Origin of the sequence: Kosakonia sp. SMBL-WEM22, from assembly GCF_014490785.1 — a bacterium.
Lineage (GTDB): Bacteria > Pseudomonadota > Gammaproteobacteria > Enterobacterales > Enterobacteriaceae > Kosakonia.
The window spans coordinates 4762166-4819836 of record NZ_CP051488.1 but is presented as its reverse complement, the minus strand read 5'-3'; the positions used below and the strand labels follow the sequence as shown (position 1 = coordinate 4819836).

Genomic DNA, 57671 nt, shown 5'->3' with positions numbered 1-57671 from the left:
CAAACGCTATATCCTGGCGCACTCCATGGGCGGCGCGATCTCAACGCTCTTTTTACAGCGCTACCCGCACGCCTGCGACGCCATCGCGCTCTGCGCGCCAATGTTCGGCATTATCATTCACCTGCCGGACTGGGTGGTGCGTCCGCTGCTGGAGTGGGCTGAGAGCTACCCGAGCATCCGCGATGGGTATGCCATCGGCACCGGCAGCTGGCGTCCGCTCCCCTTCGCTATCAACGTGCTGACCCACAGCCGCGAGCGCTACCGCCGTAACGTCCGCTTCTACGCCGATGAACCGACCCTGCGCGTCGGCGGCCCAACCTGGCACTGGGTGCGCGAAGGCATTCTTGCCGGTGAACAGGCGCTGGCGGGGGTGGAAAAAGACGCCACGCCGACACTTCTTATTCAGGCAGAAGAGGAGCATGTGGTCGATAACCGCATGCATCAGCGCTTCTGCGAACGCCGCGCCGCCGCCGGTCACCCCTGCGAAGGGGGAAAACCGCTGGTCATCGAAGGCGCGTACCATGAGATCCTTTTTGAAAAGGACGCCATGCGCTCAGTCGCGCTCAACGCCATCGTCGACTTTTTCGATCGATATAACTGATGATTTATTGAGGTTAAATTTTCTTATGTACCAGGTTGTTGCCTCTGATTTAGACGGTACGCTGCTCTCTCCTGACCACACACTGTCGCCATTCGCCAAAGAGACATTAAAACTGCTGACCGCGCGCGGCGTGAACTTTGTCTTCGCCACCGGACGCCACCACGTTGATGTCGGGCAGATCCGCGATAATTTAGCTATCAAAGCCTACATGATCACCTCCAACGGCGCGCGTGTGCACGACACCGACGGAAACCTGGTCTTCACCCATAACCTGGATCGCGATATCGCCGCCGATCTCTTCGGCATGATGCATAACGAGCCAGAGATCATCACCAACGTCTACCGCGACGATGAGTGGTTTATGAACCGCCACCGTCCGGATGAGATGCGCTTCTTCAAAGAGGCGGTGTTCAAATACGCGATCTATGAGCCGGGTTTACTGGAGCCGGAGGGCGTCAGCAAAGTCTTCTTCACTTGTGACAGCCACGAAAAACTGCTGCCACTGGAGCAGGCGATCAATGCCCGCTGGGGCGACCGCGTCAACGTCAGTTTCTCCACCTTGACCTGCCTGGAGGTGATGGCAGGCGGCGTATCGAAAGGCCATGCGCTGGAAGCGGTCGCGCACGCGCTGGGTTACAGTCTGAAAAACTGCATCGCCTTCGGCGACGGTATGAACGATGCCGAAATGCTGTCGATGGCCGGTAAAGGCTGCATTATGGCGAACGCCCACCAGCGCCTGAAACAGCTCCATCCGGAGCTGGAAGTGATTGGCACCAACGCCGATAACGCCGTACCGAAATACCTGCGCAAGCTCTACCTTGGCCAAGATTGACGACTGTTCGCAAAACAAACAGTCGTCAACCAAATAGTCAAACTTTGACCATCTGAGTTCGCTACAATGCGTGTCCTTTCACTTGAGAGACATTCATTGTGGCGTTACTGATCATCACCACTATTCTGTGGGCCTTCTCGTTTAGCCTGATTGGCGAATACCTTGCCGGACATGTCGACAGCAACTTTTCGGTGCTGATGCGCGTCGGTCTGGCGGCGCTGGTCTTCCTGCCTTTCCTGCGGACACGCGGACATAACCTGCCAACCATCGGCTTGTATATGCTGGTGGGCGCGCTGCAGCTGGGCATCATGTATCTGTTCGGCTTCCAGGCCTATCTCTACTTAACGGTCTCCGAGTTCCTGCTCTTTACCGTCTTCACCCCGCTCTATATCACTCTGATTTACGATCTGCTGAGCAAACGCGGGCTGCGCTGGAGCTACCTGCTGAGCGCCGGGCTGGCAGTAATTGGCGCGGCGATCATTCGCTACGACAAAGTGAGCGATCACTTCTGGACGGGGCTGATCCTTGTTCAGCTGGCGAATATCAGCTTTGCGATTGGCATGGTGGGGTATAAGCGCCTGATGGAGACGCGCCCGATGCCGCAGCACAACGCCTTTGCCTGGTTCTATCTCGGCGCGTTTGTGGTGGCAGCGATAGCGTGGCTGGTTATGGGCAACCCGCAGAAATTACCCACCACCACCTTACAGTGGGGCGTGCTGGTGTGGCTGGGCGTTGTAGCGTCCGGGCTCGGCTACTTTATGTGGAACTACGGCGCGACGCAGGTGGATGCGGGCACGCTCGGCATCATGAACAATGTGCATGTTCCTGCCGGGCTGCTGGTCAATCTTGCCATCTGGCAGGAGCAGCCGCACTGGCCCAGCTTTATTATTGGTGGTGCGGTGATAATGGCTTCGCTATGGATACATCGCCGTTGGGTCGCTCCGCGCTCCGCACAAACGGCAGATGATCGCAGGCGTGGTTCCGCGCTGAGCGAATAAACGCTTCTGTTACCGGCTGACGCTGCTCGCCGTCGCGCACTGCGGCGTACAGCCGGCTCCACAATCCTTCGCCGAGGGTTTTGGTCACAATCAGACCCTGGCGTTCAAAACTCTCCACCACCCAGTGCGGCAGCGCCGCGATCCCCATGCGCGCGGAGACCATCTGAATCAGCAGCAGCGTGTTATCAACGCTTTTCAGCGATGGGCTGACGCCTGCCGGTTGCAGAAAGTGCCGCCAGATATCGAGCCGGCTGCGCTGCACCGGGTAGATCAGCAGCGTTTCGCTGGCGATATCTTCCGGCGTGATATGCGCCACCGCTGCCAGCGGATGATCCGGTGCCAGTACCAGGCGCACTTCAAAATCAAACATTGGCGAATAGTGCAGGCCGCTGCGCGGCAGAATGTCGGAAGTGAGCACCAGATCCAGCTCGCCCTGTTGCAGCGCGGGCTGCGGATCGAAGGTGACGCCGGATTTGAAATCCATCTCTACCTGCGGCCAGCTCTGGCGGAAATTCTCAAGCGCGGGGGTCAGCCACTGAATACAGCTATGGCACTCAATGGCGATGCGTAAGGTGGTTTGCTGCGGCTCATTGCAGGCTTGCAGCGCGCGGCTTATCTGCGGCAGCACCTGATTGGCTAATTGCAGCAAAATTTCCCCCTGCGGCGTAAAACGCAGCGGCTGGCTTTTACGCACAAAGAGACGAAAACCGAGGCGCTGTTCCAGATCGCTGAACTGATGGGAAAGGGCGGATTGCGTCTGGTGCAGCGTTGCCGCAGCGGCAGCCAGCGATCCGCTATTTCGTAACGCTTGTAGCGTTTTCAGGTGTTTAATCTCGATCATGAAAGTCCTTCACTCCGGCATGAATATTTTGCGCTTGAGGAATACACAGTACCTTCACATTATGGATGTGTAAACATCTGGACGTCCAAATCCTGCGTCTTTCGAATTAATGGTGTGTTGGCTGCGCTCATTCACCCCGGTCACTTACTTCAGTAAGCTCCCGGGGATTCATGAACTTGCCGCCTTCCCTTAATCCGAAATCCTTTGGATTAACTAATTGAAGAGGCTAATAAAATGACTGTAATCAACCACACCCTCGGTTTTCCTCGTGTTGGTCTGCGTCGTGAGCTGAAGAAAGCGCAAGAGAGTTACTGGGCCGGTAACGCCAGCCGTGAAGAGTTACTGGCGGTGGGCCGCGAGCTGCGCGCACGTCACTGGGATCAGCAGAAAGAAGCGGGTGTCGATCTGCTGCCGGTCGGCGACTTCGCCTGGTACGACCATGTTCTGACCACCAGCCTGCTGCTTGGCAACGTGCCGGCTCGTCATCAGAACAGAGACGGCTCTGTCGATATCGATACCCTGTTCCGCATCGGTCGCGGTCGTGCGCCGACCGGCGAACCAGCGGCGGCAGCGGAAATGACCAAATGGTTTAACACCAACTACCACTACATGGTGCCGGAATTTACCCAGGGCCAGCAGTTCAAACTCACCTGGACCCAGTTGTTGGACGAAGTAGACGAAGCGCTGGCGCTCGGCCACAACGTCAAGCCCGTGCTGCTTGGTCCGGTCACCTACCTGTGGTTGGGTAAAGTCAAAGGCGGGCAGTTCGACCGCCTGAGCCTGCTGAATGATATTCTGCCGGTTTACCAGCAGGTGCTGGCGGAGCTGGCGAAACGCGGCGTCGAGTGGGTGCAAATTGACGAACCTGCGCTGGTGCTGGAGCTGCCGCAAGCCTGGCTTGATGCCTTCAAACCGGCTTACGATGCGCTGAGCGGCCAGGTCAAACTGCTGCTGACCACCTATTTTGAAGGCGTTACGCCGAACCTCGATACTATCACCGCGCTGCCGGTGCAGGGTCTGCATGTCGATCTGGTTCACGGTAAAGATAATGTCGCTGAGCTGCATCAGCGCCTGCCGGCCGACTGGCTGCTCTCCGCCGGGTTGATCAATGGCCGTAACGTCTGGCGCGCCGATCTGACGGAGAAGTACGCGCAGATCAAAGAGCTGGTGGGCAAGCGCCCGCTGTGGGTTGCCTCCTCCTGCTCGCTGCTGCACAGCCCGATCGATCTGAACGTTGAAACCCGCCTCGATGAAGAGGTGAAAAGCTGGTTCGCCTTCGCCCTGCAAAAATGCCAGGAGCTGGCGCTGCTGCGCGATGCGCTCAACAGCGGCAATACCGACAAACTGGCAGCGTGGAGCGCGCCAATCCAGGCGCGCCGTCACTCAACCCGCGTGCACAATACCGCCGTTGCAAAACGCCTGGCGGCGATCACCGCGCAGGACAGCCAGCGCCAAAGCCCCTATGCCGAACGCGCTCAGGCGCAGCGCGCCCGCTTTAATCTGCCGGCCTGGCCGACCACCACTATCGGCTCCTTCCCACAAACCACAGAGATTCGTGGCCTGCGTCTGGACTTTAAAAAGGGCAACCTCGACGCCAGCAACTACCGCACCGGTATTGCGGAACATATTAAGCAGGCGATTGCCGAGCAGGAGCGCCTGGGCCTCGACGTGCTGGTGCATGGCGAAGCCGAGCGTAATGACATGGTCGAATACTTCGGTGAAAACCTCGACGGTTTCGTCTTTACGCAAAATGGTTGGGTACAGAGCTATGGCTCCCGCTGCGTGAAACCACCGGTGGTCATCGGTGATGTTAGCCGCCCGCAGCCGATCACCGTTGAGTGGGCGAAGTATGCCCAGTCGCTGACCGATAAACCGGTCAAAGGGATGCTTACCGGCCCGGTGACCATTCTCTGCTGGTCCTTCCCACGTGAAGATGTCAGCCGTGAAACCATCGCCAAACAGATTGCGCTGGCGCTGCGTGATGAAGTCGCGGATCTGGAAGCTGCCGGGATTGGCATCATTCAGATTGACGAGCCTGCGCTGCGCGAAGGGTTACCGCTGCGCCGCAGCGACTGGGACGCCTATCTGCAATGGGGTGTTGAAGCCTTCCGCCTTAACGCCGCGGTAGCGAAAGATGAGACGCAGATCCACACCCACATGTGTTACTGCGAGTTCAACGACATCATGGACTCTATCGCCGCGCTGGACGCCGACGTTATCACCATCGAAACCTCCCGTTCCGATATGGAGCTGCTGGAGTCCTTCGAAGAGTTCGAATACCCGAACGAAATCGGGCCGGGCGTGTATGACATTCACTCGCCAAACGTTCCGAGCGTTGAGTGGATCGAGGCGCTGTTGCAGAAAGCCGCACAGCGTATTCCGGCGGAGCGTCTGTGGGTTAACCCGGACTGCGGCCTGAAAACCCGCGGCTGGCCAGAAACGCGCAGCGCGCTGGCGAACATGGTGAAAGCCGCGCAGAACCTGCGTCAGCAGTAATCAGCCTTACCGCGCCGCTGTTAAAAACGGCGGCGCGTCATTGCCTTAGCGCATCTCATCCCCCCTTCGTAACATGATTGTCAAACTCCCTTGTTTTAATCGTCACAACGAACACAGCGGGAGAGATCCATGAATAACAAACGTGTGCTGGCCGCAGTGGTGCTGGTCCTCATCAGTGCCTCGTCATGGGCAAAATCAACCTTAACGCTCTATACCAGCCAGCCGAATGACGATGCGCAGATGACCGTCAGCGCCTTCGAAAAAGCGCACCCGGATATTGAAGTGAAGTGGATCCGCGACGGCACCAGCAAGCTGATTGCCCGCTTGCAGGCAGAGTTAGCCGCCGGAAGCACCGCGCCGGATGTGCTGCTGATTGCCGACAGCGTGACCATGGAATCCCTTAAAAAAGAGAACCTGCTGGCGGCCTATAAATCGCCCGAGGCCGCGCGCTTCGACTCGCAGCTGTTTGATAAAGAGGGCTATTACTACGGCACGAAAGTGATCACCACCGGCATTGCCTACCACACCAAAGCACCGCTCAAACCGACCTCATGGTTGGATCTGCTTAAACCTGAAGTGAAAAACATGACCACGCTGCCAAGCCCGCTCTACTCTGGCGCGGCGCAGATCCACCAGGCCACGCTGATGAATGACCCGGCGCTCGGCTGGCAATACTACGAAAAACTGAAACAGAACGGCGCGATGCCGCAAAGCGGCAACGGTGCGGTGATGAGCGCCATCGCCTCCGGCAGCAAAGCCTATGGCGTGCTGGTGGATTACCTGGCGATCCGCGAAAAAGCCAAAGGCGCGCCGGTTGAGTTTCTGTTCCCGAAGGAGGGAGTCAGCGTTGTTACCGAACCGGTGGCGATGATGAAGGGGACAAAGAACCCGCAAGGGGCGAAAGCATTTATCGATTTTGTGCTCTCGGAGGCCGGGCAGAAACTGGTGCTGCAACAGGGTTATCTGCCTGCGGATGCGACGCTGCCGGTGCCGAAAGGGTTCCCGTCGCGAGACAGTATCAAACTGCTGCCGTTTGATGCGGCGAAAGCGCTGGCCGAGACCGAGGCGAACAAAAAACGCTTCGCCGATCTCTTCGGTAACCGTTAAACGATGAGTAGCGCAATCGTGCCCAACTGCAGCGGTGGCGCAACCAAAGGGCTGCTCTGGCTGTTGCTCTGTCTGGTGGCGCTGCTGAGCCTGTTGCCCAGCCTGCGGTTGCTGCTCTCCGCGCTGGTTGACTGGCGGCAGGGGAGCGACAGCAGCCTGTGGCGCGTGCTCAGCAATCAGGCGACCTGGCTGGCGCTCTGGCACAGCCTTTACACCAGCGGGCTTGGCACGCTGTTGTCGCTGCTGCTCGGCAGCCTGTTCGCCTTCTGCCTGGCGTTGACCAACATCCGCCTCAAACAGATGTGGGTCTTTCTGTTTATGTTGCCGATGATGATCCCGCCACAGGTCACAGCCCTAAGCTGGCTGCAACTCTTCGGCCCCGGCAGCATTCTGCTTAACAGCCTCGGTATCGCGCCAGGGTTTGGCAGCAGCAACCCGCTCTACTCGCCGGAAGGGATTGCGCTGCTGCTTGGCATTCAGCATGCGCCGCTGGTGTTTCTCGCGCTGCGTACGCAACTGCGCGCACTGCCGCAGGAGCATATTGAAGCGGCGAGGCTTAACGGCGCATCATTATGGCGTGTGTTTATCGATATTGCGCTGCCGCTGTGCCGCACCGCGCTGTGGGCCGGGGCGGCCATCGTCTTTGTCTCGGCACTGGGCAACTTTGGTATTCCGGCGATGCTCGGTATTCCCATCTCCTATTTCGTGTTGCCAATCCATATCTACCAGACGCTGGCAAGCTTTGGCCCGTCGATGCTCAATGACGTGGCGGCGCTCTCGCTGCTGATGGGCGTGCTGGCGATTGGCATTGTGATGCTCCAGAGCCGGATGCAGCGGCGCTATGCCTTACCACTGATTGGCACAACCGGACGTGCGATCGCCTTCAGGCTGGGAAGAGGGCGGCTGGCCGTCGAAGTGCTGCTCGGCGCGGTGCTGTGCGCGATCCTGCTTGCACCTCTGCTGGCACTGATCGCCACGTCGCTGGTGCCGACGCTCGGCGTGCCGCTGAACAGCGAGACCTTCACCCTCATCGCCTGGCACAACCTCTTCACTGAGCAGAGCGCCACGGCACGCGCACTCGGCAACAGTTTTCTGCTATCAATCGCAGCCGCGCTGGTGCTGATGCTGGTTAGCCTGCCGCTGGCGTGGCTGCTGGTGCGCTACCCGAACCGCCTGCTGCGCGGCTTGCACAGTATGATTGATATTCCCTACACGTTGCCGGGCGTGGTGCTGGCCATCGCCTGTATTCTGCTCTTCGCCCGCCCGTTGCCGCTGCTTGATATCGCGCTGGGCGGCACGCTGACGATCATCTTCCTGGCCTATCTGGCGCGCTTTCTGACGGTCTGCCTGAAGCCGGTGCACAGCAGCATGCTGCAACTCGACCCAGCGATGGAGGAGGCGGCAAGTCTTGCGGGTGCCGCTTTCGGCCAGCGTCTGTGCCATATCGTCTTACCGCTGCTGGCTCCGGCAGCATTCGCCGGGGCGCTGTTGGTGTTTCTGACGGCGGTGAATGAGTTAACCGTTTCGGCGCTGTTATGGAGCGCGGGAAAGGAGACCATCGGCGTGGTGATTTTCAACCTTGATGAGAGCGGCGATAAGGTGCTGGCCTCGGCGCTCTCCGTGCTGGTGGTGGCGCTGGTCGCGCTGGTGATGCTGCTGCTCGGCGCGCTCGGGCGTTATTTACCGAAAGGAGTCATTCCATGGCAGAACTGAAGCTTGAACGGCTCAGTAAAGTGTTTGGCGAGCAGGCGGTAGTGCGGGATCTGACCTTAACGCTGCCGCAGGGTGCCTTTACCGCGCTGTTAGGGCCAAGCGGCTGCGGCAAAACCACCACGCTGCGCATTCTCGCCGGGCTGGAGACGCTCAGCGACGGGCGCTTATTGCTGGGTGAACGCCTGCTGGCGGATAAAAGCCACCATACGCCGCCGGAGCAGCGCGATATGGGAATGGTATTCCAGTCCTATGCCCTGTGGCCGCATATGACCGTCGCCGAAAACGTCGGCTACCCGCTGAAGCTGCGCAAAGTGAACGGTGCCGCGCGGCAAAAACAGCTAATGGCAGCGCTGGATGTGGTTGAGCTGGGAGCGTATGCCGGGCGTGCGCCGCACGAACTGAGCGGCGGGCAGCGCCAGCGTGTTGCGCTGGCGCGCTGTCTGGTCTCTGAACCGCAAGTGGTGCTGCTGGATGAGCCATTAGCCAATCTCGACAGACACCTGCGCGCCACCATGGAGCAGACGTTCCGGGAGTTTCATCGCCGCACCGGGGCCACCTTTGTCTATGTCACCCACGATCAGGCGGAAGCGATGGCGCTGGCGAGCCATATTGCGGTGCTCCATCAGGGAGAGCTGATGCAGTGGGGGGCACCGCAAGAGCTCTACCAGCAGCCAAAAAGCGGCTGGGTCGCGCGCTTTATCGGCAAGGGCAGCGTACTCACGCTGGCGACGCCCGCCGGAGATCAACAGCTGGATAGCGCCTCGCTGCATCACGGCTTGTCTCAGGGCAGTTACGGCGCGCAACAGCCGGTGCTGGTGCGTCCGGAGCATGTGCAGATTGCCGGGGAGGGATTAAGCGCGCAGGTGGAGAGCTGTATCTATCAGGGCGAGCGCTATTTGCTGGCGCTACGTTTAGCGGACGGGCAGGGGCTGACGGCGTTTCACCACGCCGCGCTGCAACCGCAGCAGTCGGTCTGCGTGCGTTTATTGCAGGGCTGGAAGCTGGAGGCGGCATAGCGCGCCGCCTCCGTGCGAGAAAACTACTTTTTCGCGTACTGCGCAAACCACGCCAGCATGCGCTGCCAGCCATCGGCGGCAGATTCCGCATGGTAGCTCGGGCGGTAATCGGCATTGAACGCGTGGCCCGCCTCGGGATAGACGATGATCTCCGCATTGGCATTCGCCGCCCGCAGCGCCTGGCGCATCGTCTCCACGCTCTCCTGCGAAATACCGGTATCCTGCGCGCCATAGAGGCCGAGCACCGGCGCGGTCAGATCGGTGGCGATATCGACCGGGTGTTTCGGTGAGTTTAAGGTTTTTTCGCCCGTCAGCTTACCGTACCAGGCCACCGCCGCTTTCAACTGCGGGTTGTGCGCCGCGTAGAGCCACGCAATGCGACCGCCCCAGCAGAAGCCGGTCACCAGCAGTTGATGGGCGTCTCCGCCGTTGCGCGCCGCCCAGTTGGCGACGTGGTCGAGATCGGCCAGCACCTGCGCATCCGGCACTTTGCTGACCAGCCCGCTTAAGAGCGTGGGAACGTCGGCAAAATCATCCGGATCGCCCTGGCGGAAATAGAGCTCCGGCGCGACGGCAAGATACCCCTCCAGCGCCAGCCGGCGGCAGAGGTCGCGAATATGTTCATGGACGCCAAAAATCTCCTGCACGACGATCACAATCGGCAGCGGGCCTTCGGCATCTTTTGGCCGGGCGTGATACGCGGGCATGGTGTCGCCCTGCGTTGGAATGGAGGTTTCGCCTGCGATCAGCCTCTCTTCCGGCGTATGAACCGTGGTTGACGCAAGCGGTGAAGCCGCCGGCGCAAAGCCCGGCTGTTTGGTGGTGGTCATGAGATTCTCCCTACCCTTTATTAGCGCTCTCCTAACTATAGTCATGAAGACCAGGCCATGCGCAATCGCCGTGCGCAGGCTATCTTTGCTGCTGAGTTAGCGGGCATAACGTGATAGTGTGACGCGCATCACTATTTTATGGAAATTGATTGCAATCAATTTCATTCATGGTGACAGCAGTCACGAAAACAAGCGCGTGGCTTCTGTAAAGTACCGTTTTACCTCCCCCCGATAATACCGACCACAGAGGAGTCTGTTATGTCCAAGTCTGATGTTTTTCACCTCGGCCTCACTAAAAACGATTTACAAGGGGCTACCCTGGCCATCGTCCCTGGCGATCCGGAGCGAGTGGAAAAGATCGCCGCGCTGATGGATAAGCCGGTCAAGCTGGCCTCTCACCGCGAATTCACCAGCTGGCGCGCCGAGCTGGATGGCAAAGCAGTGATCATCTGTTCTACCGGTATCGGCGGTCCTTCTACTTCCATCGCTGTTGAAGAGCTGGCGCAGCTGGGCATCCGCACCTTCCTGCGCGTCGGTACCACCGGCGCGATCCAGCCGCATATCAACGTCGGCGACGTGCTGATCACCACTGCCTCCGTGCGTCTTGACGGTGCCAGCCTGCACTTTGCCCCGATGGAGTTCCCGGCGGTGGCTGACTTTGAGTGCACCACGGCGCTGGTGGCTGCGGCCGATGCGATTGGCGCGACTAAACATATCGGCGTGACCGCCTCGTCTGACACCTTCTACCCGGGCCAGGAGCGTTACGACACCTTCTCCGGCCGCGTAGTGAAAAGCTTTAAAGGCTCGATGGAAGAGTGGCAGTCAATGGGCGTAATGAACTATGAAATGGAGTCCGCGACGCTGCTGACCATGTGTGCAAGCCAGGGGCTGCGCGCCGGGATGGTTGCCGGGGTGATCGTTAACCGCACCCAGCAGGAGATCCCCAACGCCGAAACCATGAAGAAGACTGAAAGCCACGCGGTGAAAATTGTGGTCGATGCTGCACGTCGACTTCTGTAATCCCGCTTCCAGATTTACAAGGCCGACGCGTTCGGCCTTTTTTATATGCGTAATGCCTCGCAGAAAAGCCCTTCCAAACTGGACGTTTATACAGCACAATCCCGACGGAGTGAGTGATGAAGAGGGAGCGGAATGGAGAGTTCAATCATCGTACTGGCAGCCGTGGCGCTGGCAGGGTTACTGGTCGGCTGGCTGGCCGCAAGCTGGCGCGGTGCGCAACAGCAGGCGGAGCTGCTCGCCGAGCAGCGCGATGTCTTCAGTGAACTGAGCGCCGCCCGCCAGCAGATTGCCCAGAATAGCCACTGGCGCGAAGAGTGCGAGCTGCTGAATAACGAACTGCGCAGCCTGCAACACATCAACAGCTCGCTGGAAGCGGATCTGCGTGAAGTCACCACCCGGCTTGAATCTACCCAACTGCATGCAGAAGAGAAACTGCGCCAGATGCACAGCAGCGAGCAGCGTCTGAGCGAGCAGTTTGAAAACCTCGCTAACCGTATTTTCGAGCAGAGCAACCGTCGCGTTGACGAACAGAACCGCCAGAGCCTTAACGGCTTACTCACCCCGCTACGCGAACAGCTCGACGGCTTTCGCCGCCAGGTGCAGGAGAGCTTCGGACAGGAGGCGCGCGAACGGCACACTCTGGCCCATGAGATCCGCAACCTCCAGCAGCTGAATGCCCAGATGGCGCAGGAAGCCATCAACCTCACCCGCGCGCTGAAAGGCGATAACAAAACCCAGGGGAACTGGGGTGAAGTGGTGCTGACCCGCGTGCTTGAAGCCTCCGGCCTGCGCGAAGGGCATGAGTATGAGACCCAAGTTAGCATGGAGAACGAGAGCCGCGCGCGCATGCAGCCGGACGTTATTGTGCGCCTGCCGCAGGGCAAAGACGTGGTGATCGATGCAAAAATGACGCTGGTGGCTTATGAGCGCTACTTTAACGCCGAGGATGAGTTTTCCCGCGAAGCGGCGCTGCAGGAGCACATCACCTCCGTGCGTGGCCACATTCGCCTGCTGGGAAGGAAAGATTATCAGCAGCTCTCCGGCCTGCGCAGCCTGGATTACGTCCTGATGTTTATCCCGGTGGAACCCGCCTTCTTAATCGCCCTCGACAGGCAGCCAGAGCTGATTACCGAGGCGCTAAAAAACAACATTATGTTGGTCAGCCCGACCACGCTGCTGGTCGCGCTGCGCACCATTGCCAACCTGTGGCGTTACGAACACCAGAGCCGCAACGCCCAGCAGATCGCAGAGCGGGCGAGCCGGCTGTATGACAAAATGCGCCTCTTTGTTGACGATATGACCGCGATTGGCCAGAGCCTGGAGAAGGCGCAGGATAACTACCGCCAGGCGATGAAAAAACTCAGCTCAGGGCGCGGCAACCTGCTTGCGCAAACTGAGGCATTTCGTGGCCTTGGCGTCGAGATCAAGCGCGAGATTAATCCGGAACTGGCCGCACAGGCGCAGGAGCAAGACGAAGAATTTCGTCTGCGGGCAGGACAAGATGCGTTTAACGATCATAATCAAGACAATGGATTAGATATGGCCACGTCGGGCGAAGAAGCTGCGGCGAAGGCCTCGTCGGGCGGTTGAAACGTAGGGCAATCGCGTCCAATCTGATACACTTCATCAACAAATCCTTAAATAGCAGGCACTAAGATGGCGGAAGATTCAAAAGAGACAACACACTTTGGTTTTCAGACCGTCGCCAAGGAAAATAAAGCCGATATGGTGGCGCATGTTTTCCACTCGGTTGCGTCAAAATACGATGTAATGAACGACTTGATGTCGATGGGCATCCACCGCTTATGGAAGCGATTTACCATCGATTGCAGCGGCGTGCGCCGTGGGCAGAAAGTCCTCGATTTGGCGGGCGGTACCGGCGATCTCACCGCAAAATTTTCTCGTCTGGTCGGCGAAACCGGCCAGGTTGTGCTGGCGGATATTAACGAGTCGATGCTGAAGATGGGCCGCGAAAAGCTGCGCAATCTCGGTGTTATCGGCAACGTTGAATATGTGCAGGCGAACGCTGAAGCACTACCGTTCCCGGATAACACCTTCGACTGCATCACCATCTCCTTCGGTTTGCGTAACGTTACCGACAAAGAGAAAGCGCTGCGCTCCATGTTTCGCGTGCTGAAGCCAGGCGGTCGTCTGCTGGTGCTGGAGTTCTCCAAACCGGTTATCGAGCCGCTGAGCAAAGCCTACGATGCTTACTCCTTCCACGTTCTGCCGCGTATTGGTCAGATGGTGGCAAACGACGCGGAGAGCTACCGTTACCTGGCTGAATCTATCCGTATGCATCCCGATCAGGACACCCTGAAAGCGATGATGCAGGATGCCGGTTTCGAAAACGTCGATTACTACAACCTGACCGCCGGTATTGTTGCCCTGCACCGTGGCTACAAATTCTGACAGGAGTGCGTATGCCCTTTAAGCCGATGGTGGCCGCGGGAATTGAACGCGTGCTGAATACCTTTTTTTACCGCGACAGCGCGCTGAAAGCGGCGCGCCAGCGCCTCTACGGCAAAGTGCTGCGCGTGGTGGTGCAGGAGTTTTCCGCACCGATTGTGCTGGTCTTCAGCGAGCGCCAGGTCGACGTGTTGAGCGAGTGGGAAGGGGAAGCTGACTGTTCGGTGATTACCCGCCTCAACGTGCTGCCGAAGCTGCGCGATCGCCAGCAGCTCACCGCGCTTATCCGCAGCGGTGAACTGGAGGTGCAGGGCGATATTCAGGTTGTGCAAAACCTCTCGTCACTGATGGATCAGGCCGAATTTGACCCGGCGGAAGTGCTTGCGCCGTGGACCGGCGACATTGCCGCTGAAGGTATCAGCAAGTTTCTGCGCGGCGGGGCACGTCTGTTTCGTCATGGCTTTGCGCGCCAGCAGCGCTATCTCTCTGAAGCCTTAACGGAAGAGTGGCGTGTCGCGCCGGGCGCGCTGGAAATCGCCTGGTTTGCCGAAGAGACAGCGGCCGCTGAACGCGCCGCGGACGCCTTAGCCAAACGACTGGATAAACTGGAGGGCAAATGACGCCTGGAGAATTACGGCGACTCTATTTCATCATCCAGACTTTTTTGAGTTACGGGCTTGATGAACTCATCCCCAAAATGCGTCTTACTCTGCCGCTGCGTCTGTGGCGCAGAACCCTCTTCTGGATGCCCAACCGGCATAAAGAGAAAGAGCTGGGCGTTCGTCTGCGTCTCGCGCTGCAAGAGCTTGGGCCGGTATGGATTAAATTCGGCCAGATGCTCTCTACCCGCCGCGATCTCTTCCCACCGATGATCGCCGATCAGCTGGCGATGTTGCAGGATCGCGTCGCGCCCTTCGATGGTCACCTGGCGAAAAAGCAGATTGAAAAAGCGATGGGCGACCGCCCGGTCGAAGAGTGGTTTGACGATTTCAATATTGAACCGCTGGCATCAGCCTCGATTGCGCAGGTGCATACCGCACGGCTGAAAGAGAATGGCAAAGAGGTGGTGATCAAAGTGATCCGCCCGGACATTCTGCCGATCATTAAAGCGGACCTGCGCTTGATCTACCGCCTGGCGGGCTGGGTTCCGCGTCTGCTACCGGATGGCCGCCGTCTGCGCCCGCAGGAAGTGGTGCACGAGTATGAGAAGACGCTGATCGATGAACTCGATCTGCTACGTGAATCGGCGAACGCCATTCAGCTGCGCCGCAATTTTGAAAACAGCCCGATGCTCTATGTGCCGGAAGTCTATTCTGACTACTGCAGCCAGAACATGATGGTGATGGAGCGCATCTACGGCATTCCGGTTTCCGATGTCGCGGCGCTGGAGAAGAACGGCACAAACATGAAGCTGCTGGCTGAGCGCGGTGTTCAGGTCTTCTTCACCCAGGTGTTCCGGGATAGCTTTTTCCATGCCGATATGCACCCCGGCAACATTTTCGTTAGCTACGATCACCCGGAAGATCCGCAATATATCGGCATTGACTGCGGTATCGTCGGCTCGCTGAACAAAGAAGATAAGCGCTATCTGGCGGAAAACTTTATCGCCTTCTTCAACCGTGACTACCGCAAAGTGGCGGAGCTGCACGTTGATTCAGGATGGGTGCCGGCAGATACCAACGTCGAAGAGTTTGAGTTTGCTATCCGTACCGTTTGCGAGCCGATCTTTGAGAAGCCGCTGGCGGAGATCTCCTTTGGTCACGTGCTGCTGAATCTCTTCAACACCGCGCGCCGCTTCAATATGGAAGTGCAGCCGCAGCTGGTATTACTGCAAAAAACCCTGCTCTACATCGAAGGGGTAGGCCGTCAGCTCTATCCGCAGCTCGATTTGTGGAAAACGGCGAAACCTTTCCTCGAAACGTGGATCAAAGACCAGGTCGGTTTCCCGGCGCTGGTGCGAGCCATCAAGGAGAAGGGTCCCTTCTGGATCGAAAGAATGCCGGAGGTTCCTGAACTGATCTTCAACGGATTGCAGCAAGGAAAACATTTGCAACAAAGCGTTGATAAGATTGCCCGTGAGTTAGAAGTTAACCGCGTCCGGCAGGGTCAGTCCCGCTATCTTTTTGGTATCGGCGCGACGCTGCTGCTGAGCGGCACCCTGTTGCTGATAACCCGCCCTGAGTTGGGAAATAACCCTTTATGGTTAATGGGCGGTGGGCTAGTTGTCTGGCTACTGGGCTGGCGTAAGACGCGCTGACCTGATGCGGGACGGTCAACACCGCTCAGGGACATGCAGCCCAGGGGATAACGTGTATACTGTGGCCTCTTTCTAACATCGTCTCTTAGAGGGGAAGTGAGTATGGGTAGTATCGGCATTTGGCAGTTGGTGGTTATTGCAGTCATCGTTGTTCTGCTGTTTGGCACCAAAAAGCTTGGCTCGATTGGCTCCGATCTTGGCGCATCAATCAAAGGCTTTAAGAAAGCGATGAGCGACGATGATAAAAAGGAGAGTGAGGCGAAATCGGCACAAGATGCGGATTTTACCGCAAAAAACCTCTCTGATAACCGCAGCCCTGACGTCGCGAAGAGCGACGAAAAACGTCACGATAAAGAGCAGGTGTAAGCCGTGTTCGATATAGGTTTTGGCGAATTGTTACTCGTTTTTATCATCGGTCTGGTAGTACTGGGGCCAAAGCGTTTGCCCGTCGCCGTGCGCACAGTGGTTGGCTGGATCCGCGCCCTGCGCTCGCTGGCGACCACCGTACAGAACGAACTGACGCAGGAGCTTAAGCTGCAGGAGTTTCAGGACAGCCTGAAGAAGGTGGAGAAAGCGAGCCTGGATAACCTGACGCCGGAGTTGAAAGAGTCGATGGACGAACTGCGTCAGGCGGCGGAATCGATGAAGCGCACCTACAGCGCCAACGACGCGGAAAAAGCGAGTGACGAAGCGCATACCATCCATAATCCGGTGGTGAAAGATTACGAAGCGCAGCATGAAGGCGTTACGCCTGGGGTTGCTGAACATCAGGTGAGCGCCCCGCAACAGGCGCCTCAGGATGTGCCGGAAGAAACTGCCCCGGCAAAAATCTCTCTGGCGAAAACCGCTGCGCCGGTTTCCGAACCCACCCCCTCAGCAAGTGATAAGTCCTGAACATGGCCGTAGACGATACCCAACCGCTGATCGCGCACCTGATTGAGCTGCGTAAACGTCTGTTGAACTGCATCATTGCGGTGATGGTGATTTTCCTCGCGCTGGTCTACTTCGCGAATGATATTTACCAGCTGGTCTCCGCGCCGCTGATTAAACAGATGCCGCTGGGCGCGACGATGATCGCCACCGATGTTGCCTCGCCCTTCTTCACCCCGATCAAGCTCACCTTTATGGTGTCACTGATCCTCTCCGCGCCGGTAGTGCTCTACCAGGTGTGGGCCTTTGTCGCACCCGCGCTCTATAAGCATGAGCGCCGCCTGGTGGTGCCGCTGTTGGTCTCCAGCTCGCTGCTGTTCTATATCGGAATGGCGTTCGCCTACTTCGTGGTCTTCCCGCTGGCGTTTGGCTTTTTGACCCATACCGCGCCGGAAGGGGTGCAGGTCTCGACCGATATTGCCAGCTATCTCAGCTTCGTGATGGCGCTGTTTATGGCCTTCGGCGTCTCGTTTGAAGTGCCGGTTGCTATTGTCCTGCTTTGCTGGATGGGCGTTACCACGCCGGACGATCTACGGCAGAAGCGCCCCTACGTGCTGGTAGGCGCGTTTGTTGTCGGTATGCTGCTGACGCCGCCGGATGTCTTTTCGCAAACGCTGCTGGCAATCCCGATGTATTGCCTGTTTGAAGTCGGCGTCTTCTTTGCCCGCTTCTACGTCGGTAAACGACGCATGCCGCACGATGAGAGCGAAACGGAAACCACAGAGTAATAATCAGCCGCCCGCCAGGGCGGTTGTTGTATGGGAAAATGCATGTTTGATATTGGCGTGAATTTAACCAGCTCGCAGTTTGACCGTGACCGGGACGACATCGTCTCCCGTGCGCAGGCGGCGGGCGTGAGTGGGATGCTGATCACCGGGACTAACCTGCATGAGAGCCAACAGGCGCAGCAGTTGACGCAGCGCTACGCGCGCTGCTGGTCGACAGCCGGGGTGCATCCCCATGACAGCAGTAGCTGGGCGGAAGAGACCGCGCAGGCAATTCATGCTCTGGCAGCCATGCCGGGCGTGGTAGCGATCGGCGAATGCGGGCTCGATTTTAACCGCAACTTCTCAACCCCGCAGGAGCAGGAGCGGGCGTTCAGCGCGCAGCTGGCATTAGCCGCTGAGCTTAATCTGCCGGTGTTTTTACACTGTCGCGATGCCCATGAGCGCTTTCTCGCCCTGCTGGATCCGTGGCTCGATAAGCTCCCCGGCGCAGTGCTGCACTGCTTTACCGGTTCGGCGCACGAGGCGCAGGCGTGCATTGCGCGCGGTCTCTATCTTGGCATTACCGGCTGGGTGTGCGATGAGCGGCGAGGGCTGGAGCTGCGTGAGGTCGTGCCGCTGATACCTGCCGATCGGCTGATGATTGAGACCGACGCACCCTGGCTGCTGCCACGCGATCTTAAACCGAAGCCCGCATCGCGGCGCAATGAGCCTGCTCTGCTCCGGCATATTCTGACGACGGTTGCCGAACTGCGCAGTGAAGCGCCGCAGGCGCTGAGCACTGCGACGGATGAGAACGTGAAGCGGCTATTCGGGATAGAGCTTTAAGCGGTCAGGCTTTGCGGAAATCGGTGTTTTTGACACTCTGCAAAACTTGCTTATTGAGAAGATGCAGCAGCAGCATGGAGCGGGCTTCGCCATCCGGCTCTTTGAAAATAGCCTGCAACCCTTCCAGCGCACCTTCCGTAATCACAACGCTGTCCCCAGGATAGGGCGTTTCCGGATCGGTTATCCCTTCCGGCTGATACGCTTCAAGCTGTTGGATCACGGCCTGTGGAACGCTTGCCGGATGAATACCAAAACGTACAAAGTGGCTGACGCCGCGCGTTGCGTTGATGGTCGTGGTGTGTATGACCTCTGGATCGAATTCCACAAACAGGTAGTTTGGAAAGAGAGGCTCTTTCACCGTTGTCCGCTTGCCGCGGACGATCTTTTCCAGCGCAATCATCGGCGTCAGACAGGAGACTGACTGGCGTTCCAGGTGTTCCTGGGCGCGCTGAAGTTGGCCTCGTTTGCAGTAGAGTAGATACCAGGATTGCATAATGACTCTTTTCCGTAAGTTCGGCCGCAAGAATATCAAAACCACCGCATGATGGCTAAGGTGATTATAACGCTGACTGAGCAATGCCGTTGTATTTCACGCGGATTTAACAAAAATACAGCAACCTTAGGACGAACACCGTATAATAAAGCGCTTATCTGGAGGCAATCATAACCCCATGAAATACACCGATCTTCGCGATTTTCTGACACTACTTGAACAACAGGGCGAGCTAAAACGCATCGCGCTTCCGGTTGATCCCTATCTGGAAATGACGGAAATAGCCGATCGTACGCTGCGTGCGGGCGGTCCGGCGTTGTTGTTTGAAAATCCGAAAGGCTATGCGATGCCGGTGTTGTGCAACCTCTTCGGCACGCCGCGTCGTGTCGCACTGGGCATGGGACAGGATGATGTCAGCGCGCTGCGTGACGTCGGCAAACTGTTGGCGTTCCTGAAAGAGCCGGAGCCGCCAAAAGGGTTCCGCGATCTCTTCGATAAGCTGCCGCAGTTCAAGCAAGTGCTGAACATGCCGACCAAACGCCTGCGCGGTGCGCCGTGCCAGCAAAAGGTGGTGCAGGGCGATGCCGTCGATCTGCACACCATCCCGATTATGCAGTGCTGGCCGGAAGATGCTGCGCCGCTGATCACCTGGGGGCTGACCGTCACCCGCGGGCCGCACAAAGAGCGCCAGAACCTGGGGATCTACCGCCAGCAGCTGATTGGCAAAAATAAGCTAATTATGCGCTGGCTCTCCCACCGCGGCGGCGCCCTCGATTTTCAGGAGTGGCAAAATGCTCGCCCGGGCGAGCGTTTCCCGGTCGCCGTGGCGCTGGGTGCCGACCCGGCCACCATTCTTGGCGCAGTAACGCCGGTGCCGGACACCCTCTCTGAATATGCCTTTGCCGGGCTGCTGCGCGGCAATAAAACCGAAGTCGTGAAGTGCATATCAAACGATCTCGAAGTGCCTGCCAGCGCCGAGATTGTGCTGGAAGGCTATATTGAAGCGGGTGAGATGGCGCCAGAAGGGCCCTATGGCGATCACACCGGCTACTATAATGAAATCGATAACTTCCCGGTATTTACGGTCACGCATATCACGCAGCGTGAAGATGCGATTTACCACTCCACCTACACCGGACGGCCGCCGGATGAGCCTGCGGTGCTGGGCGTGGCGCTGAATGAAGTCTTTGTGCCGATCCTGCAAAAGCAGTTCCCGGAGATTGTTGATTTCTATCTGCCGCCGGAAGGGTGTTCCTATCGCCTGGCGGTCGTGACCATCAAGAAGCAGTATGCCGGGCATGCCAAACGCGTGATGATGGGCGTCTGGTCTTTCCTGCGCCAGTTTATGTACACCAAATTTGTGATCGTGTGCGATGACGATGTTAACGCCCGCGATTGGAACGATGTGATCTGGGCCATCACCACCCGAATGGACCCTGCGCGGGATACGGTTCTGGTGGAGAATACGCCGATCGATTATCTGGATTTTGCCTCGCCGGTTTCCGGGCTTGGTTCAAAAATGGGCCTGGATGCCACCAATAAATGGCCTGGCGAAACCGACCGTGAGTGGGGTCGCCCGATCAAGAAAGATCCCGAGGTGACGGCGCGAATCGACGCCATCTGGGATGAACTGGCCATAATGAACGCCGAAAAATAGACCCGACAGAGAGAGCGCATGACAACCTTAAGCTGTAAAGTGACCTCGGTAGATGCCATCACTGATACCGTGTATCGCGTCCGTTTAGTGCCGGAAGCGGCATTTTCATTTCGTGCAGGCCAGTACTTGATGGTGGTGATGGATGAGCGTGACAAGCGCCCCTTCTCCATGGCGTCGACTCCCGATCAGCACGACTATATCGAACTGCATATCGGTGCTTCCGAGTTAAACCTTTACGCAATGGCGGTGATGGATCGCATCCTGAAAGAGCGCGAAATCGTTATCGACATTCCCCACGGTGATGCCTGGCTGCGCGACGATGAAGAGCGCCCGATGGTGCTGATTGCCGGCGGGACAGGTTTCTCCTACGTGCGCTCTATTCTGCTCACTTCGCTGGCGAAAACCCCGGACCGCGATATCACCATTTACTGGGGCGGGCGTGAAGCGAAGCACCTCTACGATCTCTCCGAGCTAGAAGCGCTGTCGGTTACACACCCGAATCTTAACGTGGTACCGGTGGTAGAGCAGCCGGATGAAGAGTGGCGCGGCCGGTCAGGCACCGTACTCGCTGCCGTGCTGCAGGATTTCGGCTCCCTTTCCGGGCACGATATCTACATCGCCGGCCGCTTCGAGATGGCAAAAATCGCCCGCGATCTCTTCTGCAGCGAGCGCGGCGCGCGTGAGGATCGGTTGTTTGGTGACGCGTTCGCGTTCATCTGATTTTATCTTCGCCCTCGCCGCCATAGCGGCGTTGGCTGCCTTCGTTCACCCCGGTCACATAGTTATCTATGCTCCCGGGGACTCTCTCAGTTGCCGCCTTGCTCTGACGCCAATGGCTCGATAAAACCGCGTTGTTTGCCCTTGCCGCCATAGCGGCGTTAGCTGCCTTTCGTATGACGCCATAAAAAAACCGCCCCTGACAGGCGGTAAAAACGGCAACTAAAGTTTCACTCGTTCAGCGTATATGCCGGATGGCGGCTTACGCCTTATCCGGCCTACGTGATGGTGCTTTTGTAGGCCGGGCAAGCGCAGCGCCCCCGGCGTTCCGTGCCGGATGGCGGCTTACGCCTTATCCGGCCTACGGGAGTATGCTTTTGTAGGCCGGGCAAGCGCAGCGCCCCCGGCGTTTCGTGCCGGATGGCGGCTTACGCCTTATCCGGCCTACGGAGTGTGCTGTTGTAGGCCGGGCAAGCGCTGCGCCCTTGGCATAGGTGAGGTGTTAAAGGCGCTCAAATACCGTGGCGATCCCCTGACCCAAACCGATACACATCGTTGCCAGACCCAACTGGGCGTCTTTACGCTCCATCAGGTTGAGCAGCGTGGTGCTGATACGGGTACCGGAGCAGCCCAGCGGGTGACCAAGAGCGATCGCGCCGCCGTTGAGATTGATCTTCTCGTCGATCTGCTCCATCAGCCCCAGATCTTTAATGCACGGCAGGATCTGCGCGGCAAAGGCTTCGTTCATCTCAAACAGATCGATATCGCTGGCGGTCAGCCCCGCTTTTTTTAGCGCCAGCTGCGACGCCGGCACCGGGCCGTAACCCATAATCGACGGATCGCAGCCGACCACCGCCATCGAGCGGATCCGCGCGCGCGGCGTTAAGCCGAGCTCACGGGCGCGGCTTTCGCTCATCACCAGCATCGCCGATGCGCCATCCGACAGCGCCGATGATGTCCCGGCGGTAACGGTGCCGCTGACCGGGTCGAATGCCGGGCGCAGCGTCGAGAGTGCCTCAACGGTGGTTTCCGGGCGGATCACTTCGTCGTAATTAAACTGCTTGAGCACGCCGTCAGCATCATGCCCGCCGGTGGGAATGATCTCGTTTTTGAACGCGCCGGACTGCGTGGCGGCCCAGGCGCGAGCATGAGAGCGGGCGGCGAAAGCATCCTGCATCTCACGGCTGATGCCGTGCATGCGCGACAGCATTTCTGCGGTCAGCCCCATCATTCCCGCTGCTTTAGCAACGTTACGGCTCATGCCCGGGTGGAAATCGACACCGTGGTTCATCGGCACATGGCCCATATGTTCCACGCCGCCCACCAGGCAGACCTGCGCATCACCAGTCATGATCATACGCGCGGCATCATGCAGCGCCTGCATCGACGACCCGCACAGGCGGTTGACGGTCACCGCCGGAACCGAGTGGGGGATCTCCGCTAACAGCGCGGCGTTACGGGCAATGTTGAAACCCTGCTCAAGGGTCTGCTGTACGCAGCCCCAATAAATATCGTCAATCGCACTCGCTTCCAGCGCCGGGTTGCGCGCCAAAAGGCTACGCATCAAGTGCGCAGAGAGATCTTCCGCGCGGACGTGGCGAAAAGCGCCGCCTTTTGAACGGCCCATCGGGGTACGTACTGCATCGACAATGACAACCTGTTCCATTGTGACTCCTTAAGCCGTTTTTAAAGCGCCAACCGGGCGCGCAGGTTCAACCGCGGGATAGTAAGGCTCGTTGTGGCGCGCCTTTTCACGTAACCCGGCCGGGACCTCATATAGCGGCCCGAGGTGCTGATACGCTTGCGCCATATCGAGGTATTTCGCGCTGCCAAGCGTATCGAGCCAGCGGAAAGCGCCGCCGTGGAACGGAGGGAAGCCGAGGCCATACACCAGCGCCATATCTGCTTCGGCTGGGCTGGCGATAATGCCCTCTTCGAGGCAGCGCACCACTTCGTTCACCATCGGGATCATCATGCGGGCGATGATCTCCTGATCGGAGAACTCATGGCTGCCCTGGCGAACTTCGGCCAGCAGGCTCTCAACGGCGCTATCTTCCTCTTTCTTCGGTTTGCCTTTGCTGTCCTCTTTATAGCGCCAGAAGCCGAGGCCATTCTTCTGCCCAAAGCGGTTCGCCTCAAACAGCGCGTCGATGGCGTCGCGGTAATCTTTCTGCATACGCTGCGGGAAACCGGCGGCCATCACTGCCTGTGCATGATGCGCGGTATCAATACCGACAACGTCGAGCAGGTAAGCCGGGCCCATCGGCCAGCCGAACTGTTTCTCCATCACTTTGTCGATTTTGCGGAAGTCAGCGCCGTCGCGCAGCAGCTGACTGAAAGCAGCAAAGTAGGGGAACAGCACACGGTTAACGAAGAAGCCGGGGCAGTCGTTGACCACAATCGGGGTTTTGCCCATCTTGCTCGCCCAGGCCACCACTTTGGCGATGGTCTGATCGGAGGTTTTCTCACCGCGGATCACTTCAACCAGCGGCATACGGTGCACCGGGTTAAAGAAGTGCATGCCGCAGAAGTTCTCCGGGCGTTTCAGCACGCTTGCCAGCTCGCTGATAGGAATGGTGGAGGTGTTGGAGGCCAGCACGGTATCCGGGCGCACTTTCTCTTCCGTCTCCGCCAGCACCGCTTTTTTCACCTTCGGGTTTTCTACAACTGCTTCGACAACGACATCCACGCGTTCGAACCCGGCGTACTCCAGCGTCGGCTGGATAGTGGCGATCACCTTCGCCAGCTTGAGTCCGTCGATTTTGCCGCGCTCAAGCTGTTTATTCAGCAGCTTGCCCGCTTCGTTAATGCCGAGGCTGAGCGACTTCTCATTAATATCCTTCATTAACACCGGCACGCCTTTCCAGGCTGACTGGTAGGCAATGCCGCCGCCCATAATGCCCGCGCCCAGCACGGCCGCCTGTTTTGGCGTCTCGACATCGGCGGTGAGCTTCTTCGCTTTGCCTTTGATGTATTGATCGTTAAGGAAGATACCAACCAGCGCGCGCGCTTCTTTACTGTGCGCCAGCGGGACGAAACTCTGGTTCTCCAGCTTTAACGCCTCGTCGCGCCCCAGCTTCGCCGCCGCTTCAATGGTTTTCACCGCGGTGATCGGCGCAGGGTAGTGTTTACCGGCGGTCTGCATCACCATGCCTTTGGCGATGGTGAAACTCATCGACGCTTCGATTTTGCTGAGCTTCAACGGCTCAAGCTTCGGCTGACGCTTCGCTCTCCAGTCGAGATCGCCATTCATTGCCTGGCGCAGAATGGCAACAGCGCCTTCACGAATTTTCTCTGGCTTCACGATGCCATCGACAAGGCCAATTTTCAGCGCCTGTTCAGCGTCAACATCTTTTCCGGCGGCGATAATCTCCAGCGCGCTGTCGGCACCCAGCAGGCGCGGCAGACGCACCGAGCCGCCAAAACCCGGCATAATGCCGAGCTTGGTTTCCGGCAGACCGATGCGCAGATCCGGCGTCGCCAGGCGGTAGTCCGTTGCCAGCACACATTCGCAGCCGCCGCCAAGGGCGTAACCGTTGACCGCAGAGAGGGTCGGCACCGGCAGATCTTCCAGGCGATTAAAGACGCTATTGGCGAAATGCAGCCACTGGCTCAGCTGCTCCTGAGGAACCTGGAAGAGGGAGAGGAATTCGGTAATGTCGGCACCAACGATAAAGGCCGCTTTCTCCGAGCGCAGCAGCAGCCCTTTTAGATCTGTTTGCTTCTCCAGCACGTCCAGCGCTTCGCCGAGGCTGGCGACGGTGGCGGTATCAAGCTTATTCACTGAGCCGGGCGCATCGAACACCAGTTCGGCAATGCCATCTTCCAGCCAGTTGAGGTACAGGTTATTGCCTTTGTAGAGCATGTCAGTCTCCAGAATTCAGCAGTGATCTGGTCGTACCAGATGAAGCGGAGTGTGGTTTTTATGTTAATAAATTGCAAATGAGTCATTAAAAAATTGCAGCATCGATCACGCTCGGCGGAAATCACTCACATAAAAGGAGGTGTGCTAAGATGCGACAACTTGTGGTCTTGATTAACAGAAGGAAAGACGATGGATTCGCTGGCAGCGCTGTATAAAAATCATATTGTTACCTTACAAGAACGCGCGCGTGACGTGCTGGCGCGCAGTAACCTTGACGCGTTACTGATTCACTCTGGTGAGCTGTTTAACGTCTTTCTTGATGACCACCCTTATCCCTTTAAAGTGAACCCGCAATTCAAAGCCTGGGTGCCGGTGACACAGGTACCGAACTGCTGGCTGCTGGTTGATGGCGTAAACAAGCCGAAGCTGTGGTTCTACCTGCCGGTCGATTACTGGCATAACGTTGAGCCGCTGCCGACCGCTTTCTGGACCGAAGAGATTGAGGTGATTGCCCTGCCGAAAGCCGATGATATCGGCGGCCAGCTACCCGCCGCACGCGGCAATATCGCCTATATTGGCCCGGTGCCCGAGCGCGCGCTGAAGCTCGATATCGCCGCCAGCAATATCAATCCGAAAGCGGTGATTAATTATCTGCACTACTATCGCGCCTATAAAACGGATTACGAGCTGGCTTGTATGCGCGAAGCGCAGAAGACCGCGGTGATCGGTCATCGCGCGGCGCATGAGGCGTTCCAGTCCGGGATGAGCGAGTTCGACATCAACCTGGCCTATCTCACCGCTACCGGGCATCGTGATACCGATGTGCCGTACGGCAATATCGTGGCGCTTAATGAGCATGCTGCAGTGCTGCACTACACCAAACTCGATCATCGCGCGCCTGCTGAAATGCGCAGTTTCCTGCTGGATGCCGGTGCGGAATATAACGGTTATGCCGCCGATTTAACCCGCACCTGGGCGGCGAACAGCGACACCGACTTTGCGCAGCTTATAAAAGATGTGAATGAAGAGCAGCTCGCGCTGATCGCCACTCTGAAGGCGGGCGTTAACTACGTTGATTACCATATTCAGTTCCATCAGCGCATCGCGAAACTGCTGCGTCGCCACCAGATCGTCACCGATATCAGCGAAGAGGCGATGGTTGAGCAGAATATTACCGGGCCATTTATGCCACATGGTCTCGGCCACCCGCTCGGTTTGCAGGTGCATGATGTCGGCGGGTTTATGCAGGATGACACCGGCACCCATCTCGCCGCACCGTCGAAATACCCCTACCTGCGCTGCACGCGCGTGATGCAGCCGCGCATGGTCGTCACCATTGAGCCGGGCATCTACTTTATTGAGTCGCTGCTGGCACCGTGGCGTGATGGGCCGCTCGGTAAGCACTTCAACTGGCAGAAAATTGAGGCGCTGAAACCGTTCGGCGGTATTCGTATCGAAGATAACGTCGTCATCCATGAAAATGGTACCGAGAACATGACGCGGGATCTGAAGCTGGCGTAATGGAGAGCTGGCCTATTCCGGCGGCGCCGGTCACCTTTAGCGAGGAGATCAAAAAGAGCCGCTTTATTACTCTGCTGGCGCACACGGATGGCGTCGAGGCGGCAAAGGCGTTCGTTGAGTCCGTGCGCGCTGAACATCCAACTGCACGTCACCATTGTGTGGCGTGGGTCGCCGGTGCGCCGGATGATTCACAACAGCTAGGCTTTTCTGACGATGGCGAACCGGCAGGGACGGCGGGCAAGCCCATCCTCGCGCAGCTGATGGGCAGCGGCGTGGGGGAGATTACCGCGGTAGTGGTGCGTTACTATGGCGGCGTGTTGTTGGGCACCGGCGGGCTGGTGAAGGCGTATGGCGGCGGCGTGCAGCAGGCGCTCACGCAGCTCACCACCACCCGCAAAATGCCGTTAACCGAATATACTTTGTGTTGCGATTATGCACAGCTTGCGGGAATTGAAGCGCTGCTCGGGCAGTTCGACGGGAAAATTGTCTCCAGCGACTATCAGGCCGCGGTGCGGCTGCGTGTCGCGCTTCCGCAGAGTCATCTGGAGGCCTTTTCGGCAAAGCTGGCTGATTTTAGCCGTGGCGCATTGCAATTGTTAAAAACTGAAGAATAATCGCCACCTGATTTTCTGAACACCATAGGAAGCGGCAGAGATGCATTTTCGCGCCATAACCCGAATCGTTGGACTGCTGGTCATCCTCTTTTCCGGAACGATGATCTTACCTGGACTGGTAGCCCTTATTTACCGTGACGGCGCAGGGCGCGCGTTTACTCAGACCTTTCTCGCCGCGCTAGTGATTGGCTCCATCTTGTGGTGGCCGAACCGTCGTGAGAAAGGGGAGCTGAAATCCCGTGAAGGGTTTTTGATCGTAGTGCTCTTCTGGACCGTGCTGGGCAGCGTCGGTGCGCTGCCCTTTATCTTCTCGGAAAGCCCGAACCTGACGGTGACCGACGCCTTTTTTGAATCCTTCTCTGGCTTGACGACTACGGGAGCCACCACGCTGGTGGGGCTCGATTCGCTGCCGCACGCCATTCTCTTTTATCGCCAGATGCTGCAGTGGTTCGGCGGGATGGGGATCATTGTGCTGGCCGTTGCCATTCTGCCTATCCTTGGCGTCGGCGGTATGCAGCTCTATCGCGCCGAGATGCCGGGGCCGCTGAAGGATAACAAGATGCGTCCGCGTATTGCGGAAACGGCGAAGACGTTGTGGCTCATCTATGTCTTACTGACGGTGGCCTGCGCGCTGGCGCTGTGGTTTGCCGGCATGCCAGCGTTTGACGCCATCGGGCACAGCTTCGCCACTATCGCTATCGGCGGCTTCTCGACGCACGATGCCAGTATCGGCTACTTCGACAGCCCGACGATTAACACCATTATTGCTATCTTCTTACTGATCTCCGGCTGTAACTACGGTTTGCACTTCTCGCTGTTGAGCGGGCGCAGCCTGAAGGTGTACTGGCGCGATCCGGAATTCCGCATGTTTATTGGCGTGCAGCTGACGCTGGTGGTCATCTGTACCGTGGTGCTCTGGTTCCATGATGTCTACACCTCGGCGCTGACCACGGTGAACCAGGCTTTCTTCCAGGTGGTCTCTATGGCGACCACGGCTGGCTTTACTACAGACAGTATTGCCCGCTGGCCACTGTTCCTGCCGGTGCTGTTGTTGTGCTCGGCATTTATCGGTGGTTGTGCCGGTTCAACGGGCGGCGGCCTGAAAGTGATCCGCATCTTGCTGCTCTTCAAGCAGGGGAACCGTGAGTTGAAGCGTCTGGTACACCCGAATGCGGTTTATAGCATTAAGCTCGGCCAGCGCGCGCTGCCGGAACGTATTCTTGAAGCTGTATGGGGGTTCTTCTCCGCCTATGCGCTGGTCTTTATTGTCAGCATGCTGGCGATTATCGCCACAGGCGTGGATGATTTCTCTGCCTTTGCTTCAGTTGTGGCTACGCTCAATAACCTGGGGCCGGGGCTGGGCGTGGTGGCAGACAACTTCGCCAGTATGAACCCGGTGGCAAAATGGGTGCTTATTGCCAACATGTTGTTTGGTCGTCTGGAGGTCTTCACCCTGCTGGTGCTGTTTACCCCCACTTTCTGGCGCGAATAAGGGAGCGTTACGTGAAAACATTGATTCTTTTCTCTACCCGGGATGGGCAAACGCGGGAGATTGCCTCTTACCTCGCCTCTGAACTGAAAGAGCTGGGCGTGTATGCCGATGTGGTGAACCTGAACCGCACGCCGGAGATTGAGTGGACGAAGTATGACCGCGTAGTGATTGGGGCGTCTATTCGCTATGGTCATTTCCACCCGGCGCTGGAGAGCTTTGTGAAAAAGCATCTGCAAACGCTCAATACTCTGCCAAGCGCTTTCTATTCCGTTAACCTGGTGGCGCGCAAACCTGAGAAGAGTTCGCCGCAGACAAATAGCTATACGCGTAAATTCCTTCTTTCATCTCCCTGGAAGCCGGATCACTGTGCCGTGTTTGCCGGCGCGCTCCGTTATCCGCGTTATCGCTGGTACGATCGCTTTATGATTCGGTTAATTATGAAGATGACGGGGGGCGAAACGAACACCAGTCAGGAAGTGGTCTATACCGACTGGCAGCAGGTGGCGCATTTCGCCCGCGAAATCGCTCAGTTAAAGAGCAAATCGCCCGTTTAATGGGCATTGCGACGGAAAATTAAGCGAACGAAAAGTTTTTTGAAATTAGGGGTTGTCAGCAGGAATTAACTCCCTATAATGCGCCTCCACTGACACGGCACAACGGCAAACACACCGGCCTGTCAGGTGAAGAAATCTGAAAATAATCAGTTGACTTCACAGCGGGAAAGCGTAATATGCACACCCCGCGCCGCAGCGAAAAGCGAAGCGGCACTGCTCTTTAACAATTTATCAGACAATCTGTGTGGGCACTCAGGTGACATGGATTCTTAATGTCTTCGGACACTAAATGAATACCAAGTCTCACGGGTGAACACGTAATTCATTACGGTTTAATTCGATGAGCATCAAACTTTAAATTGAAGAGTTTGATCATGGCTCAGATTGAACGCTGGCGGCAGGCCTAACACATGCAAGTCGAACGGTAACAGGAAGCAGCTTGCTGCTTTGCTGACGAGTGGCGGACGGGTGAGTAATGTCTGGGAAACTGCCTGATGGAGGGGGATAACTACTGGAAACGGTAGCTAATACCGCATAACGTCGCAAGACCAAAGAGGGGGACCTTCGGGCCTCTTGCCATCAGATGTGCCCAGATGGGATTAGCTAGTAGGTGGGGTAACGGCTCACCTAGGCGACGATCCCTAGCTGGTCTGAGAGGATGACCAGCCACACTGGAACTGAGACACGGTCCAGACTCCTACGGGAGGCAGCAGTGGGGAATATTGCACAATGGGCGCAAGCCTGATGCAGCCATGCCGCGTGTATGAAGAAGGCCTTCGGGTTGTAAAGTACTTTCAGCGGGGAGGAAGGCGATGCGGTTAATAACCGCGTCGATTGACGTTACCCGCAGAAGAAGCACCGGCTAACTCCGTGCCAGCAGCCGCGGTAATACGGAGGGTGCAAGCGTTAATCGGAATTACTGGGCGTAAAGCGCACGCAGGCGGTCTGTCAAGTCGGATGTGAAATCCCCGGGCTCAACCTGGGAACTGCATCCGAAACTGGCAGGCTTGAGTCTCGTAGAGGGGGGTAGAATTCCAGGTGTAGCGGTGAAATGCGTAGAGATCTGGAGGAATACCGGTGGCGAAGGCGGCCCCCTGGACGAAGACTGACGCTCAGGTGCGAAAGCGTGGGGAGCAAACAGGATTAGATACCCTGGTAGTCCACGCCGTAAACGATGTCGACTTGGAGGTTGTGCCCTTGAGGCGTGGCTTCCGGAGCTAACGCGTTAAGTCGACCGCCTGGGGAGTACGGCCGCAAGGTTAAAACTCAAATGAATTGACGGGGGCCCGCACAAGCGGTGGAGCATGTGGTTTAATTCGATGCAACGCGAAGAACCTTACCTGGTCTTGACATCCACAGAACTTTCCAGAGATGGATTGGTGCCTTCGGGAACTGTGAGACAGGTGCTGCATGGCTGTCGTCAGCTCGTGTTGTGAAATGTTGGGTTAAGTCCCGCAACGAGCGCAACCCTTATCCTTTGTTGCCAGCGGTTAGGCCGGGAACTCAAAGGAGACTGCCAGTGATAAACTGGAGGAAGGTGGGGATGACGTCAAGTCATCATGGCCCTTACGACCAGGGCTACACACGTGCTACAATGGCGCATACAAAGAGAAGCGACCTCGCGAGAGCAAGCGGACCTCATAAAGTGCGTCGTAGTCCGGATTGGAGTCTGCAACTCGACTCCATGAAGTCGGAATCGCTAGTAATCGTGAATCAGAATGTCACGGTGAATACGTTCCCGGGCCTTGTACACACCGCCCGTCACACCATGGGAGTGGGTTGCAAAAGAAGTAGGTAGCTTAACCTTCGGGAGGGCGCTTACCACTTTGTGATTCATGACTGGGGTGAAGTCGTAACAAGGTAACCGTAGGGGAACCTGCGGTTGGATCACCTCCTTACCTTAAAGAACCTTTCCCTGTAGTGTCCACACAGATTGTCTGATGAAAAATAACGAGCAGTGAAAATCTCTGCAGGCTTGTAGCTCAGGTGGTTAGAGCGCACCCCTGATAAGGGTGAGGTCGGTGGTTCAAGTCCACTCAGGCCTACCAAATTTTCCCTGAATACAGCGTTGTGAAACGACTCGCATACTTCAGTATGCTTCGACCTTTCACGCCTTGTCTCAGGAAAAATTACGGGTAACAGAGTTTAACTACGATGGGGCTATAGCTCAGCTGGGAGAGCGCCTGCTTTGCACGCAGGAGGTCTGCGGTTCGATCCCGCATAGCTCCACCATCCTCACTGTTCGGTACAAGAAAACTTCAGAGTACACATTCTGTGTGTGCTGCGAAGTTTTGCTCTTTAAAAATCTGGATCAAGCTGAAAATTGAAACACTGAACAATGCGAATTGTTCTGTGAGTCTCTCAAATTTTCGCAACTTAAGGTGTTCTCGAAACATCTTCGGGTTGTGAGGTTAAGCGACTAAGCGTACACGGTGGATGCCCTGGCAGTCAGAGGCGATGAAGGACGTGCTAATCTGCGAAAAGCGCCGGTAAGGTGATATGAACCGTTACAGCCGGCGATGTCCGAATGGGGAAACCCAGTGCAATCCGTTGCACTATCGTTAACTGAATACATAGGTTAACGAGGCGAACCGGGGGAACTGAAACATCTAAGTACCCCGAGGAAAAGAAATCAACCGAGATTCCCCCAGTAGCGGCGAGCGAACGGGGAACAGCCCAGAGCCTGAATCAGCCTGAGTGTTAGTGGAAGCGTCTGGAAAGTCGCGCGATACAGGGTGACAGCCCCGTACACAAAAGCACTCTGGCTGTGAGCTCGATGAGTAGGGCGGGACACGTGGTATCCTGTCTGAATATGGGGGGACCATCCTCCAAGGCTAAATACTCCTGACTGACCGATAGTGAACCAGTACCGTGAGGGAAAGGCGAAAAGAACCCCGGCGAGGGGAGTGAAAAAGAACCTGAAACCGTGTACGTACAAGCAGTGGGAGCCTCTTTATGGGGTGACTGCGTACCTTTTGTATAATGGGTCAGCGACTTATATTCTGTAGCAAGGTTAACCGTATAGGGGAGCCGAAGGGAAACCGAGTCTTAACTGGGCGTTAAGTTGCAGGGTATAGACCCGAAACCCGGTGATCTAGCCATGGGCAGGTTGAAGGTTGGGTAACACTAACTGGAGGACCGAACCGACTAATGTTGAAAAATTAGCGGATGACCTGTGGCTGGGGGTGAAAGGCCAATCAAACCGGGAGATAGCTGGTTCTCCCCGAAAGCTATTTAGGTAGCGCCTCGTGAATTCATCTCCGGGGGTAGAGCACTGTTTCGGCTAGGGGGCCATCCCGGCTTACCAACCCGATGCAAACTACGAATACCGGAGAATGTTATCACGGGAGACACACGGCGGGTGCTAACGTCCGTCGTGAAGAGGGAAACAACCCAGACCGCCAGCTAAGGTCCCAAAGTCATGGTTAAGTGGGAAACGATGTGGGAAGGCCCAGACAGCCAGGATGTTGGCTTAGAAGCAGCCATCATTTAAAGAAAGCGTAATAGCTCACTGGTCGAGTCGGCCTGCGCGGAAGATGTAACGGGGCTAAACCATGCACCGAAGCTGCGGCAGCGACACTATGTGTTGTTGGGTAGGGGAGCGTTCTGTAAGCCTGCGAAGGTGTGCTGTGAGGCATGCTGGAGGTATCAGAAGTGCGAATGCTGACATAAGTAACGATAAAGCGGGTGAAAAGCCCGCTCGCCGGAAGACCAAGGGTTCCTGTCCAACGTTAATCGGGGCAGGGTGAGTCGACCCCTAAGGCGAGGCCGAAAGGCGTAGTCGATGGGAAACAGGTTAATATTCCTGTACTTGGTGTTACTGCGAAGGGGGGACGGAGAAGGCTATGTCGGCCGGGCGACGGTTGTCCCGGTTTAAGCGTGTAGGTGTGTGTTCCAGGTAAATCCGGTTCACTCTAACACTGAGGCGTGATGACGAGGCACTACGGTGCTGAAGTGACAAATGCCCTGCTTCCAGGAAAAGCCTCTAAGCATCAGGTAACACGAAATCGTACCCCAAACCGACACAGGTGGTCAGGTAGAGAATACCAAGGCGCTTGAGAGAACTCGGGTGAAGGAACTAGGCAAAATGGTGCCGTAACTTCGGGAGAAGGCACGCTGGTGCGTAGGTGAAGTGACTTGCTCACGGAGCTGAAACCAGTCGAAGATACCAGCTGGCTGCAACTGTTTATTAAAAACACAGCACTGTGCAAACACGAAAGTGGACGTATACGGTGTGACGCCTGCCCGGTGCCGGAAGGTTAATTGATGGGGTCAACCGCAAGGTGAAGCTCTTGATCGAAGCCCCGGTAAACGGCGGCCGTAACTATAACGGTCCTAAGGTAGCGAAATTCCTTGTCGGGTAAGTTCCGACCTGCACGAATGGCGTAATGATGGCCAGGCTGTCTCCACCCGAGACTCAGTGAAATTGAACTCGCTGTGAAGATGCAGTGTACCCGCGGCAAGACGGAAAGACCCCGTGAACCTTTACTATAGCTTGACACTGAACATTGAGCCTTGATGTGTAGGATAGGTGGGAGGCTTTGAAGCGTGGACGCCAGTCTGCGTGGAGCCAACCTTGAAATACCACCCTTTAATGTTTGATGTTCTAACGTGGACCCGTGATCCGGGTTGCGGACAGTGTCTGGTGGGTAGTTTGACTGGGGCGGTCTCCTCCTAAAGCGTAACGGAGGAGCACGAAGGTCAGCTAATCCTGGTCGGACATCAGGAGGTTAGTGCAATGGCATAAGCTGGCTTGACTGCGAGCGTGACGGCGCGAGCAGGTGCGAAAGCAGGTCATAGTGATCCGGTGGTTCTGAATGGAAGGGCCATCGCTCAACGGATAAAAGGTACTCCGGGGATAACAGGCTGATACCGCCCAAGAGTTCATATCGACGGCGGTGTTTGGCACCTCGATGTCGGCTCATCACATCCTGGGGCTGAAGTAGGTCCCAAGGGTATGGCTGTTCGCCATTTAAAGTGGTACGCGAGCTGGGTTTAGAACGTCGTGAGACAGTTCGGTCCCTATCTGCCGTGGGCGCTGGAGAATTGAGGGGGGCTGCTCCTAGTACGAGAGGACCGGAGTGGACGCATCACTGGTGTTCGGGTTGTCATGCCAATGGCACTGCCCGGTAGCTAAATGCGGAAGAGATAAGTGCTGAAAGCATCTAAGCACGAAACTTGCCCCGAGATGAGTTCTCCCTGAGACTTTAAGTCTCCTGAAGGAACGTTGAAGACGACGACGTTGATAGGCCGGGTGTGTAAGCGCAGCGATGCGTTGAGCTAACCGGTACTAATGAACCGTGAGGCTTAACCTTACAACGCCGAAGATGTTTTGGCGTGAGAGACAGATTTTCAGCTGATACCAGATTTGAAGGAACGAACGCTTTTGCGCTGAGGCAAGGCGGCCAGTGACGGAAAGGAAGGAGCATACTGAAGTATGTGACTGACTTTACGAGCGCAGCCAACGCCGCATCAGGGTAAAAGAGACGTTCCGGGCACAAAGAATTTGCCTGGCGGCACTAGCGCGGTGGTCCCACCTGACCCCATGCCGAACTCAGAAGTGAAACGCCGTAGCGCCGATGGTAGTGTGGGGTCTCCCCATGCGAGAGTAGGGAACTGCCAGGCATCAAATAAAGCGAAAGCCTCATGCGAAAGCATGAGGCTTTTTGCGTTGTATCTTCCTGAAACACCGCAAGCACTCCCCCTTCGTATACGGTAAACTAGCCCTGTTTTTGCATCAGGATAGCGTGAATGAATCTCTCTCTTAAGCCGTGGAACACTTTTGGTATCGAGCATAGTGCCCGTCGCATCGTATGCGCTGAGAATACCCAACAACTGCTGGATGCCTGGCAGAGTGCATTAGAGCATCAGCAACCGGTGCTGATCCTTGGAGAGGGCAGTAATGTGCTTTTCCTGGAGGATTTTGCCGGAACCGTCATCATCAACCGCATCAAAGGCATCAAGATTAGCGAAGAGGCTGATGCATGGCTGCTACACGTTGGCGCCGGTGAGAACTGGCATCAACTTGTGCAGTTCACACTTGAGCGCGGGATGCCAGGCCTCGAAAATCTCGCGTTGATCCCTGGCTGTACAGGATCCTCACCTATCCAGAATATCGGCGCATACGGCGTTGAGCTGAAGCGTGTCTGCGATTATGTTGATTGCGTTGAGCTAAACAGTGGTAAACAACAGCGGTTAACGGCAAAAGAGTGCCGCTTTGGCTATCGTGACAGCATATTCAAGCATGAGTGCCAGGATCGCGTTGCGATCACTGCTGTAGGGTTGCGTCTGGCTAAAGCGTGGCAACCGGTGCTCACGTATGGGGACTTAATCCGTCTTGATCCTGCGACAGTAACGCCTCAGCAGGTCTTCGATGCCGTGTGTCATATGCGTACCAGCAAACTACCGGACCCCAAAATTTATGGTAATGCGGGTAGCTTCTTCAAAAACCCGGTGATCACAGCTGAACAGGCGGTTGCTCTGCTGGCTACTCATCCCCATGCCCCGCACTATCCGCAGGCCGATGGCTCAGTGAAACTGGCCGCCGGTTGGCTTATCGACCAATGCCAGTTGAAAGGCACATCAACAGGTGGCGCTGCCGTTCATTATCTACAGGCTCTGGTGCTCATTAATACTGGTCACGCGACAAGTGATGATGTGGTTCAGCTTGCCCATATAGTGCGCCAGCGCGTCGGTGAAAAATTTAATGTCTGGCTAGAGCCAGAGGTGCGCTTTATTGGTCATGCCGGTGAGGTGAATGCCGTGGAGATTATTGCGTGAAAGATAATACTATCCCCTTGACGCTGATCTCGATTCTGGCTGATGGCGAGTTTCACTCCGGTGAACAACTTGGCGAAAGTCTTGGTATGAGTCGGGCTGCAATCAATAAACATATACAGACGCTCCGGGACTGGGGTGTGGATGTGTTTACCGTACCGGGAAAAGGATACAGTCTGCCTGAACCTATTCAGTTATTGGATGAAAACTTCATCCGTCGCGAAGTTGAGCAAGGGAGCGTGGCGGTATTGCCTGTCATTGACTCCACTAACCAATATTTGCTGGATCGACTTGGCAGTTTGCAGTCCGGCGATGCCTGTGTCGCCGAGTATCAGCAGGCAGGACGTGGACGCCGTGGACGGAAATGGGTCTCGCCATTTGGTGCTAATCTCTATATCTCCATGTACTGGCGTCTCGAACAAGGCCCCGCAGCTGCTATTGGCTTAAGCCTCGTTATCGGCATCGTCATGACAGAAGTATTACGCGACTTGGGTGCTGATCAGGTGCGGGTTAAATGGCCTAACGACCTCTATCTCCAGGATCGTAAACTTGCAGGTATTCTTGTCGAATTAACGGGAAAAACAGGCGATGCGGCGCAGATCGTGATTGGTGCCGGTGTAAATTTAGCCATGCGAAATGCTCAGGCAGGGGATATTAATCAGGGATGGATCAATCTGCAGGAAGCGGGTGTGCGTATAGACCGCAATGTTCTTGCAGCCCGGCTTATTACAGAGTTGCGCAGCGCATTGTACTGCTTTGAACAAGAAGGACTCGCGCCTTTTCTCCCCCGCTGGGAAGTGCTGGATAATTTTATTAACCGGCCGGTTAAATTAATCATTGGCGAAAAAGAGATCTTTGGTATCTCTCGCGGCATTGATGCGCAGGGTGCTTTATTGCTTGAGCAGGATGGCGTGGTTAAACCCTGGGTTGGTGGGGAAATATCACTACGCAGCGCGGAATAATAGTAAGGGAGCAGAGATGCTCCCTTTTGTATTACTTACGCAGGCGCACTTCCTCAACAGCATGATTAGCGCTTTTGGTCATAATCAGGCTTGCCCGCTCGCGGGTTGGCAGGATATTTTCCTTAAGATTTAACCCGTTAATTTCTTTCCACAGCGATTGCGCAATCTCGACGGCTTCCTCTTTCGACAATTTCGCATAGTTATGGAAATAAGAGTCCGGATTGGTAAACGCCCCTTCGCGGAATTTCAGGAAGCGATTGATATACCAGTTCTGCAGCAACTCTTCAGGCGCATCGACATATATTGAAAAGTCGACAAAGTCGGAGACAAATACATGATGCGGGTCATGAGGATAATCCATACCGCTTTGCAGAACATTCAACCCTTCAAGAATCAGAATATCGGGCTGAGCAACCGTTTTATCGCCATCTGGAATGACATCATAGATCAGGTGCGAATAGACCGGCGCGGTGACATTGGTTACCCCGGATTTGATATCTGAAACGAATTTAACAAGGCGATGCATATCATAGGATTGCGGAAAGCCTTTCTTCTTCATCAAACCACGATCTTTCAACACTTGATTGGGATGCAAAAAACCATCGGTAGTAATGAGCTCAACGCGACGGTGCTCAGGCCAGCGGCTCAACAAGGCTTGCAGCACGCGTGCCGTAGTGCTTTTGCCTACCGCCACGCTTCCGGCAATGCTGATGATATAAGGAATACGCTGCCCATTAGTGCCAAGGAATTGCTCAAGCACAGCCTGGCGGCGCAGGTTAGAGCTGATATAGAAATTGAGTAAACGGGAAAGAGGAAGATAAATTTCCGCCACTTCTTCTAGAGAAAGGTCTTCATTAATGCCTTTTAATCTCGCAATTTCGCCTTCGGTCAGCGTCATAGGAACCGAAGCACGAAGGGCAGCCCACTGGCTGCGATTAAACTGTAGGTAGGGCGTCATTAACGTTTGCTCTTTTTTACTCATACGCTTTTATCGGCCTGCCATGGCTCTCTGCGGTGCGCCTGGCGGCGCGCAACGAGAGCGTCTCTTTAGATAATGCTATGGCTCGGCGTTATTAAATAAGTGGGAACAATGGGCAGGAGGTTAACACCAGATGACAGTGAATAATATGAAAAATCACACACTGGAGAGGGTTTCCCACCCAACGCTAATACCTATTTAGGAGATTGCTCAGCCAAACAAGAAAGCGAAAGGGGGGCAACTGACCTTTTGACGCACTAAGTCCGCAAGCAGATATGGTGGTTTTTTCCACGGTGTTGCATGAAATTACAGCATTTATTCGCGTTGTCGTGCAAAATGTGAGCGATAGAGCATTTTGTGCAATTTTTTTGTTGCATCCCTCCGCAGGTCTCCCTAGAATGCGCGCTACTTGATGCCGACTTAGCTCAGTAGGTAGAGCAACTGACTTGTAATCAGTAGGTCACCAGTTCGATTCCGGTAGTCGGCACCATCAAGTCCGGTGGGGTTCCCGAGCGGCCAAAGGGAGCAGACTGTAAATCTGCCGTCACAGACTTCGAAGGTTCGAATCCTTCCCCCACCACCATTTTCGGTTACGTTAAAACGTAACCTGAGTTGGTGTCAGTAGTGAATCAGCTCTCAGGGAGAGAATCTTCTCCCGGCAATACAGAAGCACTGGGTAGCCGAGTTTCAGGATGCGGGCATCGTATAATGGCTATTACCTCAGCCTTCCAAGCTGATGATGCGGGTTCGATTCCCGCTGCCCGCTCCAGACGTGCTGATATGGCTCAGTTGGTAGAGCGCACCCTTGGTAAGGGTGAGGTCCCCAGTTCGACTCTGGGTATCAGCACCACTTCACTTCTCCTTCCTGGTTTCTCTTCTGTTATTTAGCATTCAACGAGTCGGGCATGTTGCCTGGTTGATGTGGTGATATCACCGATTTATCCGTGTCTTAGAGGGACAATCGATGTCTAAAGAAAAGTTTGAACGTACAAAACCGCACGTTAACGTCGGTACTATCGGCCACGTTGACCATGGTAAAACAACGCTGACTGCTGCAATCACTACCGTACTGGCTAAGACCTACGGCGGTGCTGCTCGCGCATTCGACCAGATCGATAACGCGCCGGAAGAAAAAGCTCGTGGTATCACCATCAACACCTCTCACGTTGAATATGACACCCCGACTCGCCACTACGCGCACGTAGACTGCCCGGGCCACGCCGACTATGTTAAAAACATGATCACCGGTGCTGCGCAGATGGACGGCGCGATCCTGGTTGTTGCTGCGACTGACGGCCCGATGCCGCAGACCCGTGAGCACATCCTGCTGGGTCGTCAGGTAGGCGTTCCGTTCATCATCGTGTTCCTGAACAAATGTGACATGGTTGATGACGAAGAGCTGCTGGAACTGGTTGAGATGGAAGTGCGTGAGCTGCTGTCTCAGTACGACTTCCCGGGCGACGACACTCCGATCGTTCGTGGTTCTGCACTGAAAGCGCTGGAAGGCGAAGCTCAGTGGGAAGAGAAAATCATCGAGCTGGCTGGCTACCTGGATTCCTACATCCCGGAACCAGAGCGCGCGATTGACAAGCCGTTCCTGCTGCCGATCGAAGACGTATTCTCCATCTCCGGTCGTGGTACCGTTGTTACCGGTCGTGTAGAGCGCGGTATCATCAAAGTTGGTGAAGAAGTTGAAATCGTTGGTATCAAAGACACCGCGAAATCTACCTGTACCGGCGTTGAAATGTTCCGCAAACTGCTGGACGAAGGCCGTGCTGGTGAGAACGTTGGTGTTCTGCTGCGTGGTATCAAACGTGAAGAAATCGAACGTGGTCAGGTACTGGCTAAGCCGGGTTCCATCAAGCCGCACACCAAATTCGAATCTGAAGTGTACATCCTGTCCAAAGACGAAGGCGGCCGTCACACTCCGTTCTTCAAAGGCTACCGTCCGCAGTTCTACTTCCGTACAACTGACGTGACTGGCACCATCGAACTGCCGGAAGGCGTTGAGATGGTAATGCCGGGCGACAACATCAAAATGGTTGTTACCCTGATTCACCCGATTGCGATGGACGATGGTCTGCGTTTCGCAATCCGTGAAGGCGGCCGTACCGTTGGCGCGGGCGTTGTAGCAAAAGTTCTCAGCTAATCGCTGATAACATTTGACGCAATGCGCAAGAAAAGGGCATCATTTGATGCCCTTTTTGTACGCTTTCGAACCAGAACCTGGCTCATCAGTGATTTTTTTGTCCATAATCATTGCTGAGACAGGCTCTGAAGAGGGCGTGAGTCCGAAACTCGCCAGAGCATTTCGGTTTGGTTGCCTCGCTTATGCGGGGCAAAAATGTTTGTCTGAATTCTTGTGACAGGTTGGTTTATGAGTGCGAATACCGAAGCTCAAGGGAGCGGGCGCGGCCTGGAAGCGATGAAGTGGGTTGTTGTTGCAGTACTGCTGCTCGTGGCTATCGTTGGCAACTATCTTTATCGTGACATGATGCTGCCGCTCCGCGCGCTGGCAGTTGTAATTCTGATTGCTGCAGCAGGTGGTGTCGCGCTGTTGACGACGAAGGGAAAAGCGACCGTTGCTTTTGCCCGTGAAGCGAGAACCGAAGTACGTAAAGTGATTTGGCCCACTCGTCAGGAAACATTGCACACCACGTTGATTGTGGCTGCGGTCACCGCAGTTATGTCACTGATCCTGTGGGGGCTGGATGGTATTCTGGTCCGCCTGGTTTCCTTTATCACTGGCCTGAGGTTCTGAGATGTCTGAAGCTCCTAAAAAGCGCTGGTACGTCGTTCAGGCGTTTTCCGGTTTTGAAGGCCGCGTAGCAACTTCGCTGCGCGAGCATATCAAATTACACAACATGGAAGAGTTGTTTGGCGAAGTTATGGTGCCGACCGAAGAAGTGGTCGAAATCCGTGGCGGCCAGCGTCGCAAAAGCGAACGCAAATTCTTCCCGGGCTACGTACTTGTCCAAATGGTGATGAATGACGCCAGCTGGCACCTGGTGCGCAGCGTTCCGCGCGTAATGGGCTTCATCGGTGGTACATCCGATCGTCCGGCACCGATTAGCGACAAAGAAGTGGATGCGATCATGAACCGCCTGCAGCAGGTTGGTGATAAGCCGCGTCCGAAAACGCTGTTCGAGCCGGGTGAAATGGTCCGCGTTAGCGATGGCCCGTTTGCCGACTTTAACGGCGTCGTTGAAGAGGTGGACTACGAGAAGTCCCGCCTGAAAGTTTCCGTCTCTATCTTCGGTCGTGCGACCCCGGTAGAGCTGGACTTTAGCCAGGTCGAAAAAGCCTAAATATTCGGCGATCAAACGTTGCACAGGGCGCGAAATTGACATACAATTTCGCGCCTTTTGTTTTTACGGGTTCTGAACCGGTAAAACAGTTTTAACCACGGGGAGCCTTTCGGGGCGCTATACCCAAACGAGGAAATTTCAATGGCTAAGAAAGTCCAGGCCTACGTCAAGCTGCAGGTTGCAGCTGGCATGGCAAACCCGAGCCCACCGGTTGGTCCGGCTCTGGGTCAGCAGGGTGTTAACATCATGGAATTCTGCAAAGCGTTCAACGCCAAAACAGAATCCATGGAAAAAGGTCTGCCGATTCCGGTTGTTATTACCGTTTACGCTGACCGTTCCTTCACTTTCGTTACCAAAACGCCTCCGGCAGCAGTTCTGCTGAAGAAAGCGGCTGGTATCAAGTCTGGTTCCGGCAAGCCGAACAAAGACAAAGTGGGCACCATCTCCCGCGCTCAGCTGCAGGAAATCGCTCAGACTAAAGCCGCGGATATGACCGGTGCTGACATTGAAGCGATGACTCGCTCAATCGAAGGTACTGCGCGTTCCATGGGCCTGGTAGTGGAGGATTAAGAAATGGCTAAACTGACCAAGCGTATGCGCGTGATCCGTGACAAAGTTGATGCGACCAAACAGTACGACATCAACGAAGCCATTGCTCTGCTGAAAGAGCTGGCCACTGCTAAATTCGTAGAAAGCGTAGACGTTGCCGTTAACCTCGGCATCGACGCGCGTAAATCTGACCAGAACGTACGTGGTGCAACTGTACTGCCGCACGGTACTGGCCGTTCTGTTCGCGTAGCCGTATTTACCCAGGGCCCGAACGCTGAAGCTGCTAAAGCAGCTGGCGCTGAGCTGGTAGGTATGGAAGATCTGGCTGACCAGATCAAGAAAGGCGAAATGAACTTTGACGTTGTTATTGCTTCCCCGGATGCAATGCGCGTTGTTGGCCAGCTGGGCCAGGTTCTGGGTCCGCGTGGCCTGATGCCGAACCCGAAAGTTGGTACTGTAACCCCGAACGTTGCTGAAGCGGTTAAGAACGCTAAAGCGGGTCAGGTTCGTTACCGTAACGACAAAAACGGCATCATCCACACCACCATCGGTAAAGTGGACTTTGACGCTGACAAACTGAAAGAAAACCTGGAATCTCTGCTGGTTGCGCTGAAAAAAGCAAAACCGTCTCAGGCGAAAGGCGTGTACATCAAGAAAGTTAGCATCTCCACCACCATGGGTGCTGGTGTTGCGGTAGACCAGGCTGGTCTGAACGCAGCGGCGAACTAATATTCGCCTTTACGTGGGTGGCGGATTTGTCTACAATCTTCCCCCACGTTTTGCTGGCGTAAGCTAGCAAACAAACAGATTTGTTCGTTGGAGCCTGGCCTATCCAGGCCTCCGTCGAAGACCGCAGGTGTTTCGCAAGAGACTTAATTCCCTGCGTAGACGGTGACAGAACCTGAAGAATATTTTTTAAGTACTCTTTGGCTTGTTTCTGCTCACCGTATTAAGACGCTCTTTTCGTTGAAAAGAGTGAAGTGAGTTCCAGGGCATGAGCCCTGGCAAACATCCAGGAGCAAAGCTAATGGCTTTAAATCTTCAAGACAAACAAGCGATTGTTGCTGAAGTCAGCGAAGTAGCCAAAGGCGCGCTGTCTGCGGTTGTTGCGGATTCCCGTGGCGTTACCGTAGATAAAATGACCGAACTGCGTAAAGCAGGTCGCGAAGCCGGCGTTTACATGCGTGTTGTTCGTAACACCCTGCTGCGCCGTGTTGTTGAAGGTACTCAGTTCGAGTGCCTGAAAGACGCGTTCGTTGGTCCGACCCTGATTGCATATTCTATGGAACACCCGGGCGCTGCTGCTCGTCTGTTCAAAGATTTCGCGAAAGCGAATGCAAAATTTGAGGTCAAAGCCGCTGCCTTTGAAGGTGAGTTGATCCCGGCGTCCCAGATCGATCGCCTGGCAACCCTGCCGACCTACGAAGAAGCAATTGCACGCCTGATGGCAACCATGAAAGAAGCCTCTGCTGGCAAACTGGTTCGTACTCTGGCTGCTGTACGCGATGCGAAAGAAGCTGCTTAATCGCAGTTTTCTCTATAACGCATTCGCTTACGTATAAACTTATTCTGATATTCAGGAACAATTTAAATGTCTATCACTAAAGATCAAATCATTGAAGCAGTTGCCGCTATGTCCGTAATGGACGTTGTAGAACTGATCTCTGCAATGGAAGAAAAATTCGGTGTTTCTGCTGCTGCCGCTGTAGCTGTTGCTGCTGGCCCGGCTGCTGAAGCTGCTGAAGAAAAAACTGAATTCGACGTTATTCTGAAAGCTGTTGGCGCTAACAAAGTTGCTGTTATCAAAGCAGTACGTGGCGCAACTGGCCTGGGTCTGAAAGAAGCTAAAGACCTGGTAGAATCTGCTCCGGCCGCTCTGAAAGAAGGCGTGAGCAAAGATGACGCTGAAGCTCTGAAAAAATCTCTGGAAGAAGCTGGCGCTGAAGTTGAAGTTAAATAAGCCAACCCTTCCGGTTGCAGCCTGAGAAATCAGGCTGATGGCTGGTGACTTTTTGGTCACCAGCCTTTTTGCGCTGTAGAAGGCGCTGGTAGTGTTTCACACTGTTTGACTACCTGTTGCCTTTTCAATGCTTGTTTCTATCGACGACTTAATATACTGCGACAGTCGCTCGGCGCTGTGTAAATCGCAATGAAATGATTTAAGCGTGATAGCAACAAGCATTGCGGAAAGTGCTCCACTTTCCGGTCAAAAAAATAGTGTTGCACAAACTGTCCTTTCCCTGGGCAGATGGGTCGACTTGTCAGCGAGCTGAGGAACCCTATGGTTTACTCCTATACCGAGAAAAAACGTATTCGTAAGGATTTTGGTAAACGTCCACAAGTACTGGATGTTCCCTATCTCCTTTCTATCCAGCTTGACTCGTTCCAGAAGTTCATCGAGCAAGATCCTGAAGGCCAGTACGGGCTCGAAGCGGCATTCCGCTCCGTGTTCCCGATCAAGAGCTACAGCGGCAATTCGGAACTGCAATACGTCAGCTACCGTCTTGGCGAACCCGTATTTGACGTTAAAGAGTGTCAAATCCGTGGTGTGACGTACTCCGCCCCGCTGCGCGTAAAACTGCGTCTGGTGATCTACGAGCGCGAAGCGCCGGAAGGCACCGTAAAAGACATTAAAGAACAAGAAGTCTACATGGGCGAAATCCCGCTCATGACCGACAACGGTACCTTTGTTATCAACGGTACTGAGCGTGTTATCGTTTCTCAGCTTCACCGTAGCCCGGGCGTCTTCTTTGACAGCGACAAGGGTAAAACCCACTCTTCCGGTAAAGTGCTCTATAACGCACGTATCATTCCTTACCGTGGGTCATGGCTGGACTTTGAGTTCGATCCGAAAGACAACCTGTTCGTTCGTATCGACCGCCGTCGTAAGCTGCCGGCAACCATCATTCTGCGCGCGCTGAACTACACCACTGAACAGATCCTTGACCTGTTCTTTGAAAAAGTGGTCTTCGAGATCCGCGACAACAAGCTGCAGATGGAACTGGTACCGGAACGCCTGCGTGGCGAAACCGCCTCCTTCGATATCGAAGCCAACGGCAAAATGTATGTTGAGAAAGGCCGCCGCATCACCGCGCGCCACATTCGTCAGCTGGAAAAAGACGAAATCCAACATATCGAAGTGCCGGTTGAGTACATCGCCGGTAAAGTTGCGGCGAAAGACTACGTTGACGAATCCACTGGCGAGCTGATCTGCCCGGCTAACATGGAGCTGTCGCTCGATCTGCTGGCGAAACTGAGCCAGGCTGGTCACAAACGTATTGAAACGCTGTTCACCAACGATCTGGATCACGGCCCGTACATCTCTGAGACCGTACGCGTCGACCCGACTAACGATCGTCTGAGCGCGCTGGTAGAAATCTACCGCATGATGCGCCCGGGTGAGCCGCCGACTCGCGAAGCGGCTGAAAGCCTCTTCGAAAACCTGTTCTTCTCCGAAGACCGCTACGACCTTTCTGCGGTAGGCCGCATGAAGTTCAACCGTTCTCTGCTGCGCGACAGCATTGAAGGTTCCGGTATCCTGAGCAACGAAGACATCATCGAAGTGATGAAAAAGCTCATCGGTATCCGTAACGGCATCGGTGAAGTGGATGATATTGACCACCTCGGCAACCGTCGTATCCGTTCCGTAGGCGAAATGGCGGAAAACCAATTCCGCGTTGGCCTGGTACGTGTAGAGCGTGCGGTGAAAGAGCGTCTCTCTCTGGGCGATCTGGACACCCTGATGCCGCAGGACATGATCAACGCCAAGCCAATTTCGGCGGCGGTGAAAGAGTTCTTTGGCTCCAGCCAGCTCTCCCAGTTTATGGATCAGAACAACCCGCTGTCTGAGATTACGCACAAACGTCGTATCTCTGCACTTGGCCCGGGCGGTCTGACTCGTGAGCGCGCAGGCTTTGAAGTTCGAGACGTACACCCGACTCACTACGGTCGCGTATGTCCAATCGAAACGCCTGAAGGTCCGAACATCGGTCTGATCAACTCCCTGTCCGTCTATGCACAGACTAACGAGTACGGCTTCCTCGAAACGCCGTATCGTAAAGTGACTGACGGCGTGGTGACTGACGAGATCCATTACCTCTCTGCAATTGAAGAGGGTAACTACGTTATCGCTCAGGCGAACACCAACCTGACGGAAGAAGGGCGTTTTGCAGAAGATCTGGTAACCTGCCGCAGCAAAGGCGAATCAAGCCTCTTCAGCGCAGACCAGGTTGACTACATGGACGTATCCACCCAGCAGGTGGTCTCCGTCGGTGCATCCCTGATCCCGTTCCTGGAACACGATGACGCCAACCGTGCATTGATGGGTGCGAACATGCAACGTCAGGCGGTTCCGACTCTGCGCGCTGATAAGCCGCTGGTTGGTACCGGTATGGAACGTGCTGTTGCCGTTGACTCCGGCGTAACCGCTGTTGCGAAACGTGGCGGTACCGTTCAGTACGTGGATGCTTCCCGTATCGTTATCAAAGTTAACGAAGACGAGATGTACCCGGGCGAAGCAGGTATCGACATCTATAACCTGACCAAATACACCCGTTCTAACCAGAACACCTGCATCAACCAGATGCCGTGTGTCTACCTGGGTGAGCCGATTGAGCGCGGCGACGTGCTGGCAGACGGTCCGTCCACCGACCTCGGTGAACTGGCGCTCGGTCAGAACATGCGCGTAGCGTTCATGCCGTGGAACGGTTACAACTTCGAAGACTCCATCCTCGTCTCCGAGCGTGTGGTTCAGGAAGATCGTTTCACCACTATTCACATCCAGGAACTGGCTTGCGTGTCCCGTGACACCAAACTGGGGCCGGAAGAGATCACCGCTGATATCCCGAACGTGGGTGAAGCTGCGCTCTCCAAACTGGATGAATCCGGTATCGTTTACATCGGTGCAGAAGTGACCGGCGGCGACATTCTGGTTGGTAAGGTAACGCCGAAAGGTGAAACCCAGCTGACGCCAGAAGAGAAACTGCTGCGTGCGATCTTCGGTGAGAAAGCGTCTGACGTTAAAGACTCTTCTCTGCGCGTACCAAACGGTGTTTCCGGTACGGTTATCGACGTTCAGGTCTTCACCCGCGATGGCGTGGAAAAAGACAAACGTGCGCTGGAAATCGAAGAGATGCAGCTCAAACAGGCGAAGAAAGACCTGTCTGAAGAACTGCAGATCCTCGAAGCTGGCCTGTTCAGCCGTATCCACTCCGTGCTGGTATCCGGTGGCGTTGAAGCTGATAAGCTCGACAAACTGCCGCGCGACCGCTGGCTGGAACTCGGCCTGACCGACGAAGCGAAACAGAATCAGCTGGAACAGCTGGCTGAGCAGTACGACGAACTGAAACACGAGTTCGAGAAAAAACTCGAAGCGAAACGCCGTAAGATCACTCAGGGCGACGATCTGGCACCGGGCGTGCTGAAGATTGTTAAGGTTTATCTGGCCGTTAAACGTCAGATCCAGCCTGGTGATAAGATGGCAGGTCGTCACGGTAACAAGGGTGTTATCTCCAAGATCAACCCGATCGAAGATATGCCATACGATGAAAACGGTACGCCGGTAGACATCGTACTGAACCCGCTGGGCGTACCGTCTCGTATGAACATCGGTCAGATCCTTGAAACCCACCTGGGTATGGCTGCGAAAGGTATTGGCGACAAGATTAACGCCATGCTGAAACAGCAGCAGGAAGTCGCGAAACTGCGCGAGTTCATCCAGCGTGCATACGATCTGGGCGCTGACGTTCGTCAGAAAGTCGACCTGAGCACCTTCAGCGATGATGAAGTGCTGCGTCTGGCTGAAAACCTGCGTAAAGGCATGCCGATCGCAACGCCGGTCTTCGACGGTGCGAAAGAGTCTGAAATCAAGGAACTGTTACAGCTGGGTGGCCTGCCGACTTCCGGTCAGATCACACTGTTCGACGGTCGTACCGGTGAGCAGTTCGAGCGCCAGGTTACCGTTGGCTACATGTACATGCTGAAACTGAACCACCTGGTTGATGACAAAATGCATGCGCGTTCCACCGGTTCCTACAGCCTGGTTACTCAGCAGCCGCTGGGTGGTAAGGCGCAGTTCGGTGGTCAGCGCTTCGGGGAGATGGAAGTATGGGCGCTGGAAGCCTACGGCGCGGCATACACCCTGCAGGAAATGCTCACCGTTAAGTCTGATGACGTGAATGGTCGTACCAAGATGTATAAGAACATCGTGGACGGCAACCATCAGATGGAACCGGGGATGCCAGAGTCCTTCAACGTACTGTTGAAAGAGATTCGTTCGCTGGGTATCAACATCGAGCTGGAAGACGAGTAACTCTCGCTCAAACAGGTCACTGGTGCCGGGGTAATACCCGGCACCAGATTGTGCTAACTCCGACGGGAGCAAATCCGTGAAAGACTTATTAAAGTTTCTGAAAGCGCAAACTAAAACCGAAGAGTTTGATGCGATCAAAATTGCTCTGGCTTCGCCAGACATGATCCGTTCATGGTCTTTTGGTGAAGTTAAAAAGCCAGAAACCATCAACTACCGTACGTTCAAACCTGAGCGTGACGGCCTTTTCTGTGCGCGTATTTTCGGGCCAGTAAAAGATTACGAGTGCCTGTGCGGTAAGTACAAGCGCCTGAAACACCGTGGTGTGATCTGTGAGAAGTGCGGCGTTGAAGTGACCCAGACCAAAGTGCGTCGTGAGCGCATGGGCCACATCGAACTGGCTTCCCCGACCGCGCACATCTGGTTCCTGAAATCGCTGCCGTCCCGTATCGGTCTGCTGCTGGATATGCCGCTGCGTGATATCGAACGCGTCCTCTACTTCGAATCCTATGTGGTTATCGAAGGTGGGATGACCAACCTGGAACGTAACCAGATCCTGACTGAAGAGCAGTATCTGGACGCGCTGGAAGAGTTCGGTGATGAATTTGACGCGAAGATGGGCGCCGAAGCGATCCAGGCCCTGCTGAAAAGCATGGATCTGGAGCAAGAGTGCGAACAGCTGCGTGAAGAGCTGAACGAAACCAACTCCGAAACCAAACGTAAGAAGCTGACCAAGCGTATCAAGCTGCTGGAAGCGTTCGTACAGTCTGGTAACAAGCCGGAGTGGATGATCCTGACCGTTCTGCCAGTGCTGCCGCCGGACCTGCGTCCGCTGGTTCCGCTGGACGGTGGTCGTTTCGCAACGTCGGATCTGAACGATCTCTACCGTCGCGTGATCAACCGTAACAACCGTCTGAAACGTCTGCTGGATCTGGCGGCGCCGGACATCATCGTACGCAACGAAAAACGTATGCTGCAGGAAGCGGTCGACGCCCTGCTGGATAACGGCCGTCGCGGTCGTGCGATCACCGGTTCCAACAAGCGTCCGCTGAAATCTTTGGCCGATATGATCAAAGGTAAGCAGGGTCGTTTCCGTCAGAACCTGCTCGGTAAGCGTGTTGACTACTCCGGTCGTTCTGTAATCACCGTAGGTCCATACCTGCGTCTGCACCAGTGCGGTCTGCCGAAGAAAATGGCGCTGGAGCTGTTCAAACCGTTCATTTACGGCAAGCTGGAACTGCGTGGCCTCGCCACCACCATCAAAGCCGCGAAGAAAATGGTTGAGCGCGAAGAAGCTGTCGTTTGGGATATCCTGGACGAAGTTATCCGCGAACACCCGGTACTGCTGAACCGTGCACCAACACTGCACCGTCTGGGTATCCAGGCGTTTGAACCGGTACTGATCGAAGGTAAAGCGATCCAGCTGCACCCGCTGGTTTGTGCGGCATATAACGCCGACTTCGATGGTGACCAGATGGCTGTTCACGTACCGCTGACGCTGGAAGCCCAGCTGGAAGCGCGTGCGCTGATGATGTCTACCAACAACATCCTGTCTCCGGCGAACGGCGAACCCATCATCGTTCCGTCTCAGGACGTTGTACTGGGTCTCTACTACATGACCCGTGACTGTGTTAACGCCAAAGGCGAAGGCATGGTGCTGACTGGCCCGAAAGAAGCTGAGCGTATTTATCGCGCCGGCCTGGCCTCTCTGCATGCGCGCGTTAAAGTGCGTATCACCGAATATGAAAAAGATGCTAACGGCGAGTTCGTTGCGACCACCAGCCTGAAAGACACGACCGTTGGCCGTGCCATTCTGTGGATGATCGTACCGAAAGGTCTGCCTTTCTCCATCGTCAACCAGGCGCTGGGCAAGAAAGCGATCTCCAAAATGCTGAACACCTGTTACCGCATTCTGGGGCTGAAGCCGACCGTTATCTTCGCTGACCAGACGATGTACACCGGCTTTGCTTACGCAGCGCGTTCAGGTGCATCCGTTGGTATCGATGACATGGTCATCCCGGAGAAGAAACACGAGATCATCTCCGAAGCGGAAGCTGAAGTTGCTGAGATCCAGGAGCAGTTCCAGTCTGGTCTGGTCACCGCGGGCGAACGCTATAACAAAGTTATCGATATTTGGGCCGCGGCGAACGATCGTGTATCCAAAGCGATGATGGATAACCTGCAGACTGAAACCGTTATTAACCGTGACGGCGTTGAAGAGCAGCAGGTTTCCTTTAACAGCATCTACATGATGGCCGACTCCGGTGCGCGTGGTTCTGCAGCCCAGATTCGTCAGCTTGCTGGTATGCGTGGTCTGATGGCGAAGCCGGATGGCTCAATCATCGAAACGCCGATCACCGCGAACTTCCGTGAAGGTCTGAACGTACTCCAGTACTTCATCTCCACGCACGGTGCGCGTAAAGGTCTGGCGGATACCGCACTGAAAACCGCGAACTCCGGTTACCTGACCCGTCGTCTGGTTGACGTGGCACAGGATCTGGTCGTAACCGAAGACGATTGTGGCACCCTCGAAGGGATCACCATGACGCCGGTTATCGAAGGTGGCGACGTTAAAGAGCCGCTGCGCGATCGCGTTCTGGGTCGTGTGACCGCGGAAGACATTCTGAAGCCGGGCACCGCAGACATTCTGGTTCCGCGCAACACGCTGCTGCACGAACAGTGGTGTGACCTGCTGGAAGCGAACTCTGTCGACTCCGTGAAAGTGCGTTCCGTTGTATCCTGCGACACCGACTTTGGTGTGTGCGCCCACTGCTATGGTCGTGACCTGGCGCGTGGCCACATCATTAACAAAGGTGAAGCAATCGGCGTTATCGCAGCACAGTCCATCGGTGAGCCGGGTACACAGCTGACGATGCGTACGTTCCACATCGGTGGTGCGGCATCGCGTGCGGCTGCTGAATCCAGCATCCAGGTGAAAAACAAAGGTAGCATCCGTCTGAGCAATGCGAAGTCGGTTGTTAACTCCAGCGGTAAGCTGGTGGTCACCTCCCGTAACACTGAGCTGAAACTGATCGACGAATTCGGTCGTACCAAAGAGAGCTATAAAGTGCCTTACGGTGCGGTGATGGCGAAGGGTGATGGCGAGCAGGTTGCTGGCGGTGAAACCGTTGCAAACTGGGATCCGCACACCATGCCGGTAATCACCGAAGTGGCTGGTTTCATCCGCTTCACCGACATGATCGATGGTCAGACGATTACCCGTCAGACCGACGAACTGACCGGTCTCTCGTCGCTGGTGGTGCTGGACTCCGCAGAGCGTACCTCTGGCGGTAAAGATCTGCGTCCGGCACTGAAAATCGTTGATGCCAATGGTAACGACGTACTGATCCCAGGCACCGATATGCCTGCCCAGTACTTCCTGCCGGGTAAAGCGATTGTTCAGCTGGAAGATGGCGTACAGATCAGCTCCGGTGACACCCTGGCACGTATTCCGCAGGAATCCGGCGGTACCAAGGATATTACCGGTGGTCTGCCGCGCGTTGCGGACCTGTTCGAAGCACGTCGTCCGAAAGAGCCGGCAATCCTGGCTGAAATCAGCGGTATTATTTCCTTCGGTAAAGAGACCAAAGGTAAACGCCGTCTGGTGATCACGCCGGTTGACGGTAGCGATCCGTACGAAGAGATGATCCCGAAATGGCGTCAGCTCAACGTGTTTGAAGGTGAACGTGTAGAACGTGGTGACGTGGTTTCCGACGGTCCGGAAGCACCGCACGACATTCTGCGTCTTCGTGGCGTACACGCGGTAACGCGTTATATCACCAACGAAGTACAGGACGTTTACCGTCTGCAGGGCGTTAAGATCAACGATAAGCACATCGAAGTTATCGTTCGTCAGATGCTGCGTAAAGCCACCATCGTGAACGCGGGCAGCTCCGAGTTCCTGGAAGGCGAGCAGGTTGAATACTCTCGCGTCAAGATTGCTAACCGCGATCTCGAATCGAACGGCAAAATCAGTGCAACCTATGCACGCGATCTGCTGGGTATCACCAAAGCGTCTCTGGCGACCGAGTCCTTCATCTCCGCGGCATCGTTCCAGGAGACGACTCGTGTGCTTACCGAAGCAGCCGTTGCGGGCAAACGCGACGAACTGCGCGGTCTGAAAGAGAACGTGATCGTGGGTCGTCTAATCCCGGCCGGTACCGGTTATGCGTACCACCAGGATCGTATGCGCCGTCGCGCCGCTGGCGAACTGCCGGCAGCGCCGCAGGTGACTGCGGAAGACGCGTCCGCGAGCCTTGCAGAACTGCTGAATGCAGGTCTGGGTGGTTCCGACAACGAGTAATCGTTTCTCGTCATAAAAACCCGCTTCGGCGGGTTTTTTTATGTCCGAAATCAGCTAAACAGTCCTCGATCGTGTTTCAGGACGCCCGCCGCACAAGGGACGGGCACACTCAGCGTTCTGTTAACCCATCAGGAACGCATGATGTCCCTACGCACAATGATTCTCTTTTTTACGCTCCTTCTGAGCGGCATAACCCATGCCGACACCGCCTTCCGCCAGCTTCATCTGAAGGAGGATAAAGCGCGCCCGCTCAATGTCGCCGTCTGGTATCCCACAGCTCAAACCGGCACCCCGGAAACGGTGGGCGACAACCCGGTTTTTGTTGGCACCCCGGCACTGCTTAACGCACAGCCCACAACCGGTACACATCCATTATTGCTGCTCTCACACGGGTACGGCGGTAACTGGCGCAACCTGAACTGGCTGGCGCAACGCATGGCGGCGCAGGGGTATATCGTCGCCGCGCCTGATCATCCGGGCACCACCACCCGCAATAAAGCGCAGCAGGATGCGTGGCAGCTCTGGCAGCGCCCGCGCGATTTGCGCCGCGTAATGAATGACCTGATTGGCGATCCTGCCATTGCTGGCCAGGTGGACATCCGGCGCATTGCCGCGATCGGCCACTCGCTGGGGGGCTGGACGGTAATGGAGCTGGCAGGTGCACGCTTCGATGCCGGACGTTTCCAGACGGATTGTAAAAGCCATCCCGTGCTGGCGGGCTGTAAGTTGATCCCAACGCTGGGCATCAATCGTCCTGAGACATCCGCCTCGTTGATGGAGAGCCAGCGCGAGCCACTCATTAAAGCCGTTGTTTCGCTGGATTTAGGGCTGGCGCGCGGTTTCACGCCGGAGAGCCTCGCTCAACTGAATGTGCCGGTGCTGATCCTCTCCGCGCAGGCCGATAGTGACGAGTTACCTGCGCGGCTGGAGTCCGGCTACCTGCAACACGACATTCCGGCGGCGAAGCAGCAGGCGCAAAGCGTTACGGGCGCTACCCACTTTAGTTTTATGCAGCTCTGCAAGCCTGGCGCGAAAGCATTGATTGAGGCGCAGGATCCGGGCGAAGGGATTGTGTGTGAGGATGGCGGTGCGCTAAGCCGGGCTGACATTCATCAGCGGCTTAGCGACACGATCACAGTTTTTCTGCAACAGGCGCTGGATTACCCGCCGAGCGGCGAAACGCCGTCGGGCTCACGCCGCTAATACGCACAAACTCGCGGTTGAAGTTAGATTTGGTGGCAAAGCCAGCATCGAGCATGATGCTGGTGACGGGCGCGTCGGTGGTGAGCAGCAGATGTTGGGCATAGTGAATACGAAAGCCGTTAATCCATTGTGAGACATTGCAACCGCGCACCGCATTGACGGCACGTGAAATCTGACGCGCCGGGATCACCCATTTTCGCGCCAGCAGATCGAGCGTCAGGTCGCTATTGAGAAACAGCTGCTGTTCGGTAAGACGCGTCTCCAGCTTTTCACAGAGCGCCACCAGATCGCTATCCAGCTCCACGCTTTGCTCATCGGCTGGTGATATCTGCGGTATTTCTTCAGCGGTGGGGATTTTCTTGCCGCTGTAGAGAATCGCGAGGCAGATAAATGGCAGCAGAATCGCCTGCGAGAGGGCGACGAGGCGCGCTGCCTGCAAGCCGTCATACCAGGCGTAGTCGAGCGTAATCGCAAGATCGGTCAGGCCGCTAAAGCAGAGAAACACCCCAGCGAGAAAGGCCATTACCGAAGTATTGCGCGCATCTGTTAGCCGTGTCAGCACGAACGCATCCGCACCGCGATAAGCGGTGCCAATTAGTGCGCCGCCGTAACCGATATAGAGCAGCATCAGCACAATGTCCGTAGTCATTGGCGCGATCAGGTTCAGCGCCAGCGCGATGGCTGGCGGCAGCAGCGAGGCAATGCGCTTAGCGATGCGGCTTCGCCCGGTCACACTGGCAAAACAGCGCCATGCCAGCGGCGGTAGCGCAATGGCCAGTATCGACTGCAGCTGTCGCAAAACCAGCGCATCAAATTGCCAGCGCAGTGCTGTCACCAGCACCAGTAGCGCGCAGCCAGTGATAAAGGTGGCGAGGGTGCGATAGCCGGCAGGGCGTTGCAGCCAGACTTTTGCCAACAGCATCAGCAGTAGGGAGAGGGTGTAAAAAGGAACGGGAATAGCGGGCATCAGGCACCTGCGGTGGCGATTACGATCGGTGAATGCCATGTTGTGCCATAAATCGGCGCGGAAAACATCCCACCGTTTTAAGCGCAATAAAAAACGCCCGGTGAAACGGGCGCCTCTTGTGGGACTAAAGCGACAATTAAGCGCGCGGCGGAAGCCTGCGGTAGATCTCAATCAGGTCGTCAGCCAGGTCCTGGATGACCATCGCGTTCATCAGATGGTCCTGAGAGTGAACGGTGATTAGGTTGACCGGCAGTTTACCGGTGCCTTCATCCAGACCGATTAGCTGGGTCTGGATCTTGTGCGCGGCTTTAACAAATTCGCGAGACTCCTCCATCGCTTTTTCCGCGTCGTCGAAGTCACCTTTGCGCGCCATCTGCAGCGCGGTCAGTGCCTGGCTGCGCGCCGCACCGGCATTGACCAGCAGTTCCATAATGATGGTTTCTAACTCTTCCACGCGCTCACTCCAGCAGCTTAAGGGCTTTTTCCAGTACGACATCGCCTTTCATCATGCCGTAATCCATCATATCGATCACCGCCACCTTCTTGCCCAGCGGCTCGGCCTGCGCCTGCAGTTTTGCCTGCTCATACTTCACCTGCGGCCCCAGCAACACGATATCTGCCGTTGCAATCTCATCTTTAAAATCCGCAACAGGAACCGCTTTGATGGTGACCTCGACGCCTCTCTTTTGCGCCGCGTCTTTCATTCGTTGCACCAACATGCTGGTGGACATACCTGCTGCACAGCATAAAACGATGTTTTTCATAGTCAGCCTCGGTGTTGATGGGATTATTGATAATTATCCGTCGGCGTTGACTTCAACAACCGCTTTACGATGATTGTGTGTCTGGCATCACAAAGAAAGGGCAGCGAATGTGAAACCGGTTACAACCTGACATCACTTCGTTTCCTTGCTTGCATTACCCGCGCTGGACACGCTTTTTCCCATTGTCATAAGCAGCGTACATGCCGAAGGGAGGCGGAGCGGGAGAGGGGAACGGCGCCCGCTCCGGTCAGTGTACGCTGACGAAGAGAGGGTGCCGCAGCGGGCGCGTTGGTGCCAGCGCCCGACTTTCACTTTACGTAACAGGCCGAAAGAAAATTAACCGTTTATCAGCGTATTACTCTTTTTTTGCGGCACACGTCCCAACCAACTATCCCAGTCTTTCCACACCGGTTGCAACCCACGAGCGATCAGCGCATCGGCGACCATCTCCGGACGTCTCCCATCATGAGGTGAGAACTGCTCCAGCTCCGGGTGATCGTCGGCATAGCCGCCGGGCTGTGTTTTAGAGAAGGCACTGACATTGTTAATGGCGAGGGGGATAACATGATCGCGAAAGTGCGGCGATTCCCGCGTCGACAGCGACAGCTCGGTATCTGGTGCCAGCAGGCGAAATGCGCAAATGGTCTGTACCAGTTGTTTCTCGTCCATGATTGACGCCGGTTCGATTCCTCCCGCGCAGGGGCGCAGGCGAGGAAACGACACCGAGTAGCGGCTCTGCCAGTAGTGTTGCTGTAACCAGAGCAGATGCTCCGCCACCATATAACAGTCGACGCGCCAGCTGTCGGACAGCCCCATCAGTGCGCCAAGGCCGATCTTGTCGATCCCGGCGTGGCCAAGGCGATCCGGCGTCTCCAGCCGCCAGAAAAAGTCCTGCTTTTTGCCGCGCAGATGATGCCGGGCATACTGCGCCTCGTGGTAGGTCTCCTGGTAGACCATCACACCATCCAGCCCAAGTCCCTTTAGCTCGCGATACTCCTCTTCAGAAAGCGGCTGCACTTCCATCTGCAATGAGGCGAACTGGCGGCGAATAGCGGGGAAATGGCGGCGAAAATAGTCCATCCCCACTTTTCCCTGATGCTCACCGGTGACCAGCAGCAGATGCTCAAAACCCAGTTCACGCAGGGCAGCGCACTCGCGGGCGATCTCCTCCTCATCCAGCGTTTTGCGCTTCAAATGGTTACTCATGGAGAACCCGCAATAGGTGCAGTCATTGGCGCAGAGATTCGACAGATAGAGCGGGACATAAAAACTGACGGTGTTGCCAAAACGCTGGCGGGTCAGGCGCTGCGCTTTCTGCGCCAGCAGCTCCAGCAGCTCGCTGGCCGCCGGGGAGAGCAGCGCCATCATATCGTCGCGGGTTGCTTGCCGGGCGTTAAGCGCACGCTCGACGTCAGCGGTGGTCTTGCTGTGAATACGCAGGCGAATATCATCCCAGTTCAGCTGCCGCCAACGGTCGGTGAAGGTGTTCATTGCAGCGCCTCCAGAAAGCCGGTCAGTGGGCTGGTGGCCGCGGCGTAGTGTTGGCGAGCGCCCGGTACTGCTTGACGCGCCAGTGCTCCGGCTTCCACTGCCAGGCGAAATGCGCGCGCCATGGCGACGGGATCGTCCGCGACGGCGATAGCGGTGTTGACCAGCACCGCATCTGCGCCCATCTCGAGCGCCAGTGCGGCGTGGCTTGGCGCACCGATACCGGCATCTACTACCACCGGCACGCTGGCCTGCTCAATGATGATCTCCAGCATGGCGCGGGTCTCCAGCCCCTGATTCGAGCCAATCGGCGCGCCGAGCGGCATTACCGCTGCGCACCCCACCTCTTCCAGCCGTTTGCATAACACCGGATCCGCGCCGCAGTAGGGCAGCACCACAAACCCGCTCTGCACCAGCTTCTCTGCCGCGCGCAGGGTTTCGATAGGATCCGGCAGCAGCCAGCGTGCATCGGGGTGGATCTCCAGCTTCAGCCAGTGTGTGCCCAGCGCTTCACGCGCCAGTTGGGCGGCGAAGATCGCCTCTTCGGC

45 protein-coding genes, 6 tRNA genes and 3 rRNA genes (2 of these 54 running past the window's edge) are annotated in these 57671 nt (G+C 56.0%); 43 read left to right on the top strand and 11 right to left on the bottom strand.

Annotation, left to right across the window (positions count from 1 at the left end):
- The 3 genes from pldB to HF650_RS23235 all read left to right on the top strand — a co-directional run.
- On the top strand, positions 1–601 hold the 3' portion of the coding sequence (pldB, locus tag HF650_RS23245; RefSeq protein ID WP_187800538.1) for a lysophospholipase L2. 392 nt of this gene lie to the left of the window's left edge; only the last 601 of its 993 coding nucleotides appear in the window; its start codon lies off the left edge, out of view; its stop codon occupies positions 599–601.
- A 25-nt stretch (positions 602–626) separates the two neighbouring features.
- On the top strand, positions 627–1433 hold the full coding sequence (gene yigL / locus HF650_RS23240) for a sugar/pyridoxal phosphate phosphatase YigL (protein ID WP_187800537.1): 807 nt from the start codon (positions 627–629) through the stop codon (positions 1431–1433).
- Positions 1434–1531: 98 nt separating this feature from the next.
- Positions 1532–2431, top strand: coding sequence for a carboxylate/amino acid/amine transporter (locus HF650_RS23235; protein WP_187800536.1), 900 nt, complete (start codon positions 1532–1534; stop codon positions 2429–2431).
- On the opposite strand, the gene metR is transcribed toward HF650_RS23235, so the two are convergent.
- Positions 2319–3272: an HTH-type transcriptional regulator MetR gene (gene metR, locus HF650_RS23230; protein WP_187800535.1), complete on the bottom strand. Its 954-nt coding sequence runs from the start codon at positions 3270–3272 to the stop codon at positions 2319–2321. The two genes, HF650_RS23235 and metR, sit on opposite strands and share 113 nt — an antisense overlap.
- 234 nt (positions 3273–3506) lie before the next feature.
- Between metR and metE the strand changes: the two genes are divergently transcribed.
- The 4 genes from metE to HF650_RS23210 all read left to right on the top strand — a co-directional run bounded on the left by metE (position 3507) and on the right by HF650_RS23210 (position 9604).
- A complete protein-coding gene (gene metE, locus HF650_RS23225; RefSeq protein WP_187800534.1) occupies positions 3507–5768 on the top strand; it encodes a 5-methyltetrahydropteroyltriglutamate--homocysteine S-methyltransferase in 2262 nt (753 codons plus the stop codon).
- A 129-nt stretch (positions 5769–5897) separates the two neighbouring features.
- Positions 5898–6875 carry an ABC transporter substrate-binding protein gene (locus HF650_RS23220; RefSeq protein WP_187800533.1) on the top strand — a complete coding sequence of 326 codons (978 nt, stop codon included), beginning with the start codon at positions 5898–5900 and terminating at the stop codon, positions 6873–6875.
- A 3-nt stretch (positions 6876–6878) separates the two neighbouring features.
- Entirely contained in the window at positions 6879–8588 is a 1710-nt protein-coding gene (locus tag HF650_RS23215; protein WP_187800532.1) for an iron ABC transporter permease, read from the top strand.
- The gene (locus tag HF650_RS23210; protein ID WP_187800531.1) at positions 8576–9604 is read left to right on the top strand and encodes an ABC transporter ATP-binding protein; all 1029 of its coding nucleotides are present in this window, start codon (positions 8576–8578) and stop codon (positions 9602–9604) included. The genes HF650_RS23215 and HF650_RS23210 overlap by 13 nt, the downstream gene beginning before the upstream one ends.
- Positions 9605–9627: 23 nt before the next feature.
- Here the strand turns inward: HF650_RS23210 and HF650_RS23205 are convergent, their stop codons facing one another.
- The gene (locus HF650_RS23205; RefSeq protein WP_187800530.1) at positions 9628–10434 is read right to left on the bottom strand and encodes a dienelactone hydrolase family protein; all 807 of its coding nucleotides are present in this window, start codon (positions 10432–10434) and stop codon (positions 9628–9630) included.
- A gap of 258 nt (positions 10435–10692) precedes the next feature.
- Here HF650_RS23205 and udp point away from each other — a divergent pair, with 258 nt between their 5' ends.
- The 9 genes from udp to tatD all read left to right on the top strand — a co-directional run bounded on the left by udp (position 10693) and on the right by tatD (position 18603).
- Positions 10693–11454, top strand: a complete 762-nt coding sequence (gene udp, locus HF650_RS23200) for a uridine phosphorylase (protein ID WP_042716347.1) — start codon at positions 10693–10695, stop codon at positions 11452–11454.
- Positions 11455–11586: 132 nt separating this feature from the next.
- Positions 11587–13044, top strand: a complete 1458-nt coding sequence (gene rmuC / locus HF650_RS23195; RefSeq protein WP_187800529.1) for a DNA recombination protein RmuC — start codon at positions 11587–11589, stop codon at positions 13042–13044.
- Positions 13045–13110: 66 nt separating this feature from the next.
- Positions 13111–13866, top strand: coding sequence for a bifunctional demethylmenaquinone methyltransferase/2-methoxy-6-polyprenyl-1,4-benzoquinol methylase UbiE (ubiE, locus tag HF650_RS23190; protein WP_023479593.1), 756 nt, complete (start codon positions 13111–13113; stop codon positions 13864–13866).
- An 11-nt stretch (positions 13867–13877) separates the two neighbouring features.
- On the top strand, positions 13878–14483 hold the full coding sequence (locus tag HF650_RS23185) for an SCP2 domain-containing protein (protein WP_187800528.1): 606 nt from the start codon (positions 13878–13880) through the stop codon (positions 14481–14483).
- Positions 14480–16120: a ubiquinone biosynthesis regulatory protein kinase UbiB gene (gene ubiB / locus HF650_RS23180; protein WP_187800527.1), complete on the top strand. Its 1641-nt coding sequence runs from the start codon at positions 14480–14482 to the stop codon at positions 16118–16120. Before HF650_RS23185 ends, ubiB begins: the two co-directional genes overlap by 4 nt.
- Positions 16121–16222: 102 nt before the next feature.
- Positions 16223–16486, top strand: coding sequence for a Sec-independent protein translocase subunit TatA (gene tatA / locus HF650_RS23175; protein WP_187800526.1), 264 nt, complete (start codon positions 16223–16225; stop codon positions 16484–16486).
- A gap of 3 nt (positions 16487–16489) precedes the next feature.
- Positions 16490–17014, top strand: coding sequence for a Sec-independent protein translocase protein TatB (tatB, locus tag HF650_RS23170; protein WP_187800525.1), 525 nt, complete (start codon positions 16490–16492; stop codon positions 17012–17014).
- 2 nt (positions 17015–17016) lie between these two features.
- On the top strand, positions 17017–17778 hold the full coding sequence (tatC, locus tag HF650_RS23165; protein WP_187800524.1) for a Sec-independent protein translocase subunit TatC: 762 nt from the start codon (positions 17017–17019) through the stop codon (positions 17776–17778).
- A gap of 30 nt (positions 17779–17808) precedes the next feature.
- Entirely contained in the window at positions 17809–18603 is a 795-nt protein-coding gene (gene tatD / locus HF650_RS23160; RefSeq protein ID WP_187800523.1) for a 3'-5' ssDNA/RNA exonuclease TatD, read from the top strand.
- A 4-nt stretch (positions 18604–18607) separates the two neighbouring features.
- Here the strand turns inward: tatD and rfaH are convergent, their stop codons facing one another.
- On the bottom strand, positions 18608–19096 hold the full coding sequence (rfaH, locus tag HF650_RS23155) for a transcription/translation regulatory transformer protein RfaH (protein WP_187800522.1): 489 nt from the start codon (positions 19094–19096) through the stop codon (positions 18608–18610).
- Positions 19097–19274: 178 nt separating this feature from the next.
- Between rfaH and ubiD the strand changes: the two genes are divergently transcribed.
- Together ubiD and fre are read left to right on the top strand one after the other, a co-directional pair.
- Positions 19275–20753 carry a 4-hydroxy-3-polyprenylbenzoate decarboxylase gene (gene ubiD / locus HF650_RS23150; protein ID WP_023479541.1) on the top strand — a complete coding sequence of 493 codons (1479 nt, stop codon included), beginning with the start codon at positions 19275–19277 and terminating at the stop codon, positions 20751–20753.
- 18 nt (positions 20754–20771) lie between these two features.
- On the top strand, positions 20772–21473 hold the full coding sequence (gene fre / locus HF650_RS23145; protein ID WP_187800521.1) for an NAD(P)H-flavin reductase: 702 nt from the start codon (positions 20772–20774) through the stop codon (positions 21471–21473).
- A gap of 499 nt (positions 21474–21972) precedes the next feature.
- Here fre and fadA read toward each other — a convergent pair whose 3' ends face one another.
- Positions 21973–23136 (bottom strand): acetyl-CoA C-acyltransferase FadA, encoded by a 1164-nt coding sequence (gene fadA / locus HF650_RS23140; protein WP_187800520.1) that lies wholly within the window; start codon positions 23134–23136, stop codon positions 21973–21975.
- A gap of 9 nt (positions 23137–23145) precedes the next feature.
- Positions 23146–25335 carry a fatty acid oxidation complex subunit alpha FadB gene (gene fadB / locus HF650_RS23135; protein ID WP_187800519.1) on the bottom strand — a complete coding sequence of 730 codons (2190 nt, stop codon included), beginning with the start codon at positions 25333–25335 and terminating at the stop codon, positions 23146–23148.
- Positions 25336–25524: 189 nt separating this feature from the next.
- Between fadB and pepQ the strand changes: the two genes are divergently transcribed.
- The 11 genes from pepQ (at position 25525) to birA (ending at position 37255) form a co-directional block, all read left to right on the top strand.
- A complete protein-coding gene (gene pepQ, locus HF650_RS23130; RefSeq protein ID WP_187800518.1) occupies positions 25525–26856 on the top strand; it encodes a Xaa-Pro dipeptidase in 1332 nt (443 codons plus the stop codon).
- Positions 26856–27470 (top strand): IMPACT family protein, encoded by a 615-nt coding sequence (locus tag HF650_RS23125; protein WP_187800517.1) that lies wholly within the window; start codon positions 26856–26858, stop codon positions 27468–27470. The genes pepQ and HF650_RS23125 overlap by 1 nt, the downstream gene beginning before the upstream one ends.
- Positions 27471–27510: 40 nt before the next feature.
- Complete coding sequence (gene trkH, locus HF650_RS23120; protein WP_023479564.1) at positions 27511–28962, top strand: Trk system potassium transporter TrkH; 1452 nt, start codon at positions 27511–27513, stop codon at positions 28960–28962.
- Between the two features lie 11 nt (positions 28963–28973).
- Complete coding sequence (hemG, locus tag HF650_RS23115; RefSeq protein ID WP_187800516.1) at positions 28974–29516, top strand: menaquinone-dependent protoporphyrinogen IX dehydrogenase; 543 nt, start codon at positions 28974–28976, stop codon at positions 29514–29516.
- Positions 29517–29872: 356 nt separating this feature from the next.
- Positions 29873–31414: ribosomal RNA gene (locus tag HF650_RS23110) — 16S ribosomal RNA — on the top strand.
- Between the two features lie 73 nt (positions 31415–31487).
- Positions 31488–31564: transfer RNA gene (locus HF650_RS23105), tRNA-Ile, on the top strand.
- A 108-nt stretch (positions 31565–31672) separates the two neighbouring features.
- Positions 31673–31748 (top strand) — tRNA-Ala (locus HF650_RS23100).
- 177 nt (positions 31749–31925) lie between these two features.
- Positions 31926–34831, top strand: a 23S ribosomal RNA gene (locus HF650_RS23095).
- Between the two features lie 194 nt (positions 34832–35025).
- Positions 35026–35141, top strand: a 5S ribosomal RNA gene (gene rrf / locus HF650_RS23090).
- The 16S, 23S and 5S rRNA genes sit together here with 2 tRNA genes alongside, the layout of an rRNA operon.
- Before the next feature lie 126 nt (positions 35142–35267).
- Entirely contained in the window at positions 35268–36296 is a 1029-nt protein-coding gene (murB, locus tag HF650_RS23085) for a UDP-N-acetylmuramate dehydrogenase (protein WP_187800515.1), read from the top strand.
- The gene (gene birA / locus HF650_RS23080) at positions 36293–37255 is read left to right on the top strand and encodes a bifunctional biotin--[acetyl-CoA-carboxylase] ligase/biotin operon repressor BirA (protein WP_187800514.1); all 963 of its coding nucleotides are present in this window, start codon (positions 36293–36295) and stop codon (positions 37253–37255) included. Before murB ends, birA begins: the two co-directional genes overlap by 4 nt.
- A 31-nt stretch (positions 37256–37286) precedes the next feature.
- Here birA and coaA read toward each other — a convergent pair whose 3' ends face one another.
- Positions 37287–38237: a type I pantothenate kinase gene (gene coaA, locus HF650_RS23075; RefSeq protein ID WP_034812588.1), complete on the bottom strand. Its 951-nt coding sequence runs from the start codon at positions 38235–38237 to the stop codon at positions 37287–37289.
- Between the two features lie 411 nt (positions 38238–38648).
- Here coaA and HF650_RS23070 point away from each other — a divergent pair.
- From HF650_RS23070 to HF650_RS23005, 14 genes are all read left to right on the top strand, one after another.
- Positions 38649–38724 (top strand) — tRNA-Thr (locus HF650_RS23070).
- Between the two features lie 8 nt (positions 38725–38732).
- Positions 38733–38817, top strand: a tRNA-Tyr gene (locus HF650_RS23065).
- Between the two features lie 111 nt (positions 38818–38928).
- A tRNA-Gly gene (locus HF650_RS23060) sits at positions 38929–39003 on the top strand.
- Between the two features lie 5 nt (positions 39004–39008).
- A tRNA-Thr gene (locus HF650_RS23055) sits at positions 39009–39084 on the top strand.
- A gap of 114 nt (positions 39085–39198) precedes the next feature.
- On the top strand, positions 39199–40383 hold the full coding sequence (gene tuf, locus HF650_RS23050; RefSeq protein WP_187800513.1) for an elongation factor Tu: 1185 nt from the start codon (positions 39199–39201) through the stop codon (positions 40381–40383).
- A gap of 228 nt (positions 40384–40611) precedes the next feature.
- Positions 40612–40995, top strand: a complete 384-nt coding sequence (secE, locus tag HF650_RS23045; RefSeq protein ID WP_003033128.1) for a preprotein translocase subunit SecE — start codon at positions 40612–40614, stop codon at positions 40993–40995.
- A 1-nt stretch (position 40996) separates the two neighbouring features.
- Positions 40997–41542 (top strand): transcription termination/antitermination protein NusG, encoded by a 546-nt coding sequence (gene nusG / locus HF650_RS23040; protein ID WP_006816549.1) that lies wholly within the window; start codon positions 40997–40999, stop codon positions 41540–41542.
- A gap of 141 nt (positions 41543–41683) precedes the next feature.
- A complete protein-coding gene (rplK, locus tag HF650_RS23035) occupies positions 41684–42112 on the top strand; it encodes a 50S ribosomal protein L11 (RefSeq protein WP_023479393.1) in 429 nt (142 codons plus the stop codon).
- 3 nt (positions 42113–42115) lie between these two features.
- Positions 42116–42820, top strand: a complete 705-nt coding sequence (rplA, locus tag HF650_RS23030; protein ID WP_187800512.1) for a 50S ribosomal protein L1 — start codon at positions 42116–42118, stop codon at positions 42818–42820.
- Between the two features lie 298 nt (positions 42821–43118).
- Positions 43119–43616, top strand: coding sequence for a 50S ribosomal protein L10 (gene rplJ, locus HF650_RS23025; RefSeq protein ID WP_007704673.1), 498 nt, complete (start codon positions 43119–43121; stop codon positions 43614–43616).
- 66 nt (positions 43617–43682) lie between these two features.
- Entirely contained in the window at positions 43683–44051 is a 369-nt protein-coding gene (gene rplL, locus HF650_RS23020) for a 50S ribosomal protein L7/L12 (RefSeq protein ID WP_042716076.1), read from the top strand.
- 321 nt (positions 44052–44372) lie between these two features.
- Positions 44373–48401, top strand: a complete 4029-nt coding sequence (rpoB, locus tag HF650_RS23015) for a DNA-directed RNA polymerase subunit beta (protein WP_187800511.1) — start codon at positions 44373–44375, stop codon at positions 48399–48401.
- 76 nt (positions 48402–48477) lie between these two features.
- A complete protein-coding gene (rpoC, locus tag HF650_RS23010; protein WP_187800510.1) occupies positions 48478–52701 on the top strand; it encodes a DNA-directed RNA polymerase subunit beta' in 4224 nt (1407 codons plus the stop codon).
- Between the two features lie 141 nt (positions 52702–52842).
- On the top strand, positions 52843–53904 hold the full coding sequence (locus HF650_RS23005; RefSeq protein ID WP_187802797.1) for an alpha/beta fold hydrolase: 1062 nt from the start codon (positions 52843–52845) through the stop codon (positions 53902–53904).
- On the opposite strand, the gene HF650_RS23000 is transcribed toward HF650_RS23005, so the two are convergent.
- From HF650_RS23000 to thiG, 5 genes are all read right to left on the bottom strand, one after another.
- Positions 53834–54910: an AraC family transcriptional regulator gene (locus HF650_RS23000; protein WP_346014243.1), complete on the bottom strand. Its 1077-nt coding sequence runs from the start codon at positions 54908–54910 to the stop codon at positions 53834–53836. The two genes, HF650_RS23005 and HF650_RS23000, sit on opposite strands and share 71 nt — an antisense overlap.
- A gap of 97 nt (positions 54911–55007) precedes the next feature.
- Positions 55008–55325, bottom strand: coding sequence for a PTS lactose/cellobiose transporter subunit IIA (locus HF650_RS22995; protein WP_023479392.1), 318 nt, complete (start codon positions 55323–55325; stop codon positions 55008–55010).
- A 4-nt stretch (positions 55326–55329) separates the two neighbouring features.
- Positions 55330–55635, bottom strand: a complete 306-nt coding sequence (locus HF650_RS22990; protein ID WP_187800509.1) for a PTS sugar transporter subunit IIB — start codon at positions 55633–55635, stop codon at positions 55330–55332.
- A gap of 336 nt (positions 55636–55971) precedes the next feature.
- A complete protein-coding gene (thiH, locus tag HF650_RS22985; RefSeq protein WP_187800508.1) occupies positions 55972–57126 on the bottom strand; it encodes a 2-iminoacetate synthase ThiH in 1155 nt (384 codons plus the stop codon).
- Positions 57123–57671: the 3' portion of a thiazole synthase gene (gene thiG / locus HF650_RS22980; protein ID WP_187800507.1), read on the bottom strand. Its footprint extends 222 nt past the window's final position; only the last 549 of its 771 coding nucleotides appear in the window; the start codon falls outside the window, past its right edge — the gene reads right to left on this strand; it ends in the stop codon at positions 57123–57125. The genes thiH and thiG overlap by 4 nt, the downstream gene beginning before the upstream one ends.

Coding starts and splice junctions, on each gene's coding strand:
- yigL (WP_187800537.1), top strand. CDS start 627: ATGTACCAGGTTGTTGCCTCTGATTTAGACGGTACGCTGCTCTCTCCT.
- metR (WP_187800535.1), bottom strand. CDS start 3,272: ATGATCGAGATTAAACACCTGAAAACGCTACAAGCGTTACGAAATAGC.
- metE (WP_187800534.1), top strand. CDS start 3,507: ATGACTGTAATCAACCACACCCTCGGTTTTCCTCGTGTTGGTCTGCGT.
- HF650_RS23220 (WP_187800533.1), top strand. CDS start 5,898: ATGAATAACAAACGTGTGCTGGCCGCAGTGGTGCTGGTCCTCATCAGT.
- HF650_RS23215 (WP_187800532.1), top strand. CDS start 6,879: ATGAGTAGCGCAATCGTGCCCAACTGCAGCGGTGGCGCAACCAAAGGG.
- HF650_RS23210 (WP_187800531.1), top strand. CDS start 8,576: ATGGCAGAACTGAAGCTTGAACGGCTCAGTAAAGTGTTTGGCGAGCAG.
- HF650_RS23205 (WP_187800530.1), bottom strand. CDS start 10,434: ATGACCACCACCAAACAGCCGGGCTTTGCGCCGGCGGCTTCACCGCTT.
- udp (WP_042716347.1), top strand. CDS start 10,693: ATGTCCAAGTCTGATGTTTTTCACCTCGGCCTCACTAAAAACGATTTA.
- rmuC (WP_187800529.1), top strand. CDS start 11,587: ATGGAGAGTTCAATCATCGTACTGGCAGCCGTGGCGCTGGCAGGGTTA.
- ubiE (WP_023479593.1), top strand. CDS start 13,111: ATGGCGGAAGATTCAAAAGAGACAACACACTTTGGTTTTCAGACCGTC.
- HF650_RS23185 (WP_187800528.1), top strand. CDS start 13,878: ATGCCCTTTAAGCCGATGGTGGCCGCGGGAATTGAACGCGTGCTGAAT.
- ubiB (WP_187800527.1), top strand. CDS start 14,480: ATGACGCCTGGAGAATTACGGCGACTCTATTTCATCATCCAGACTTTT.
- tatA (WP_187800526.1), top strand. CDS start 16,223: ATGGGTAGTATCGGCATTTGGCAGTTGGTGGTTATTGCAGTCATCGTT.
- tatC (WP_187800524.1), top strand. CDS start 17,017: ATGGCCGTAGACGATACCCAACCGCTGATCGCGCACCTGATTGAGCTG.
- tatD (WP_187800523.1), top strand. CDS start 17,809: ATGGGAAAATGCATGTTTGATATTGGCGTGAATTTAACCAGCTCGCAG.
- rfaH (WP_187800522.1), bottom strand. CDS start 19,096: ATGCAATCCTGGTATCTACTCTACTGCAAACGAGGCCAACTTCAGCGC.
- ubiD (WP_023479541.1), top strand. CDS start 19,275: ATGAAATACACCGATCTTCGCGATTTTCTGACACTACTTGAACAACAG.
- fre (WP_187800521.1), top strand. CDS start 20,772: ATGACAACCTTAAGCTGTAAAGTGACCTCGGTAGATGCCATCACTGAT.
- fadA (WP_187800520.1), bottom strand. CDS start 23,136: ATGGAACAGGTTGTCATTGTCGATGCAGTACGTACCCCGATGGGCCGT.
- fadB (WP_187800519.1), bottom strand. CDS start 25,335: ATGCTCTACAAAGGCAATAACCTGTACCTCAACTGGCTGGAAGATGGC.
- pepQ (WP_187800518.1), top strand. CDS start 25,525: ATGGATTCGCTGGCAGCGCTGTATAAAAATCATATTGTTACCTTACAA.
- HF650_RS23125 (WP_187800517.1), top strand. CDS start 26,856: ATGGAGAGCTGGCCTATTCCGGCGGCGCCGGTCACCTTTAGCGAGGAG.
- trkH (WP_023479564.1), top strand. CDS start 27,511: ATGCATTTTCGCGCCATAACCCGAATCGTTGGACTGCTGGTCATCCTC.
- murB (WP_187800515.1), top strand. CDS start 35,268: ATGAATCTCTCTCTTAAGCCGTGGAACACTTTTGGTATCGAGCATAGT.
- coaA (WP_034812588.1), bottom strand. CDS start 38,237: ATGAGTAAAAAAGAGCAAACGTTAATGACGCCCTACCTACAGTTTAAT.
- tuf (WP_187800513.1), top strand. CDS start 39,199: ATGTCTAAAGAAAAGTTTGAACGTACAAAACCGCACGTTAACGTCGGT.
- secE (WP_003033128.1), top strand. CDS start 40,612: ATGAGTGCGAATACCGAAGCTCAAGGGAGCGGGCGCGGCCTGGAAGCG.
- nusG (WP_006816549.1), top strand. CDS start 40,997: ATGTCTGAAGCTCCTAAAAAGCGCTGGTACGTCGTTCAGGCGTTTTCC.
- rplK (WP_023479393.1), top strand. CDS start 41,684: ATGGCTAAGAAAGTCCAGGCCTACGTCAAGCTGCAGGTTGCAGCTGGC.
- rplA (WP_187800512.1), top strand. CDS start 42,116: ATGGCTAAACTGACCAAGCGTATGCGCGTGATCCGTGACAAAGTTGAT.
- rplJ (WP_007704673.1), top strand. CDS start 43,119: ATGGCTTTAAATCTTCAAGACAAACAAGCGATTGTTGCTGAAGTCAGC.
- rplL (WP_042716076.1), top strand. CDS start 43,683: ATGTCTATCACTAAAGATCAAATCATTGAAGCAGTTGCCGCTATGTCC.
- rpoB (WP_187800511.1), top strand. CDS start 44,373: ATGGTTTACTCCTATACCGAGAAAAAACGTATTCGTAAGGATTTTGGT.
- HF650_RS23005 (WP_187802797.1), top strand. CDS start 52,843: ATGTCCCTACGCACAATGATTCTCTTTTTTACGCTCCTTCTGAGCGGC.
- HF650_RS23000 (WP_346014243.1), bottom strand. CDS start 54,910: ATGGCATTCACCGATCGTAATCGCCACCGCAGGTGCCTGATGCCCGCT.
- HF650_RS22990 (WP_187800509.1), bottom strand. CDS start 55,635: ATGAAAAACATCGTTTTATGCTGTGCAGCAGGTATGTCCACCAGCATG.
- thiH (WP_187800508.1), bottom strand. CDS start 57,126: ATGAACACCTTCACCGACCGTTGGCGGCAGCTGAACTGGGATGATATT.